At 64.4% G+C, this 55584-nt stretch carries 55 protein-coding genes, 1 tRNA gene and 2 pseudogenes (2 of these 58 only partly in view); 20 read left to right on the top strand and 38 right to left on the bottom strand.

Annotation, left to right across the window (positions count from 1 at the left end):
• The 8 genes in view from HMPREF3151_RS04430 to dop are tightly spaced (at most 35 nt apart) and all read right to left on the bottom strand, a layout consistent with a single transcriptional unit that may run on beyond the window.
• Positions 1–701: the 5' portion of a DEAD/DEAH box helicase gene (locus tag HMPREF3151_RS04430; RefSeq protein ID WP_070473865.1), read on the bottom strand. 2062 nt of this gene lie to the left of the window's left edge; the window shows 701 of its 2763 coding nt (coding positions 1–701); the start codon lies at positions 699–701; its stop codon lies beyond the left edge, outside the window.
• 5 nt (positions 702–706) lie between these two features.
• The gene (gene tatC, locus HMPREF3151_RS04435; RefSeq protein WP_246815200.1) at positions 707–1717 is read right to left on the bottom strand and encodes a twin-arginine translocase subunit TatC; all 1011 of its coding nucleotides are present in this window, start codon (positions 1715–1717) and stop codon (positions 707–709) included.
• A 9-nt stretch (positions 1718–1726) separates the two neighbouring features.
• A complete protein-coding gene (gene tatA / locus HMPREF3151_RS04440) occupies positions 1727–1990 on the bottom strand; it encodes a Sec-independent protein translocase subunit TatA (protein WP_070473867.1) in 264 nt (87 codons plus the stop codon).
• Between the two features lie 35 nt (positions 1991–2025).
• The gene (locus HMPREF3151_RS04445; RefSeq protein WP_070473869.1) at positions 2026–2952 is read right to left on the bottom strand and encodes a helix-turn-helix transcriptional regulator; all 927 of its coding nucleotides are present in this window, start codon (positions 2950–2952) and stop codon (positions 2026–2028) included.
• Positions 2952–3905: a helix-turn-helix transcriptional regulator gene (locus HMPREF3151_RS04450; protein ID WP_070473871.1), complete on the bottom strand. Its 954-nt coding sequence runs from the start codon at positions 3903–3905 to the stop codon at positions 2952–2954. Before HMPREF3151_RS04450 ends, HMPREF3151_RS04445 begins: the two co-directional genes overlap by 1 nt.
• A gap of 6 nt (positions 3906–3911) precedes the next feature.
• Positions 3912–5279 (bottom strand): Pup--protein ligase, encoded by a 1368-nt coding sequence (pafA, locus tag HMPREF3151_RS04455; RefSeq protein ID WP_141741319.1) that lies wholly within the window; start codon positions 5277–5279, stop codon positions 3912–3914.
• A gap of 28 nt (positions 5280–5307) precedes the next feature.
• Entirely contained in the window at positions 5308–5496 is a 189-nt protein-coding gene (locus HMPREF3151_RS04460) for a ubiquitin-like protein Pup (RefSeq protein ID WP_070473873.1), read from the bottom strand.
• Between the two features lie 10 nt (positions 5497–5506).
• The gene (gene dop / locus HMPREF3151_RS04465) at positions 5507–7006 is read right to left on the bottom strand and encodes a depupylase/deamidase Dop (protein WP_070473875.1); all 1500 of its coding nucleotides are present in this window, start codon (positions 7004–7006) and stop codon (positions 5507–5509) included.
• 66 nt (positions 7007–7072) lie between these two features.
• On the opposite strand from dop, the gene HMPREF3151_RS04470 reads away from it, so the two are divergent.
• Positions 7073–8557: a peptide MFS transporter gene (locus HMPREF3151_RS04470; protein ID WP_070473877.1), complete on the top strand. Its 1485-nt coding sequence runs from the start codon at positions 7073–7075 to the stop codon at positions 8555–8557.
• 103 nt (positions 8558–8660) lie between these two features.
• On the opposite strand, the gene pdxS is transcribed toward HMPREF3151_RS04470, so the two are convergent.
• Positions 8661–9536: a pyridoxal 5'-phosphate synthase lyase subunit PdxS gene (gene pdxS, locus HMPREF3151_RS04475; protein WP_070473879.1), complete on the bottom strand. Its 876-nt coding sequence runs from the start codon at positions 9534–9536 to the stop codon at positions 8661–8663.
• Between the two features lie 70 nt (positions 9537–9606).
• On the opposite strand from pdxS, the gene HMPREF3151_RS04480 reads away from it, so the two are divergent.
• Positions 9607–10977, top strand: coding sequence for a MocR-like pyridoxine biosynthesis transcription factor PdxR (locus tag HMPREF3151_RS04480; RefSeq protein ID WP_070473881.1), 1371 nt, complete (start codon positions 9607–9609; stop codon positions 10975–10977).
• A 2-nt stretch (positions 10978–10979) separates the two neighbouring features.
• On the opposite strand, the gene arc is transcribed toward HMPREF3151_RS04480, so the two are convergent.
• From arc to HMPREF3151_RS04495, 3 genes are read right to left on the bottom strand one after another with little or no spacing between them, the layout of a single operon-like run.
• Positions 10980–12500 carry a proteasome ATPase gene (gene arc / locus HMPREF3151_RS04485; protein ID WP_070473883.1) on the bottom strand — a complete coding sequence of 507 codons (1521 nt, stop codon included), beginning with the start codon at positions 12498–12500 and terminating at the stop codon, positions 10980–10982.
• 29 nt (positions 12501–12529) lie between these two features.
• A complete protein-coding gene (locus HMPREF3151_RS04490) occupies positions 12530–13363 on the bottom strand; it encodes a tRNA (adenine-N1)-methyltransferase (RefSeq protein ID WP_070473884.1) in 834 nt (277 codons plus the stop codon).
• Between the two features lie 15 nt (positions 13364–13378).
• Positions 13379–14590: a M18 family aminopeptidase gene (locus HMPREF3151_RS04495; RefSeq protein ID WP_070473886.1), complete on the bottom strand. Its 1212-nt coding sequence runs from the start codon at positions 14588–14590 to the stop codon at positions 13379–13381.
• A gap of 26 nt (positions 14591–14616) precedes the next feature.
• Between HMPREF3151_RS04495 and HMPREF3151_RS04500 the strand changes: the two genes are divergently transcribed.
• Positions 14617–15477 (top strand): RecB family exonuclease, encoded by an 861-nt coding sequence (locus HMPREF3151_RS04500; RefSeq protein ID WP_070474052.1) that lies wholly within the window; start codon positions 14617–14619, stop codon positions 15475–15477.
• Here the strand turns inward: HMPREF3151_RS04500 and HMPREF3151_RS04505 are convergent.
• The 7 genes from HMPREF3151_RS04505 to HMPREF3151_RS04535 all read right to left on the bottom strand — a co-directional run bounded on the left by HMPREF3151_RS04505 (position 15474) and on the right by HMPREF3151_RS04535 (position 23197).
• Positions 15474–17141 (bottom strand): formate--tetrahydrofolate ligase, encoded by a 1668-nt coding sequence (locus tag HMPREF3151_RS04505; RefSeq protein WP_070473888.1) that lies wholly within the window; start codon positions 17139–17141, stop codon positions 15474–15476. The genes HMPREF3151_RS04500 and HMPREF3151_RS04505 overlap by 4 nt on opposite strands.
• Positions 17142–17146: 5 nt before the next feature.
• Entirely contained in the window at positions 17147–18457 is a 1311-nt protein-coding gene (locus HMPREF3151_RS04510; protein ID WP_070473890.1) for an anaerobic C4-dicarboxylate transporter, read from the bottom strand.
• Positions 18458–18542: 85 nt separating this feature from the next.
• A complete protein-coding gene (gene aspA, locus HMPREF3151_RS04515) occupies positions 18543–19982 on the bottom strand; it encodes an aspartate ammonia-lyase (protein WP_070473892.1) in 1440 nt (479 codons plus the stop codon).
• A gap of 54 nt (positions 19983–20036) precedes the next feature.
• A complete protein-coding gene (locus tag HMPREF3151_RS04520; protein ID WP_256365524.1) occupies positions 20037–20705 on the bottom strand; it encodes an HAD family hydrolase in 669 nt (222 codons plus the stop codon).
• Positions 20698–21096 carry a hypothetical protein gene (locus tag HMPREF3151_RS04525; RefSeq protein ID WP_070473896.1) on the bottom strand — a complete coding sequence of 133 codons (399 nt, stop codon included), beginning with the start codon at positions 21094–21096 and terminating at the stop codon, positions 20698–20700. Before HMPREF3151_RS04525 ends, HMPREF3151_RS04520 begins: the two co-directional genes overlap by 8 nt.
• A 24-nt stretch (positions 21097–21120) precedes the next feature.
• The gene (gene mshC / locus HMPREF3151_RS04530) at positions 21121–22335 is read right to left on the bottom strand and encodes a cysteine--1-D-myo-inosityl 2-amino-2-deoxy-alpha-D-glucopyranoside ligase (RefSeq protein ID WP_070473897.1); all 1215 of its coding nucleotides are present in this window, start codon (positions 22333–22335) and stop codon (positions 21121–21123) included.
• Between the two features lie 16 nt (positions 22336–22351).
• Positions 22352–23197, bottom strand: coding sequence for an undecaprenyl-diphosphate phosphatase (locus tag HMPREF3151_RS04535; protein ID WP_070474054.1), 846 nt, complete (start codon positions 23195–23197; stop codon positions 22352–22354).
• 70 nt (positions 23198–23267) lie between these two features.
• On the opposite strand from HMPREF3151_RS04535, the gene HMPREF3151_RS04540 reads away from it, so the two are divergent.
• Positions 23268–24320, top strand: coding sequence for a YncE family protein (locus HMPREF3151_RS04540; protein ID WP_070473899.1), 1053 nt, complete (start codon positions 23268–23270; stop codon positions 24318–24320).
• Positions 24321–24331: 11 nt separating this feature from the next.
• Entirely contained in the window at positions 24332–25411 is a 1080-nt protein-coding gene (locus HMPREF3151_RS04545) for a quinone-dependent dihydroorotate dehydrogenase (RefSeq protein ID WP_070473901.1), read from the top strand.
• On the opposite strand, the gene HMPREF3151_RS04550 is transcribed toward HMPREF3151_RS04545, so the two are convergent.
• Genes HMPREF3151_RS04550 through tetA form a run of 4 tightly spaced genes read right to left on the bottom strand, consistent with a single transcriptional unit; the run spans position 25408 to position 29698 of the window.
• Entirely contained in the window at positions 25408–25764 is a 357-nt protein-coding gene (locus tag HMPREF3151_RS04550) for a hypothetical protein (protein WP_070473903.1), read from the bottom strand. The genes HMPREF3151_RS04545 and HMPREF3151_RS04550 overlap by 4 nt on opposite strands.
• Positions 25765–25774: 10 nt before the next feature.
• Positions 25775–26308 carry a YbhB/YbcL family Raf kinase inhibitor-like protein gene (locus HMPREF3151_RS04555; protein ID WP_070473905.1) on the bottom strand — a complete coding sequence of 178 codons (534 nt, stop codon included), beginning with the start codon at positions 26306–26308 and terminating at the stop codon, positions 25775–25777.
• Positions 26309–26329: 21 nt separating this feature from the next.
• The gene (locus tag HMPREF3151_RS04560; protein WP_070473907.1) at positions 26330–28135 is read right to left on the bottom strand and encodes an ABC transporter ATP-binding protein; all 1806 of its coding nucleotides are present in this window, start codon (positions 28133–28135) and stop codon (positions 26330–26332) included.
• Positions 28136–29698: a tetracycline efflux ABC transporter TetAB subunit A gene (gene tetA, locus HMPREF3151_RS04565; RefSeq protein WP_371336030.1), complete on the bottom strand. Its 1563-nt coding sequence runs from the start codon at positions 29696–29698 to the stop codon at positions 28136–28138. It abuts the gene before it with no gap.
• Positions 29699–29807: 109 nt separating this feature from the next.
• Here tetA and HMPREF3151_RS04570 point away from each other — a divergent pair.
• A tRNA-Leu gene (locus HMPREF3151_RS04570) sits at positions 29808–29896 on the top strand.
• A gap of 213 nt (positions 29897–30109) precedes the next feature.
• On the opposite strand, the gene HMPREF3151_RS04575 is transcribed toward HMPREF3151_RS04570, so the two are convergent.
• Together HMPREF3151_RS04575 and HMPREF3151_RS04580 are read right to left on the bottom strand one after the other, a co-directional pair.
• Positions 30110–30382 (bottom strand): hypothetical protein, encoded by a 273-nt coding sequence (locus HMPREF3151_RS04575; RefSeq protein WP_070473911.1) that lies wholly within the window; start codon positions 30380–30382, stop codon positions 30110–30112.
• The gene (locus HMPREF3151_RS04580; RefSeq protein WP_070473913.1) at positions 30369–30929 is read right to left on the bottom strand and encodes a hypothetical protein; all 561 of its coding nucleotides are present in this window, start codon (positions 30927–30929) and stop codon (positions 30369–30371) included. The genes HMPREF3151_RS04575 and HMPREF3151_RS04580 overlap by 14 nt, the downstream gene beginning before the upstream one ends.
• Positions 30930–30967: 38 nt before the next feature.
• On the opposite strand from HMPREF3151_RS04580, the gene HMPREF3151_RS04585 reads away from it, so the two are divergent.
• Together HMPREF3151_RS04585 and HMPREF3151_RS04590 are read left to right on the top strand one after the other, a co-directional pair.
• A complete protein-coding gene (locus HMPREF3151_RS04585; RefSeq protein ID WP_070473915.1) occupies positions 30968–31663 on the top strand; it encodes a TVP38/TMEM64 family protein in 696 nt (231 codons plus the stop codon).
• Between the two features lie 176 nt (positions 31664–31839).
• Entirely contained in the window at positions 31840–32409 is a 570-nt protein-coding gene (locus HMPREF3151_RS04590) for a MarR family transcriptional regulator (protein ID WP_070473917.1), read from the top strand.
• Here HMPREF3151_RS04590 and HMPREF3151_RS04595 read toward each other — a convergent pair.
• From HMPREF3151_RS04595 to HMPREF3151_RS04605, 3 genes are read right to left on the bottom strand one after another with little or no spacing between them, the layout of a single operon-like run.
• Entirely contained in the window at positions 32381–33652 is a 1272-nt protein-coding gene (locus HMPREF3151_RS04595) for an SPFH domain-containing protein (RefSeq protein WP_070473919.1), read from the bottom strand. The genes HMPREF3151_RS04590 and HMPREF3151_RS04595 overlap by 29 nt on opposite strands.
• A complete protein-coding gene (locus HMPREF3151_RS04600; protein WP_070473921.1) occupies positions 33653–34081 on the bottom strand; it encodes an NfeD family protein in 429 nt (142 codons plus the stop codon).
• A 20-nt stretch (positions 34082–34101) separates the two neighbouring features.
• Entirely contained in the window at positions 34102–34944 is an 843-nt protein-coding gene (locus tag HMPREF3151_RS04605; protein ID WP_070473923.1) for a DUF3097 domain-containing protein, read from the bottom strand.
• Between the two features lie 40 nt (positions 34945–34984).
• Here HMPREF3151_RS04605 and HMPREF3151_RS04610 point away from each other — a divergent pair, with 40 nt between their 5' ends.
• Complete coding sequence (locus HMPREF3151_RS04610) at positions 34985–35737, top strand: hypothetical protein (RefSeq protein WP_070473925.1); 753 nt, start codon at positions 34985–34987, stop codon at positions 35735–35737.
• On the opposite strand, the gene HMPREF3151_RS04615 is transcribed toward HMPREF3151_RS04610, so the two are convergent.
• From HMPREF3151_RS04615 to HMPREF3151_RS04625, 3 genes are all read right to left on the bottom strand, one after another.
• Positions 35734–36771: a ferrochelatase gene (locus HMPREF3151_RS04615; protein WP_070473927.1), complete on the bottom strand. Its 1038-nt coding sequence runs from the start codon at positions 36769–36771 to the stop codon at positions 35734–35736. The two genes, HMPREF3151_RS04610 and HMPREF3151_RS04615, sit on opposite strands and share 4 nt — an antisense overlap.
• An 18-nt stretch (positions 36772–36789) precedes the next feature.
• Complete coding sequence (locus tag HMPREF3151_RS04620) at positions 36790–38508, bottom strand: DIP1281 family NlpC/P60 protein (protein ID WP_070473929.1); 1719 nt, start codon at positions 38506–38508, stop codon at positions 36790–36792.
• A gap of 547 nt (positions 38509–39055) precedes the next feature.
• A complete protein-coding gene (locus tag HMPREF3151_RS04625; RefSeq protein ID WP_070473931.1) occupies positions 39056–39529 on the bottom strand; it encodes an Rv1476 family membrane protein in 474 nt (157 codons plus the stop codon).
• 209 nt (positions 39530–39738) lie between these two features.
• Here HMPREF3151_RS04625 and acnA point away from each other — a divergent pair, with 209 nt between their 5' ends.
• From acnA to HMPREF3151_RS04640, 3 genes are all read left to right on the top strand, one after another.
• Positions 39739–42516: an aconitate hydratase AcnA gene (gene acnA, locus HMPREF3151_RS04630; RefSeq protein ID WP_210383714.1), complete on the top strand. Its 2778-nt coding sequence runs from the start codon at positions 39739–39741 to the stop codon at positions 42514–42516.
• A 92-nt stretch (positions 42517–42608) separates the two neighbouring features.
• The gene (locus HMPREF3151_RS04635) at positions 42609–43160 is read left to right on the top strand and encodes a TetR/AcrR family transcriptional regulator (protein ID WP_070473935.1); all 552 of its coding nucleotides are present in this window, start codon (positions 42609–42611) and stop codon (positions 43158–43160) included.
• Between the two features lie 37 nt (positions 43161–43197).
• Positions 43198–43920 (top strand): glutamine amidotransferase-related protein, encoded by a 723-nt coding sequence (locus HMPREF3151_RS04640; protein WP_070473937.1) that lies wholly within the window; start codon positions 43198–43200, stop codon positions 43918–43920.
• On the opposite strand, the gene HMPREF3151_RS04645 is transcribed toward HMPREF3151_RS04640, so the two are convergent.
• Positions 43917–44585 carry an NAD(P)H-binding protein gene (locus HMPREF3151_RS04645; protein WP_070473939.1) on the bottom strand — a complete coding sequence of 223 codons (669 nt, stop codon included), beginning with the start codon at positions 44583–44585 and terminating at the stop codon, positions 43917–43919. The genes HMPREF3151_RS04640 and HMPREF3151_RS04645 overlap by 4 nt on opposite strands.
• 41 nt (positions 44586–44626) lie before the next feature.
• On the opposite strand from HMPREF3151_RS04645, the gene HMPREF3151_RS04650 reads away from it, so the two are divergent.
• Both HMPREF3151_RS04650 and HMPREF3151_RS04655 read left to right on the top strand, forming a co-directional pair.
• A complete protein-coding gene (locus HMPREF3151_RS04650) occupies positions 44627–44896 on the top strand; it encodes an ACT domain-containing protein (RefSeq protein WP_070473941.1) in 270 nt (89 codons plus the stop codon).
• A gap of 9 nt (positions 44897–44905) precedes the next feature.
• Positions 44906–46270, top strand: a complete 1365-nt coding sequence (locus HMPREF3151_RS04655) for a PFL family protein (protein WP_083290184.1) — start codon at positions 44906–44908, stop codon at positions 46268–46270.
• 598 nt (positions 46271–46868) lie between these two features.
• Here HMPREF3151_RS04655 and HMPREF3151_RS04665 read toward each other — a convergent pair.
• Both HMPREF3151_RS04665 and HMPREF3151_RS11805 read right to left on the bottom strand, forming a co-directional pair.
• Positions 46869–47411 (bottom strand): phospholipase A2 family protein, encoded by a 543-nt coding sequence (locus tag HMPREF3151_RS04665; protein ID WP_141741320.1) that lies wholly within the window; start codon positions 47409–47411, stop codon positions 46869–46871.
• A 533-nt stretch (positions 47412–47944) separates the two neighbouring features.
• Positions 47945–48118: a PLDc N-terminal domain-containing protein gene (locus HMPREF3151_RS11805; protein WP_141741321.1), complete on the bottom strand. Its 174-nt coding sequence runs from the start codon at positions 48116–48118 to the stop codon at positions 47945–47947.
• On the opposite strand from HMPREF3151_RS11805, the pseudogene HMPREF3151_RS04670 reads away from it, so the two are divergent.
• The 3 genes and pseudogenes from HMPREF3151_RS04670 to HMPREF3151_RS04680 form a co-directional block, all read left to right on the top strand.
• Positions 48093–48599: pseudogene (locus tag HMPREF3151_RS04670) on the top strand (DUF711 family protein); the annotation flags it as partial. The gene HMPREF3151_RS11805 and the pseudogene HMPREF3151_RS04670 sit on opposite strands and share 26 nt — an antisense overlap.
• A 41-nt stretch (positions 48600–48640) precedes the next feature.
• Positions 48641–49324, top strand: a complete 684-nt coding sequence (locus HMPREF3151_RS04675) for a MerR family transcriptional regulator (protein WP_070473947.1) — start codon at positions 48641–48643, stop codon at positions 49322–49324.
• The gene (locus tag HMPREF3151_RS04680) at positions 49314–49904 is read left to right on the top strand and encodes a hypothetical protein (protein WP_070473949.1); all 591 of its coding nucleotides are present in this window, start codon (positions 49314–49316) and stop codon (positions 49902–49904) included. Before HMPREF3151_RS04675 ends, HMPREF3151_RS04680 begins: the two co-directional genes overlap by 11 nt.
• Here the strand turns inward: HMPREF3151_RS04680 and HMPREF3151_RS04685 are convergent, their stop codons facing one another.
• Entirely contained in the window at positions 49905–50150 is a 246-nt protein-coding gene (locus HMPREF3151_RS04685) for a PLDc N-terminal domain-containing protein (RefSeq protein ID WP_070473951.1), read from the bottom strand.
• A gap of 644 nt (positions 50151–50794) precedes the next feature.
• On the opposite strand from HMPREF3151_RS04685, the pseudogene HMPREF3151_RS12270 reads away from it, so the two are divergent.
• Positions 50795–50923: pseudogene (locus tag HMPREF3151_RS12270) on the top strand (IS256 family transposase); the annotation flags it as partial.
• Positions 50924–51689: 766 nt separating this feature from the next.
• Here HMPREF3151_RS12270 and HMPREF3151_RS11815 read toward each other — a convergent pair.
• Positions 51690–51986, bottom strand: coding sequence for a hypothetical protein (locus tag HMPREF3151_RS11815; RefSeq protein WP_141741322.1), 297 nt, complete (start codon positions 51984–51986; stop codon positions 51690–51692).
• A gap of 73 nt (positions 51987–52059) precedes the next feature.
• Positions 52060–52473, bottom strand: coding sequence for a hypothetical protein (locus HMPREF3151_RS11820; protein WP_141741323.1), 414 nt, complete (start codon positions 52471–52473; stop codon positions 52060–52062).
• Positions 52474–52803: 330 nt separating this feature from the next.
• Here HMPREF3151_RS11820 and HMPREF3151_RS04690 point away from each other — a divergent pair, with 330 nt between their 5' ends.
• Both HMPREF3151_RS04690 and HMPREF3151_RS04695 read left to right on the top strand, forming a co-directional pair.
• Positions 52804–53394: a hypothetical protein gene (locus HMPREF3151_RS04690; protein ID WP_070473953.1), complete on the top strand. Its 591-nt coding sequence runs from the start codon at positions 52804–52806 to the stop codon at positions 53392–53394.
• 128 nt (positions 53395–53522) lie between these two features.
• Positions 53523–55124, top strand: a complete 1602-nt coding sequence (locus tag HMPREF3151_RS04695) for an HNH endonuclease signature motif containing protein (protein WP_070473955.1) — start codon at positions 53523–53525, stop codon at positions 55122–55124.
• A gap of 25 nt (positions 55125–55149) precedes the next feature.
• Here HMPREF3151_RS04695 and HMPREF3151_RS04700 read toward each other — a convergent pair whose 3' ends face one another.
• Positions 55150–55584, bottom strand: partial view of an ABC-F family ATP-binding cassette domain-containing protein gene (locus tag HMPREF3151_RS04700; RefSeq protein WP_070473958.1) — the 3' portion only. It continues 1194 nt past the right edge of the window; only the last 435 of its 1629 coding nucleotides appear in the window; its start codon lies off the right edge, out of view; its stop codon occupies positions 55150–55152.

Here is a 55584-nt window from a genome sequence, read left to right on the forward strand (position 1 = left end):
GCCTCGATGCGCTCGATTGCGTGCTCGAGGCTGCGGTTGACGCGCCCGCCGGTGCCCGGCTCAAACAGCGGGAACATCTTGCGGCCCACCATCATGTACTGGCTCAGCGGCACCGGGCGGTGCTCAGAAACGATGACCTCGGTGTCGCCGCGCACCGCGTCGAGCCACTCGCCGAATTCCTCGGAGTTGGACACGGTGGCGGACAGGCCGATCAGGCTGACAGAATCGTCGAGGTTGAGGATGATCTCCTCCCACACAGCACCTCGGTCCCGGTCCGCGAGGTAGTGGATCTCGTCCATCACCACGTGCGTGAGCCGGTCCAGCTGCGGCGACTCCGCGTACAGCATGTTGCGCAGCACCTCGGTGGTCATCACCACGATCTCGGCGGAGCCGTTGATGCTGGTATCGCCGGTGAGCAGGCCCACCGCGTCCTCGCCGTGCTCTGCGACTAAGTCGTGGTACTTCTGGTTGCTCAGCGCCTTAATCGGCGTGGTGTAAAAGCACTTCGTGCCGCGGTGCAGGGCGAGTGCGACGGCGAACTCGCCGACGATGGTCTTGCCCGAACCAGTGGGCGCGCACACCAGCACGCCGCGGTCCTGCTCCACCGCCTGGCAGGCCTGGAGCTGAAAGTCGTCGAGTGCAAACGGCTTCGCGTCGGCGAATTCCCGCAGAAACGATGTACCAGGATCGGGGGAAAGCATGCCCCCTACAGTACGTCCCTGAAATCTGCTCCGCCCGCGTAGCCCCGCGGCGAGGAGTTGTGCTGGCGCTCCGGCGCGCGCTGCACCGATGCCGGGCGCTCAATCGCCTCCGTCCCGATGCTGCTTGCGGGGCCGACGGACGTCGGCGCCTCAATCGGGCCGGAGGCCTCCTCGTCGTCCAAATCCATCCAGTCGGGGCGTTCGCGCTTGTGCTTGCGGTCGTTCCAGCGGCAGAACTGGAAAGCCATCTCCACCAGCAAACAGATGGAGATAGCCAGCGCCACCATGGAAAACGGATCCTGGCCCGGAGTCATCACCGCAGCGAAGATGAAGATGCCCACGATGATTAGGCGCCGCTTGTCCTTGACGTGCTCATAGCGCAGCACACCCAGCAAGTTGAGCATGATGATGATCAGCGGCACCTCGAAGCTGACACCGAAGATGACAATGAGAGCGAGGAGGAAGTTGTAGTACTCCCCACCTGTCAGTGCGGCGACCTGGAACTCGCTGCCCATAGTCATCAGCACGTACAGGCCCTGGTCCAGCACGAAGTACGCGAGCAGCGCGCCGGAGACGAACAGCAGCACCGCAATGGTGACGAAGCTAAACGTGTAGCGGCGCTCGTTTTTGTGCAGGCCCGGGGTGATGAAGTTCCAGATCTGCATGAGCCACACCGGCGATGAAAGGACCAGACCAGCAAGCGCGCCGACTTTCAGGCGCAGCATAAACATCTCAAACGGGTTGGTAGCCAGCAGGCGGCATTCGCCGTCGCCGGTGAAATCCGCCCGGAGATCCGACGGCAGGTTGCAGTAGGGGCCGCGGATGATCTCGCCCAACGGCATCATTCGCGGCGGGGCGGACTGGTACCAGATGAAACCGATGATGGTGCCGACGACGATCGCGGCCAGCGAGATAATCACTCGCCGGCGGAGCTCCTGAAGGTGCTCCACCAGCGACATCTCACCGGCCGGGTTCTTCGCTCGCTTCGGCTTCTTGGGGGTTTTCGTGCGTGCCATCAGGCGGAACTAGCGTGGATTGTTCTCCGGACGCTCCCAGAAGTCCGCCTCCTGGGCAGCGCTGCGGGTCTCTTGCGCCGGAGCAGCGTCGATCTGGCGCTGCTGCGCAGGGGTGTCCGCCTCGTCTTCGTTGCGCATCTCCTTGACCTCGGACTTGAAGATGCGTGCGGAGCGACCCATGGAACGCGCCAGGTCCGGCAGCTTGTTTGCGCCGAACAACAGCAGCACGACGAAGATGACGATGATGAGCTCGGTCCATCCAACATTTGGCATGGGCTGTCCTTTCCGAAGACGGTGTAACGCGCAGATTAGTCTAACGCGTCGAGTATTCGTTGCGCGCGCGACATAGCTTCCGCGGCAAGACCTGCAGGCTCGACGATGCGAACCCGGTCAGCTTGGCTGAGGCTGAAGCGAACCAGCCAGCTGTCGCTGCCGTAGCGCATGGTTGCCGGGAGCCATTCGTCCTGCGCTTGCGCATCCTCCAGCTCGATGTCCCAGTAGTCCGCAAGCCAGGTGGCGTCTTTGTGGATTAGCAGTTTGGCTTGCGGCTGGTCGGCCATGCCGAAAGGGTCCGCCGGGTCGAAATCTGTGCCGGGGGTCTCCGAAGGAACGTCGAGAAGCTCCGCATGTTGGATCCTGTCCAGGCGGAACGTCTTCGTCTCGCCGCTGTCCGTGGCGCGCAGGTAGGTAGCGCCGGACTGGTGGAACAGGCTCGCGGGGTCCACCTCGCGCTCGGAGACGGTGTCCGAGGATGCGGAATAGTAGGTAATGCGCAGCTTGCGCTTGGCGGCGAGCGCCTCCGCCACGGTGCCGGCGACGCCGGCGTCAGCGGTGTGCTCGGCGTCGCCGACCGCCTGGGAGGTCGTCACCGCGCGGATTTTTTCCGCGGCGGAGCGCACCGCGCGGCCGTCCACAAGCCCCGGCATCGTTTCCAGGGAATCCAGCAGAATGAGCAGGGCGCTTGCCTCCGCCGGGGAAAGACGCAGCGGGGTGGTCAACCCCTGGTCGTCGATAATGTCGACGCCTTTCCAGGAGTACTCCAGGTCGATCATCTCGCCGGGCCCGGTGCCCACGCCGGAAAGAAACAGCAGCTCGAAATCGTCGCGCACCTGCATCGGGTCCGCGCCCAGGTCGCGCGCGATCTCCATCGGCGTCAGCCCCGGGTGGTTCGACGAGTACGCCAGCAGGTTCAACAGGCGCACCACGCGCTCCTGGCGCTTGAAGTCCACGGCCATTAGTCGCTCCCCTCTACAGCGGTGCGCAGCAGCTTAACGACGTCCTGACGGACCTGCACCGGCTCCACCGCGACCACGTTTCCGGCGAGGCTGGCGATGGTGCGCACCGCCCAATCGCGGTCCACGTCGCGCAGCGTGATGGTGTCATGGTCTTGCCCGCCCGTGTCGACTCCGGAGGCACGGGTGCCGCGCTGGGCGAGTTCCTCGCCGGTGCCGCGGGTGACGGTGACGGTGGCGCTGATCAGCTCGCCGCGCAGCGTCTCCTCCACCAGCGCCTGCAGGTCACCTGCGCGCTCGTGGAACGCGTCGCTGTGGCGCACCTTCTTCAGCCCCGAAACCTTTTTCAGGCGGAACACGCGCACGTCTTCGCGCTCGATGTCGTAACCGACAAAGTAGGCGCGGTTGTTCAAAGACACCACGCCCCACGGGTCCACCACGCGGCGCTCCGGGTCCTTGCCAGGGGCGCGGACGAAGTCGAAGGAAATGCGCTGCTTCGCCTGCACACACTTCACAATCGCGCGCAGGGTGTCTGGGCGCAGCTGGAAGATGTCGTTGGACACACTCATCAGCGCGGGCGCGTCCATGGAGCGCGTCGCCCCTGAGGCCGCGAGCTTGGTCCAGCCGGAGCGGGCGAACTCGCCGAGCGATCCCGGCTTGCTCAAATCTGCGGCAAGGCCAACCACGGAGGCTTCCTCGGCGGTGAGGTCGACAGCCGGCAGCTCGTAGAGATCCTTGACTACCCAGACTTCGCCGTCCTGGTAGCGCGCGGGCACGCCGAGGTCGCGCAGCTCGCGCACGTCGCGCTCGATTAAGTGCGTGGCGGCGTCGCGGGTGCGGCCGCCGTAGCCGTCAACATGCGCCTGCACCCAGGCCACGTCGCGTTTTGCGGGTGAGGCCAGCAACGCAAACGTGAGCCCAACTTGGCGCACGACCATGTCATTGTCGTTGGCCACCGCGACCTACCCTTCTGCAGTTTCTTGCGCCCGCACCCAGCTAATCAGCTCGGCTGCGGCATCGTCCGCGTTGGCGAACGGGTCCTGCAGCTCCACGGTGCGGGGTTCCGGGCGGTTGACCTTCAAGTGCACCCAGTCGACATTATGCGCAAGGCCCCGCTCGCGCACGGCGGTGAGAAACTCACCGCGAACAGCGGCTCGCGTGCTCGCTGGCGGGTTGTCCACCGCGTGCTCGATGGCGGCATCCTCGATCCACCTCTCCGCGAGCCCCTTGCGCTCCAGCACGTAGAACAGCCCGCGCTCGGGGTTGATGTCGTGATACGTCAGATCGATCTGGGCGAGCTTCGGGTGGTCCCAGCCGCAGCCGAGCCGGTCTTTGAACTGGGTGAGCAGTTTGCGCTTGATCACCCAATCGATCTCGGTGTCCACGCCAGAGAAGTCCTGCGTGGCAATGGCGTCGAGCACGCGGGCCCACAGGTCCACCACCCGCGCCATCTCCTCATTCGGCGTGCCCTCGTCCGGGCGTTGCTCAAGCCAGCGCTTCGCAGCGTCGAGGGTGCGCTGCTGTACCTCGAGCGCGGTGACGGTGCCGCCCGCTGCAAGGGTGAGTTCGGTGGCGCCTGTGGGGTCGGCGGCGATGTCGCGGATGTGCGCAATCGGATCCGCCAGCTCCATGTCCGGCGGGTCGAAACCGGCCTCCAGCATCTCGATAACCAGCAGCATCGAGCCAACCTTCAGCGCGAAGGTGGGCTCGGACATGTTGGAATCTCCCACGATCACGTGCATGCGGCGGAAGCGGTGGGAATCACCGTGGGGTTCGTCGCGGGTATTGATGATCGGTCTGGTACGCGTGGTGGCGGACGAAACGCCCTCCCACACCTGGTCCGCGCGCTGGGAGATGACGAATTTATCCCCCGCGATCTTGCCCGCGCCACAGATCAGCTGGCGCGTAATCAGAAACGGCAGCAACTGCTGGCCGAAGGACTTCAGCGCGAGCTCGCGGCTGATCAGGTAGTTCTCGTGCGCGCCGTAGGAGTTGCCGCGCGAATCCACGTTGTTTTTGAACAGATAGGTCGAGCCCGCGAAGCCGTCGTTACGCAGCGCCTCGTCGCACTGCTGCGACAACTGGTGGAAGATCCGCTCCCCCGCCTTGTCGTAGGCGAGCAGTTGGCTCAGCGAGTCGCACTCCGCGGTCGCGTACTCAGGGTGCGAGCCCACATCCAAGTACAGGCGCGAAGCGTTGGCGGTGAAAACGTTGGAGCTGCGGTGCTGCGCGACCACCGGGCGAAACAGGTAGCGCGCGACCTCCTCGGGCGTGAGCACCTGGCGTGAGCCGTCGTAGGCGGCCACGCCGAACTCCGTTTCTACGCCCATGACTCGGCGCGGGTAGCTGGTTGTCAGCTTACTGCCCGCCCTTCTGCACAAACGACTTCACAAACTCCTCCGCGTTGTTGTCCAACAGCGCGTCAATCACGTCGAGCAGGTCGTCGGTGCCGGAGGTGTTGATCTGGGCCTGGCCGGCCGATTCTGCGGCGACGTCCTCGCCGTGGTTGTCCCCGCCACCGGAAGCGTGTGTCTGTTGCGTAGCCATAGATGCAACCTTAGCGTTCTGGGGCCAGCCCCAGGCCGGAAAGCAGCTCGCGTGTTGTCACCGAGTTTTCGATTAACTCCCCCACGTCCGCTTTCGTGTGGCTGCCCAGCAGGTCCAGAGGTACGCGGTAGAGCTGCCCGTCCACGGTAAACAGCATGGACTGCCAGTTCGACGCCGTTAGGTCCTCGGCGAACTTCTCGCCGGCGCGTCCCCGGAAGTAGGCGCGGGTGTCCTCCGGCGGGTGCACCGCGGCGCGCGCGATCTCTTCGGCGCTGACCAGCGTGCGCATCGCGCCCTTGCGCACCAGCGCGTGGTACAGGGACGTCTTTGGGTCGATGTCCGCGTACTGCAGGTCAATCGCCTGCAGCTTCGCCTGGGTTGCGCCGCGCTGCTCAAACCTGCGCACCAGCGCCCACTTCGCCGTCCAATCCAGCCGATCGGCGGTGGAGAGCGGGTCGCGCTCGAGATCGTCGAGGACCTCGCCCCACATCTTGAGCACTTGCTTATCGACGTCGCTCCGCCCCTCACACCTTCTCCTATATTCCCGGAGGATGGAGATCGCGGTCAACCTTTGGCCGTCGAGAAGCTCAAGCTCGTATTGCAGCGTGGGGTCGTGGCTGACCGCCTTGATGTCTTCGACCGGGCTTTTCAGGCGCAGGTCCGAGAAATCCACCCCGGACTCAATCGCGTCGAGCACAAGCGAGGTCATGCCGAGTTTGAGGAAATTGGAGAACTGGCTCATGTTCGCGTCCCCCACGATGACGTGCAGGCGGCGGAACTCTTCCTCGGGTGCGTGCGGCTCGTCGCGCGTGTTGACGATGCCGCGGTTGAGCGTGGTCTCAAGCGAAACCTCCTGCTCGAAGTAGTCCGCCCGCTGTGAGATTTGGAAGCCCGGCTCCTGCGACTCCTGGCCGATGCCCACCCGGCCCGCGCCGATGATGACCTGGCGGGTGACGAAGAACGGGATCAGCGCCTGGGTGAGGTTTTCGAAGTTGGTGTGGCGCGAGTACAGGTAGTTCTCGTGGCTGCCGTAGGAGCGGCCCTTGCCGTCGACGTTGTTTTTGTAGAACTTCAGCGGCGGGCACGGCTCGTGCTTGGCTAGCACGGAGACCTGCTGCTCCCACAGCTCGCGTATGCAGGCGGCGGCGTCGTTGAGGACGATGTCGCCGGCCGCGTCGTAGACCATCGCGTCAAACGCGTTCGAGCACTCCGGGCTGGAGTACTCCGGGTGCCCGTGGTCGACGTAGTAGCGCGCGCCGTTGGTGGTGACCACGTTGGCAACCCCGATCGCGTTCGCGTCCACGACCGGCACGCTGCGGTAGCGCTGCAGGTCGAAGCCGCGGGTGTCCTTCAACGGCGCCTCCTCCGCATAGTCCCAGCGGGTGCGGGCCTGGGTGCGCAGCGCCGCGTACGCGACCACCGCGTGCGTGGAGGTGACCAGCGGGCTGATCTGCGGGTTGTCCGGGCAGGTGATGCCGTACTCCGTCTCGGTTCCCATGTAGCGCGTCATAGGTGACGAGCCTACAGGCGTGTCCGTGTTTGGAAGATAATACGATCGGACGTATTTTATTTAGTTATGACTTCACTACCACGGCCCGGTGTGTCCGCGCCTCAGACCGAGCGCAAATTTTTCGGTCAGCCCTGGGGGCTGGCCAACCTCTTCGGCATTGAGCTGTGGGAGCGCTTCAGCTTCTACGGCATGCAGGCGCTGCTGGCCTACTACATGTACCACTCGACCACCGAGGGCGGCCTCGGTATCGACGAGCCCACCGCGCTGAGCCTGGTCGGCGCCTACGGCGGCTTTGTGTACATGATGGCGCTCGTCGCATCCTTCGTGGGCGACAGAATCCTCGGTGCGGAGCGCACGCTGTTCTACTCGGCAATCCTGGTCATGGTGGGGCACTGTGTGCTTGCACTCGTTCCCGGCGCAACAGGCTTGGCCATCGGCCTGGTGTGCATCGGCATCGGCTCCGGCGGCGTGAAGACGGCCACCCAGGTGGTGCTCGGCGACCTGTACACCCGCGAGGACCCGCGCCGTGACGCAGGCTTTTCCATCTTCTACATGTCCGTCAATATCGGCGGCCTGCTCGGCCCCGCAATCACGGGCTGGGTGTGGGGCATGGCCGGTTTCCACTGGGGCTTCGGCCTGGCCGCCATCGGCATGGCCATTGGCCTGGCGCAGTACACGCTGATGCGCAAGTCCACCATCGGCGCTGCCGGTTCCGAGGTGCCCAACCCGTTGCCGCGATCGAAGTGGGCGCCCGTTGGTTTCGGTGCGCTTGCTGTCGCCGCCCTCGTTGTCGGTCTGCTGACCACGGGCATTCTGCCGTTGGACTGGCTGAGCTGGGTGGTCTTCGCCATCGCCCTTGCAGCAACAGTGATTCTGCTGTGGGAGATGTTCGCCTCTAACAAGGTCACCGCCCACGAAAAGTCGCGCCTGACCGGCTACATCCCGCTGCTCGCCGGCTCCGTGGCCTTCTTCGCCATCTTCCAGTCGCAATTCACCGTTGTGGCGCTGTACACTGACCAGCGCGCGAACCTGGACTTCTTCTGGACCGAACTCGAACCCGCGCAGGTGCAGTCCTTCAACCCACTGTTCATCATCATCTTCGCGCCGATCTTCGCCGCCATGTGGACGAAGCTCGGCGAACGCCAGTGGGCGTCTGCCACGAAGTTCGGCGTGGCCAACATCATCATCGGCCTGTCGCTGTTCATCTTCCTGCCGTACGTAGGAAAGGGCGAGAATTCCACGCCGCTCGCGGTGCTTGTGCTGATTCTGTTCCTGTTCACCATGGGCGAGCTCCTGCTGTCCCCGGTCGGCAACTCGCTGGCCACCAAGGTCGCCCCGGTGGCGTTCAAGTCGCGTCTGTTCGCGGTGTGGCTGATGTCGGTGTCCATGGGCACCGCGCTGTCCGGCGTGCTCGGCTCGCTGTACAACCCGAACGACGCCACCGCTGAGCGCACTTTCTTCCTCACCCTGTCCGCGGTGACCATCGTGCTCGGGTTGGTGCTCATCGCGATCAGCCGTTGGGTCGTGCGCAAGTTTGGGGACGTGCGCTAGGCGGAGCTTGCGTCGCAAAGCAAAAGCTCGTTACTCGCACATCGTGTATCGCCTCAGAGGGCAATAACGAGGTGCAGGTAACGAGCTTTACGCGTTTCGAGGCCTACCAGCCGCGCTCGGCCAGGCGGTGCGGCGCCGGAAGATCGGCGACGTTGATGCCCACCATCGCCTCGCCCAGGCCGCGGGAAGCCTCGGTGACCACCGCGATGTCGTTCCAGTTCTTCGTCGCCTTCACCACGGCCTTGGCGCGGGCCTCAGGGTTACCGGACTTGAAGATGCCGGAGCCGACGAAGACACCGTCCGCGCCGAGCTCCATCATGAACGCGGCGTCCGCCGGGGTGGACACGCCGCCGGCGACCAGCAGCGGCACCGGCAGCTTGCCGTCTTCCGCCACCTGCGCGACCAGCTCATACGGCGCCTGCAGCTCCTTGGCGGCGACGTAGAGCTCGTCGCGGTTGTTGGCCCAGATGGCCTGGAGAGCGGCGATCTCGCTGGTGATCTTGCGGATGTGCTTGGTGGCTTCGGAGACGTCGCCGGTGCCGGCCTCGCCCTTGGAGCGGATCATGGACGCGCCCTCGTTGATGCGGCGCAGCGCCTCGCCCAGGTTGGTCGCGCCGCAGACGAACGGCACGGAAAAGCCGCGCTTGTCAATGTGGTTGACGTAGTCGGCCGGGCTGAGCACCTCGGATTCATCGATGTAGTCCACGCCCAGGTGCTCGAGGATCTTCGCCTCCACTGCGTGGCCGATGCGAGCTTTGGCCATGACCGGGATGTCGACGGTTTCGATGATGCCCTCGATCAGGTCCGGATCCGACATGCGGGCCACGCCGCCCTGCGCGCGGATGTCGGCCGGCACGCGCTCGAGCGCCATGACGGCGGATGCGCCGGCGTCCTCGGCGATCTTGGCCTGCTCGGGCGTGACCACGTCCATGATTACGCCGCCGATGAATTTCTGGTTCAGCTGTTCTACATCAGACATACCGCTTAGTCTGCCTTGACAACTGGTAGATTCCAAGTGCCAGTTCCATTTAGTTTCTTTGGACCAGTTGATGCTGCTGCATATCTCCCGCGACCACCCCACGCCCATCCCCGCGCAGATCGCCGCGGGCATTCGCGACGCTGTGGCCTCAGGTGCACTTTCGCCTAACGACGCCATCCCGTCCACCCGCGCCCTGGCCGAGCAGCTCGGCGTTTCCCGCGGCAGCGTGGTGACCGCCTACGACCAGCTCGAAGGCGAGGGCTACCTGCTGACCAGCCAGGGCGCGCCGACGCGGATCCACCCGGACCTCACCGTCGCCGCGCCCCTGCCCGAACCCGCCGGCGGCTCGCCTGCCCGCACAACCCCGAAGGCACGCATCTCCTTGAAGCCCTCGCCCGGCAGCGCGGGCACCATCCGCCCCGCAACTTGGCGTAAGGCGTGGCGCGTGGCCGCAGCGGAACCCGGGAACGCGGTGGACAAGTCCGGTGAGCCGGAGCTGCGCCATGCAGTGGCTGAGCATCTCCGCCTCGCTCGCAGTATGCGCGTCTCACCGGACCAGATCGTGGTCACGGGCGGCTCCCGTGAGGGACTCATGTGCATTCTCTTTGCGCTTGGTCCAAACCTGTGCGTGGGCGTGGAAGACCCCGGGCACCCGGGACTGCGTCGCGTGATCCCGCTCGCCGGCCACGAGGTCGTGGAATGCGCAACCGACGCCGACGGCATCGTGGTCGACGAACTCCCAGACTCCCTCGACGCCTTACTGGTGACCCCGTCGCATCTCTACCCCTTCGGCGGCGCAATGCCCGCCGCCCGCCGCGTGGAGCTGCTCGAGTGGGCCGTGCGCACCAACACGGTTGTGATCGAGGACGACTTCAACACTGAGCTGCGCTACCGCATCTCCCCACAACCGGCGCTGTCCTCGCTGGCAACCCGCGCGGACGTGCTCACCCTCGGCACGTTTTCCACGCTGCTCTCCCGCGAGCTCGCCGCCGGCTACGTCGTGGCCTCGCCAGCGACCGCCGAGGCTTTGCGCGAGGTCCGCAGCGTCTTGGGCATGCCGGTTTCCTCCGTCACCCAGCGGGCGATCGCGCACTTGCTTAACGACGGCGTTGCCCGCCGCGCATCCCGCGCCGTCCACCGGGGATTAGCGCTGCGACGGGAAGTACTACACGAGCGGCTGGTTCCGCTATACGACGGTGCCCGACTCGCACCCGGCGACGGCGCGGACCTCACGGTTCGTTTCGGCACCCGAGAAGAGCGGGACGAGTTTGAAACGCGTCTGCTTGAGGCCGGTATCGCGTCCGGCCACGAATCCACCTTGTGGACCAACAGCGGCGACGGTTTGGTGCTGAGCTTTGCACACCTCAGCGCTGGTGATTTCGAGCAAGCCGTCAGCACTGTCGCCCAGACATTCGCTGCCCTTGGCCACGCCCAGAGGTGAAACTACCCGATGACCTCCGCGGCGACGACGCGCTTGCCGTGGCGGCCGGTGATGCGCGCCCACTCGTCGGGGTTCGCCGTGTTCGGCATGTCTTCGCTCTCGTCCTGCTCGGCGCGGACGGCCTCGCGGAGGTGATCCTCCGTCAGGCCGGCGGTGGACACGCCCGAAAGGTGGTCCTTGATGGCCAGCTTCTTGGCGCGGTCCACCACGTTGGCGATCATCGCGCCGGAGACGAAGTGGTGGTAGTGCAGGGTTTCGGCGGAGCCGTCGACAAGCTCGAGGCGTACGAAGGGACGCGGGGCGAACATGGCGTCCGCGGTGGCGTCGATAAGCACCTCGCGCGGGGCCGAAAGCGGGACCTCCTCGGTGATGTAGCGCGCGAGGATGTCCTTGGCTTCGTCTTTGTTGGGGCGCGAGACGCGGATTTTGATGTCCAGGCGGCCGGGGCGCAGGATGGCCGGGTCGATGAGTTCCTCGCGGTTGGTCGCGCCGATGACGATAACGTTGGCGATGTCCTCCACGCCGTCGATTTCCGTGAGCAGCTGCGGGACCACGGTGGTCTCCATATCGGAGGAGACACCGGAGCCGCGGGTGCGGAAGATGGACTCCATCTCGTCGAAGAAGACGATCACCGGGTTGCCACCGGCGGCCAGCTCGCGGGCGCGCTCGAAGATGAGGCGGATGCGGCGCTCGGTCTCGCCGACAAACTTGTTCAAAAGCTCCGGGCCCTTGACGTTGATGAAGTGCGCCTGTCCCCCGTCGCCGATGCGCTGCGACAGCGAATTCGCCACTGCCTTAGCGATGAGCGTCTTGCCGCAGCCGGGCGGGCCGTACAGCAGCAGGCCCTTTGGCGGGCGCAGGTCGTAGGCCTGGTAAAGCTCCGGGTGGGAAAACGGCAGCTCCACGGAATCCTGGATCGTCTCGATCTGGGAGCTCAAACCACCGATGTCGGCGTAGGTGACCTCCGGGATCTCGTCCAGGGACAGCTGGTTGACCTCGGTCTTCGCGATACGCTCAAACGCGTAACCGGCGGAGGCGTTGACCAGCACCGTGTCGCCGGCGCGGGCGGATTCGCGCAGCGGCTCGGCGAGCATGACAATCGATTCGGCGCCCTGCTGGTCCGCCACAATCGCGCGGTCCACGCCGACCCGCTCGACCATGGTTGCGAGCTGGCCGGTGGGGTCGAAACCGCAGGTCTCCACCACGATCGTGCCCTCGCCCAGCCGCACGAGCGTGCCGGGGACTAGCTTGGACGGATCCACCAGCGGCGAGACCTTCAGCCGCATGCGCCGTCCGGTGGTGTGCACCTCCGCCTCTCCGCTGCGCGGGGCGGGCGCGAGGTAGATCCCGTACGTCGATGCCGGCTCGTTGAGCTCCTCGACCTTCGCGTACAAGTCATTGAGCTTGTCGCGGCTGACTTTCAGCAGCTCAGCGAGCTTCTCGTTGCGCGACCCGAGATCGCGGTTTTTGCGCTTGAGCTCGCGCAGCTCCGGTCCGAAGGCATCGTCGTGGATTTCAGGCATGCGTTCGAGCCTACATAGGAGCGGGCTGCTTATCGACGAGCCTTGCGCTGCGGCCGCGGCGGCGTCACCCCGTCGGCAAGCCTGCGTGTCCACACGAGGAATGCCGTGTGCGCGTTCATGCGGTGCTCCGGGCGCGTGGCAAGGCCTTCAACCTTCCACTCACGCAGCAGAGTCTCCCACGCGCGCGGCTCGGTGAAGCACTTCGCCTCGCGGATGGCCTCCATGATGTTCATCAGCTGCGGCACGGTGGCCACGTACGTCATGAACACACCACCCGGGATGAGCACGTTCTTCACGGTGTCGATGAAGTGCCACGGCTCCACCATGTCCAAGATGACGCGGTCGACCTGGCCGTCCAGGTCCTCCGGGGTGACCTCGCCGAAGTCGCCGAGGCGCGGGGTCCACCACTCCGGCTCGACGCCGAAGTAATCGGCGACGTTGTCTTTGGCGAACGCCAGGTGGTCGTCGCGGATCTCGTAGGAGTAGACGTGACCTTGCGGCCCGACCGCGCGCAGCAGCGACATGGTCAGCGCGCCGGAGCCGGCGCCCGCCTCGAGCACGCGCGCGCCCATGAAGATGTCGCCCTCGACCAGAATCTGGGCGGCGTCTTTCGGGTAGATCACCGCGGCGCCTCGGGGCATGGACAGCACGTGGTCCACCAGCAGGTGGCGGAAGCACAGGTAGTCGGAGCCGAGCGTGGACTTCACCACGGTGCCCTCATCGGCGCCGATGATGTCGTCGTGGCTGACTATGCCCTTGTGCGAGTGGAACTGCCCGCCCTCTTTGAGTTCGATGGTGAAGTGGCGGCGCTTCGCGTCTGTGAGCTGCACCTTGTCGCCTGGCTGGAACGGTCCCGAATACATGGCGGTAAGTATGCCTTACTGCGCCGCCGCATAAAAAGCCGTGAGCGCGCGCACGAAGTAGTCCATGTCGTCCACGCCGCACAGCTCGCGCGCGGAGTGCATGGAAAGCAGTGGCACGCCGACATCCACCGTGGGAAGGCCCAGGCGCGTCGACGAAATAGGCCCGATGGTGGACCCGCACGGCACCGCGTTGTTGCCCACGAACGTCTGGTGCGGCACGCTCGCCGCGCGGCAGGCCAGGATCCACTCCGTCTCCGTGGCGGCGTTGGAGGCGTAGCGCTGATTCGCGTTGATCTTGAGCACTGGCCCCTTGTTCACCAGCGGGTGGTGGGTGGGATCGTGTTTGCCCGGGTAGTTCGGGTGCACGGCGTGGGCTGCGTCGGCGGAAACCTGGATGGAGTCCGCGATGATCTCGGCCGGGTCGCCGAAGCTGGCCGCCACCTTGGTTAACACGCGCTCCAGCAGCGGCCCGCCGGCGCCGGCGGTGGACGCGGAGCCGACCTCCTCGTGGTTGAAGGCAGCCAGCACCAGAATGTCCTCGGCGTCGTCCTTCGCCGCGAGCATCGCCTCCAGGGAGGCCCACACGCTGGTGAGGTTGTCCAGGCGACCCGCTGCCAGCAGGTCGCCGATGACCTCACCGCGCTGCGCGTCAGCGGTGATCAGCTCGTGCGCCACCACGTCTTCGGCGCTGATGCCCGCGGACTCCGCCGCGAGCTCCAGCAGCGGACGGTCCACGCCCAGGATGGGCTGGGTGTGCACCTGACGGTCAATCTCCGGCATGTCGCCGCGGTAGAGGTGGATGGCCAAATTCGGCACGCGCGCGACCGGACCGGTATTCACCAGGTGCTCAGTGCGGTCCGCGGTGACCACACGGCCGGCAAACGTCAGGTCGCGGTCGAACCAGCTGGCCAGAATCGGCCCGCCGTACACCTCCACCGCAACCTGGCGGAAGCCTTCGCGCACCACGTCAGGGTCCGGCTTGGCCATCAGGCCCGGTGAATCGGTGTGGGAGCCGACCACCCGAAAGCGCGGGCGGGCGTTTTCGGGCACCCACCAGGCGACCACGGCGCCGTCGCGCTCGATGAGGTGGCCGCCGGGGGCGTGTGCGCCGTCGTCAAGCGACTTGCTCCGTGTGAACCCCGCGGACTCGAGCCTTTCGGCGACGGTTGCGCTCGCATGGAACGCGGAGGGGCTGTGGGCGATGAAATCGATGAACGGCTGTGTCATGGCTCCACTCTATGATGTTGGGCACCATGTCTGATGCCAGCACTCCCCCACGCCCACTCGCCATCTCGCCGTCGCGCGCCTCCGACTACAAGCGCTGCCCGTTGCAATATAGGCTGCGCGCCATCGACAAAATCCCGGAGCCGTCCACGGAAGCGCAGGTCAAAGGCACGCTCGTGCACGCCGTGCTGGAAGAGATGTTCGCCTGGCCGCGCGAGCAGCGCACGTACCCGGCGGCGGTAAAAAGGCTGAAGCCGAACTGGGAGAAGATGCGCGAAGATGATCCCTCTTGCGCCGAGCCGGTCGAGGACGAATACCAGTTGCTTGTGGACGCCCGCACGTTGCTGCGCGGCTACTTCACCATGGAAAACCCGCTGGGCTTCGACGCGCACGCACAAGAGATGCCGGTGGACTTCACGCTGCCGAACGGGGTGCCGGTGCGCGGATTCATCGACCGCGTAGATATCGCACCCACCGGGGAGGTGCGCGTGGTCGACTACAAAACCGGCAAGAAGCCGCTGCCGCGGTACTCGCAGGACGCGCAGTTCCAGATGCGCTTCTACGCGCTGGTGTACTGGCGCATGTTCGGCGTCGTGCCCACCCAGCTGAAGCTGATGTACCTGAAGGTGATGGACTCGATGATCCTCGCCCCCTCGCGCGAGGAGCTGGAGTACTTCGAGCGCGACCTGGCGGAGCTGTGGTGGAAGATCGAGGCCGACGGTAAGTCAGGCAATTTCCGCCCGCAGCAGTCCAAGCTGTGCGGGTGGTGCGCCTTCCAGCACCTGTGCCCGGTTTTCGGCGGCACTCCCCCGGCCTACCCCGGCTGGCCGGGGTCGCGGGCGGAGGAGTCTAACGACGGCGGCGCCCCCGAGGCCGGGCCCGAGGCCTAGAACAGGCCGGAGACCACGCCGTCCGCGTCGACGTCGATGTTGTTGGCGGCCGGCTGCTTGGGTAGGCCCGGCATCGTCATCACGTCGCCGGTGAGCACGAGCACGAAACCGGCGCCGGTGCGCGGGACGATGTTGCGCACGTGCAGCGTGTGGCCCTCCGGCGCGCCGAGCTGGGTCGGGTCGTCCGAGAAGGAGTACTGCGTCTTGGAGATGCACACCGGCAGGTTGTCAAAGCCGTTGTCTTTGAGCGTCTGCAGGTCTTTCAGTGCGGCGGCGGAGTACTGCACGTCGGCGGCGCGGTAGATCTCCTTGGCGATGGTCTCGATGGACGCCTCCACACCTTCGGCCGGGTCGTACAGCGGGTGCGAGGTGCCCTCGGTGAGGTTGTCCAGCAGCGTCTCGGCGAGCTCGAGCGCGCCGTCGCCGCCCTTGGCCCAGACGTCCGCTTCCGCCAGCGCGATGCCCTTGGCCTGTGCCCAGTTCTTCAAGAACTCAAGCTCGGCCTCGGAGTCGGTGGCGAAGCGGTTGAGCGCGACCACCGGGGTCACGCCGAATTTGCGCACGTTTTCCACGTGGCGCTCGAGGTTGACGATGCCCTCCTCCAGCGCGGCAATGTTTTCGTCAGAAAGCTCCGCCTTGGCTACACCCGCGTTGTGCTTGATGGAGCGCACGGTGGCCACAATGACGGCGCCGGCGACGTCCAGCTCGCCGTAACGGGCCTTGATGTCGAAGAACTTCTCCGCGCCCAGGTCGGAGCCGAAGCCGGCTTCCGTGAGCACGATGTCCGCGTACTGCTGGGCGGTGCGGGTGGCAATCAGGGTGTTGCAGCCGTGGGCGATGTTGGCGAACGGCCCGCCGTGAATGAACGCCGGGGTGCCGCCGAGGGTCTGCACCAGGTTCGGGTTGACCGCGTCTTTCAGCAGCGCGGCCATCGCGCCCTGGGCGCCGAGGTCGCCGGCGGTGACCGGCTTCTTGTCGTAGGTCAGGCCGATGGTGATGTTGGCCAGGCGCTGCTTTAAGTCCTCCAGGTCCGTGGCCAGGCCCAGAATCGCCATGATCTCGGAGGCGGCGGTGATGGTGAATCCGGTCTCCGCGGGCACGCCGTGGGCCGGGCCACCCAGGCCCGTGACCACGTTGCGCAGCGCGCGGTCGTTGACATCCACGCAGCGCTGCCAGGTCACCCGCCGCGGGTCGATGCCGAGCGCGTTGCCCTGGTGAATGTGGTTGTCAATGAGTGCGGCCAACGTGTTGCTGGCGCTAGTGATCGCGTGGAAATCGCCGGTGAAGTGAAGGTTGATCTGCTCCATCGGCACCACCTGGGAGTAGCCGCCGCCGGCAGCGCCGCCCTTGATGCCCATCACCGGGCCGAGCGACGGCTCGCGCAGTGCAACCATGGCGTTCTTGCCCAGCTTCGCCAGCGCGTCGGTCAGGCCGATCAGCGTGGTCGATTTGCCCTCGCCCGCAGGAGTCGGCGAGACACCGGTGACCAACACGAGCTTGCCCGGCGTGGTGCCCGGGTTCTGGGTGATGTCCACCTTGGCCATGTGCTTGCCGTACGGGATCAGCGCATCGTCGGACACACCTGCCTTTGCGGCGATCTCCGTGATGGGGGCGAGCTCGTGGGCCTGGGCAATTTCGACGTCAGTCAACGGTTGTGCAGTCATGCACCTCACACTACAACGGCACCGATGGCATAACCCAGAATTACGCTGACAAAGATGCACGCCACACCTGGAACGAGGAACGGGTGGTTAAACACGTACTTGCCGATGCGGGTGGAGCCGGTGTCGTCCATCTCCACCGCTGCGAGCAGCGTCGGGTACGTCGGCAGCACGAACAGTGCGGAGACAGCCGGGAAGGCGGCGAGCGCGGTCAGCGGGCTCACGCCGATCGCCAGCGCCGCAGGGATGAGCGCCTTCGCCGTTGCCGCCTGGGAGTACAACAGCGACGCCGCGACGAACAGCACCACCGCGAGCAGCCACGGCTTCGCGGTGAGCACATCGCCGGCAATGTTCTGGATGTCCTCGATGTAGTAGTTGATAAACGTCGTGCCCAGCCAGGCCACACCGAGCACGCACACACAGGCGGACATGCCGGAGCGGAACACCTGGGTGTTCAGGATCTCCGCCGCGGTCGTGCGGGTGAGAAGCACGATGGCTGCCGCTGCACCAAGCATGATGGCCATGATCGCCTCGTTGCGCGGGATGGTCGGGTCCGCAATCAGCCCCACCTGTTCCGAGATCAGCGTGGCGTAGACCATCACGATCACAATCGCTGCGAGGAAGATTCCCACCGAGGCTTTCGCCCCTTGGGGTGGGAGGTAGTTCTCGCGGGCAGCTGGCTTTGCGACGAGCCCTTCGGCCACCCGCTGGCGGTAGACCGGGTCATCCTCCAGCTCCGCGCCGGACTTGTTGGCGATCCACGCCATTGGGAAGATCGCGAAGAACGTCGCCGGGATCATCACCGCTAGCAGCTGGAGGTATCCCACGCCGAGCGGTTCCAGCGCCGAGGCCATGAACACCACCGCGGCAGAAATCGGCGAGGCGACAATAGCCATTTGGGACGCAATCACGGCCGCCGACAGAGGACGCGAGGGCCGGACCTTGCCCTCCTTCGCCACCTCCACAATCACGGGCATGGTGGAAAAGGCGGTGTGACCGGTGCCGGCGAGCACCGTCATCAGCCAGGTCACAATCGGGGCGTAGACCGTGATGCGCTTCGGGTTGCGGCGCAAGAAGCGCTCGGCCAGGTCTACCAGGTAGTCCATGCCGCCGGCGAGCTGCATCGCGGAAATCGCCGCGATGACGCACATGATGATGCCGATGACATCGAACGGAATAGCTTCAGCGCTGACCGGCATCCCGGTCGCGCCGAGCAGCAGCACGCCGAGCCCACCCGCAAAGCCGATGGCGATGGAGCCCATCCGCGCGCCCACCACGATCGCCCCGAGGAGGATGATGATGTGGACGGCGAGTAACACGGCGGGCTCCTTCAGACAGTTATTAGGTCATCCCATTATCTGTCCGAAGGAGCCCGAAACGGAAATGCAGCCGCTGTGATGTTGCCTACGCCTCCAGGCTCGGCTCGTCGTCGACGTAGAGCTTGCCCCGGTACTCCGGGTGCATGAGGTTTTCCTTGCTCAGCAGCTTCTGCAGGTCCTCTTCCTCGATGAGGCCCTTCTCCAGCACGAGGTCGTAGACGCTCTTGCCGGTCTCCGCGGCCTCGCGGCCGATCAGGTCGCCGTTGTGGTGGCCGATCACCGGGTTGAGGTAGGTGATGATGCCGATGGAGTTGGTCACGTAGGCTTCGCACACCTCCTTGTTTGCGGTAATCCCGGTGACGCACTTCTCGCGCAAGGTCTTCGCCGCGTTGGCCAAAAGGCGGATGGACTCGAACAGGGACTGCCCGATCACCGGCTCCATCACGTTGAGCTGGAGCTGGCCCGCCTCGGAGGCCATGGAAATGGTCACGTCGTTGCCGAAGACCTTGAAGCACACCTGGTTGACCACCTCGGGGATCACCGGGTTAACCTTCGCCGGCATGATCGAGGAGCCCGCCTGGCGCTCCGGCAGGTTGATCTCGTTGAGGCCGGCGCGCGGGCCGGAGGACAGCAAGCGCAGGTCGTTGCAGATCTTGGACAGCTTCATCGCAGCGCGCTTGATGGCGCTGTGCATCATCACGTAGCCGCCGGTGTCGGAAGTCGCCTCGATCAGGTCCGGGGACGCCTGGATGTCCAGACCGGTGACCTCGCGCAGGGCGGATACCACCTGGTCGCGGTAGCCGCTCGGGGTGTTGATGCCGGTGCCGATGGCGGTGGCACCCAGGTTGACCTCCAGCAGCGAGTCGGCCGCGCTGCTGATGGTGCGCTGTTCCTCGGCGAGGTTGGCGCCGAAGGCGGTGAACTCCTGGCCCAGGGTCATCGGGACGGCATCCTGAAGCTGGGTGCGGCCCATCTTGATGATGTCGGCGAACTCGTCGCCCTTCGCGCGCAGCGCCTTCTGCAGCTCGTCGAGCTCCTCCAGCAGTCCCTGCACGGCGTAGTACACGCCGAGGCGGAAACCGGTCGGGTACGCGTCGTTAGTGGACTGCGACATGTTCACGTCGTCGTTCGGGTTGATCACCGAGTAGTCGCCCTTTTCGCGGCCGATCAGCTCGAGCGCGAGGTTGGCCACCACTTCGTTGGTATTCATGTTGAGCGATGTGCCCGCGCCGCCCTGGAACACGTCGATCGGGAACTGGTCCATGCACACACCCTCGTTCAGGATCTTGTCGCAGGCCGCGATGATGGCCTCGGACTTGTCCTTGGGCAGGGCGTGCAGGCGGCGGTTCGCCATCGCGGTGGCTTTCTTCACCTGCACCATGCCGCGGATGAACTCCGGCACGTCGTTGATGGTGCTTGCGGAGATCTGAAAGTTGTCCACGGCGCGCTGGGCGTGGATGCCGTAGTAGACGTCGGCGGGAACCTCGGCGGTGCCGAGAAGGTCTTCTTCAGTACGAGTGCTCATGCGCGCCACTATACGTAGCAACACGCTTCTCGACGGGCGCTGCGTACCCCCGTTTTATGCCTGTCGAGCTGCAGAAAACCAACCGTCCACGTCATCGGCGCCCGCGCCGACGAAGTTGTCCGGGTCGAACCTCATCACACCCGCGGGAACCTCATCCGCAAGGCCCAATACCGCGCACCCGGCGGCGGCCCCGGCGGACATGCCGTGCCAGGAGTCCTCCACCACGAGGCACTCCCCCGGTGCCGCGCCCGCGCGCCGGGCGGCCTCCAGGTACATGTCCGGCGCCGGCTTGGAGTGTTCCACCTCGTCGCCGGTGATGGTGCCGGCGAAAAACTCGCGGCCGATTGCGTCGATGCACGGCTCCGCCACCACCCGCTCCGTGTTGGTGCAGATGAACATGGGCGTGCCCCGCCGCGCGAGCGACTCGAGCACGCCGCCGATGCCGGGGTTGAGCTCGATGCCCTGCGCGAACAACTCCGCCATACGGTCAAACATCCAGGTGCGGTAGCGCTCCAGGTCGCCGTCCTGAAGTTCATAGCCCGCCCATTCGGCCACCACGTTCAAAGTGTTGGGGAAGCTGCCGCCGATGGTCTTGGCGCGCACCTCCGGCGTGAGCGGGCGGCCCAGCAGCTCGCCGAGCTCGTAGGTGGCCTTGCCCCACAGCGGTTCCGTGTCGATGAGTGTGCCGTCCATGTCCCAGAGGACGGCCTGTGGCCTACTCAAGTTCCGGAAGCTCGTTGAGAGCCTCGTCCGTGGCACCGGTGGCGGCCGCCGCCCGAAACACCAGCGTCTCGATGTCGGCCTTTTCCTCCGGCTCGAGCACCGCGTTGGCGTGCTTCTCGTTGAACTCCTCGAGGTTCTCGTAGAACGGAGCCACAACTTTCACCAGCGCGTCGCCCTCAGGGTCGTCGCCGATGAGGTCAAGTGCGTCCAGGAACATCTCCAGAAGCTTTTTCAAATCCGGCAGCACCGCCGGGTCGAAAGGCTCTTCCCACAGGTCCTTGTCCTCGTCCTGGAGGTAGGAACCGGTGGCGAAGGTGGTCAGGTCGTCGATGAATTCGTCTACTTCGGGCTGAAACTGGGCCCGAATCGAGTTGTCCGCAGCTGCGCTCATGCGCCCCATTGTGCGTGAGGCGCGCTAAATGCGCACCCCGAGCAGCCCGTCGAGGGCGGTGGCGATGATCTGGTTGCAGTCGCCGGCCGCGCCGTCGAGAAGCGAAAGTGCCTCCGGGGTGTTCAGATCGTCCGCAAGAATCGCGCGAAGCTTATCGACGACATCCGTCGCCTCCGCTTCGCTGACATCGCCGGAGAGCTGCTCGCGCCAACGCGCGAGGCGCTCCTCGGCCTCGGCGAGGATCGCGTCGGAGAAGTCCCGGTCCTCGCGGTAGTGGCCTGAAAAGACCGCCAGGCGGATCGCCGACGGATCGTGGCCCGCTTCCGAGAGTTTGTGCACGAACACGAGGTTGCCCAGGGACTTGGACATCTTCACCCCGTCGAGCGCGATCATGCCGGCGTGGACGTAGTGGCCGGCCATGCGCTCGACCTTCAGCGCGGCCTCGGCGTGCGCCGCGGAGAACTCGTGGTGCGGAAACGCCAGGTCGGAACCGCCGCCCTGGATGGCGAAGTGCCCGCCCAGGCGGTTAGTGGCAATCGCGGAGCACTCCACGTGCCAGCCCGGGCGGCCCGGGCCGAACGGCGAGTCCCAGGCCGGCTCGCCCTCGCGGTGGCCGCGCCACACCAAAGCGTCTAGGGGGTCCCGCTTGCCCTTGCGGTCTGGGTCGCCGCCGCGCTCCGCGAAGTACTCCTCCATGGTGGCGCGGTCAAGGTTGGACTCGTACCCGAACTGCGCGGTGGCGTCGATGGAGGCGTAAATGTCGCCCTGGTCGAGCTCGTAGGCCGCGCCGGCGTCGAGCAGCTGCTGCACCATCGCGATCACCTCGTCCACGGACTCCATCGCACCGATGTAGTCGCGCGGCGGGATCACGGACAGGATCTCCATGTCGCTGCGGAACAGGTCGATCTGGCTTTGCCCCAGTTCGCGCCAGTCCACGCCATCGCGCTCGGCGCGCTCGAACAGCGGGTCGTCCACATCGGTGATGTTCTGCACGTAGTGGACTGTGTGGCCGTTGGCGATGAGCTGGCGCTGCGCCAGGTCGAAGGTGAGATACGTCGCGGCGTGGCCGAGGTGGGTGGAATCGTACGGCGTGATACCGCAGACGTACATCCCCACCTCCCCGTTCGCATCCGGGGTGGTGTCTACTTCTTTGACGCGCTGATCGGCGGTATCAAAAAGCTTCAGCGGCACCGGGGTGCCAGCAACTGCGGGTACGGACGGGTCAGGCCATGCATGCATGCGGACAACCCTACAACTACGCGGCCATCACGCCAGTGCCGAGCAGCGCCATGACGACTAGGCCCAGCGGAATGCGGTAGGCGGCGAACCAGGCGAAGGAGTGGTTGGACACGAACTTCAGCAGCCACGCAATCGAGATGTAGCCCACGACGAAGCCGATGCCGGAGCCGACCAACAGCTGCAGACCGCTCGCCGCCTGGCCCGCCTGGGGGTTGAAGGCGTCAGGCAGGGAGAATAGCCCAGAGGCCAGCACGGCCGGGATGGCCAGCAGGAAGGAGAAACGGGTGGCGACCTCGCGGTCGAGGTTGAGGAACAGGCCGCCGGAGATGGTGCCGCCGGAGCGAGACACACCCGGGATGAGCGCCAGGCACTGCCACAGGCCCATGACAACCGCGTCCTTCATGGTCAGTTCCTCGAACCCGCGGGTCTTCTTGCCGCGGCGCTCGGCCAAGATGAACACCAGGGAAAACAGGATCAGCACGGTGGCGGTGATCCAGAGGTTGCGGAAGTTCTCGCGGATTAAGTCCTTGAGCAGCACGCCTGCGAGACCGACTGGGATGGTGCCGGCGATGACCATCCAGCCCATGCGGTAGTCGAAGTTCCGCTTGGACTTGTCCGCGAGGCCGGCGAACCACGCGGTGAGAATGCGCCAGATATCTTTGGCAAAGAACACCAGCACGGCCAGCTCGGTGCCCAGCTGGATCACAGCGGTGAAACTGGCGCCCGCATCTTCGCCCCAAAACAGTTGGGAAACGATGCGCAGGTGGCCTGAGGAGGACACTGGCAGAAACTCAGTGAGGCCCTGGACGACGGACAGGACGATCACCTGGACCCAGGACATTGTGGTGGCGGGATCAGTCATGGCGAAAGACACTACCCCGCCCGCTTAGCCATCGCGGTGCGCGACGGGCGCGTTGCTAGGCTTTGACCTTGTGAATGCTCGTCTGTTTACCCCCAATTCCCGCTTCCGCATCGCTGTGGCCTCCGGCGCCGTTGCAGCTGCCCTGGCCTTGAGCGCCTGCGGCGCGTCTCCTTCCGCCAAGATCGAGGAAGCCGGCGGTGAGGCCGCTGCGAACATGGGCAGCGCTGAGCCTGCGCAGTCCCCGCAGTCGTCGGACCCGGCGGGCGTGGTGGTGGACTTCGAGTCAGTGCACGACTTAGACGAGACCAACGGACGCATCGGCGTGCGCTCCGGCGACGCTCTGACGATCGGCACGCTCGACGAGATCCAGCAGGATAAAGCCGCGCGACACGAGCTCGATTCCTCTTGCGGCGAAGCCTCCGCCAACGCCGGCACTTTCGCGGTGGCCTGCGCAGGCGAGATCAAGCTCTTCGGCGACCGGGAGGAGACTATCTCGACGGATAAGCCGGTCACGGTGGCCACGGTGGCGTCGACAGGCGAGGTGCTTGCCGGCAGCGACACTGAGCGCGAGGTCTGGGTCTTCGAAGACGGCGAGCTGAAAGACACCATCGACGTCGCACGCGAAACCGACCAGTTGCAGGCTGTGCAGGTGGACGGACAGCGCGACTCGGTGGTGCGCACCAACCGCTTCGACACCACCATCCAGGACATCGACTGGAACGGCTCACGCCAGGGCGGCACCCTGCGCGTCGGCCTGGGCGTGGGCAAGGTGCGCGGCGGCGAACACGGGCTGGTGCTGGCCGCTGATTCCACCGGCAACCAAATCCATGTCTACACCACCGACGACATCATCCGCCTCCAGCAGTCCGCGCCCGTGCCGGACGCGCCCTGGGACGCCGCGTGGGATACCGCACAGCGCCTCGCCTGGGTCAGCTCGCTGGCCAGCAACACCGCCACCGGCTACGACATCTCCCAGGGCATTCCGGTGAAGCGAAAGCACTTCGCCACCGTTGCCGATGCCCAGAGCATCATTACGCTTGACGACGGCACCGTGGTCGCCGCCTCCGCATCCGGCGACGGCATCCAGATCGTCTCCCCCGCCGACCAGACCGAGAGCAACTAGGAGATAGACCCATGACGCTCTACGACCGCGCACTCAAGCTCATGTTCCTGCTCCCACCGGAGCGCATCCACGGCATCATCAGCGGCGCCCTGCAGACGCTGCACCTAGCAACCCCGGTCAACCGCGTCATGGAAAAGGCTGTGCGCGTGCACGACCCGGTGCTGCGCCAGACCGTTTTCGGCGTGGACTTCCCCGCCCCGCTGGGGTTGGCGGCCGGCTTTGACAAGAACGCAGAGGCGATCGACGCCTGGGGCGCAGTCGGTTTCGGCTACGCCGAAATGGGCACCGTGACCCCGAAGTCCCAGCCGGGCAACCCCACTCCGCGCCTATTCCGCCTGCCGGAGGACAAGGCGATTTTGAACCGGATGGGCTTCAACAACAAGGGCGCGTTGACCGTCGCCGACAACCTGCGAGCACGGCGCTCACGCGACGTGGTGGGAATCAATATCGGCAAGAACAAGACCTCCGAGGACGCCGTGGCGGACTACCGCGCCACCGCGACACTTCTGGGGCAGCTGGCGGACTACCTGGTGGTCAACGTCTCCTCCCCCAACACGCCGGGTCTGCGAGACCTGCAGGCGGTGGAAGAGCTGCGCCCGATCCTCGAAGTGGTGAAGAAGTCCACCACCACCCCGGTGCTGGTGAAGATCGCGCCGGACCTTTCCGACGAGGACATCGACGCCGTGGCCGACCTCGCCGTGGAGCTGGACCTGGCCGGCATCGTGGCCACGAACACGACCATTTCCCGCGACGGGCTGAAGACTCCCGCTGCCAAGGTGGAGAAGATGGGCGCGGGCGGGATCAGCGGAGCCCCGTTGGAGAAACGCTCGCTTGAGGTGCTCAAACGCCTCAACGAGCGCGTGGGCGACAAGCTGGTGCTGGTCAGCGTCGGCGGCATCTCCACGCCCGAGCAGGCGTGGGAGCGCATCGCCGCGGGCGCAAGCCTGTTGCAGGGCTACACCCCGTTCATCTACGGCGGGCTGGGCTGGATCCGCGGCATCCACCGCGGGATCGCCGCGCAGATCAAAGCCCACGGCCTGGACTCGATTGAGCAGGCTGTGGGCAGCGGTCTGGAGTGGAAAGCGCTCTAGGCGTGTCCGGCTGCGCTGCGGCGCAGCACCACCGCGCAGAGTCCGGCGGCGAGCGCCCAGCCGATCAGCCAGAACGGTGTGGTGGACATCAGCGCAGTGTCGGGGGCGATGAATCCGAGCCCGATGAGCACCACAGCCGCGAGCAGCGCCCCCACCTGGGTGCGCGAGCCTTCCTGCTTGGTGTTGTAGGTGGCGAAGGCGCCGACGATTGCCACCGCAGCGATGACGGAGAGCACCTGCGGGGTGACGGGAAACGCGGCGTCGCCTCGAAGCAGCGCCAGCACGGCGTAGAGCACGAGCACGAGTGCGATGCCCATGAACGCGCCGCCGACGCGGAGTTGCACTGGAACCATTCAGAAAATCTTACTGGTTTTCGTACCAGCCCCAGATGATTGCCCGGCCCAGCGAGTGGAAGTTGAGGTTGAACCCCAGCTGGGTGGGGTTGGCAATCTGGTCCGCGGGCAGCTCCGTGTCCACCGCGTGGACGGCGAACAGGTAGCGGTGCGGGCCGTGGCCGGCCGGCGGGTTCGCGCCGTAGTAGCCCTGCACGCCGCTGTCTCCGGTAAGCACCACCGCGCCGACACCGAGGTCGTCCTTCGCACCCGCACCGGCGGGCAGCTCGGTGACGTCAGCCGGGATGTTGAACGCGGACCAGTGCCAGAAACCGGAGGCGGTCGGCGCGTCCGGGTCGAAGCAGGTCACAGCGTACGTCTTGGTGCCCTCCGGGGCACCGGACCAGGACAGCTGCGGGCTGGCGGCGTTATCGCCGGCCAGCGTATCGGCGAGGCGCTCGCCGTCGACGATGTCCTCGGAGGCGATGTCGAAAGACGGCACGTCCGTAAGCGGGGCGTACGGGTCGGGGCCGGGGAAACGGTCGGAAACGTAGTTAGCAGTCATGTCCCCATTCCTACCGGAGAGCTAGTGACCGCCGCCACTCCATGCTGCGAACAGTTGCGCGTATCTCCCGCCAGCGGCGACGAGTTCGGCGTGGGTGCCGTCCTCGATGATGCGCCCGGCGTCCATGACCAGGATCCGGTCCGCGGCCGCCGCCTGGTCCAGGCGGTGCGCCACCACCAGCGCCGTGGTGTCCGCGGTAATCCTCGCGGCGGCGTCTTCCAGCGCGTTGGTGGCGTCGCTGCCGGCTTCCGCCGTGGCCTCGTCCAGGATGAGCACCTTCGGGCCCGAAAGCGCCACGCGTGCGAGCGCGAGCTGTTGCTCCACCTCCGGGGGCAGGTCCTCCGCGCCCGCGCCGACGGCGGTGTCCAGCCCTTTCGGGAACAGGCGTGCGAACTGGGTGCCTTCGGGGTCGATCCCGACGCTTGCCAGCGCACGCAGCAGGTCCGCGTCGGTCGCACCCTGCGTAGCCATCGAGAGGTCCTCGCGCAGGGTGCCGGCGAACAAGTGGACGTCCTGGGTGAGCAGGGTGACGTTCTTGGTGGTCCACGTGTCGCTGACCTGCGAGGTATCTACTGCGCCTACCCGGATGCTACCGGCGGTGGGCTCCACCAGCCCGGCGATGAGCGCGGCGAGCGTGGACTTGCCTGCACCCGAGGTGCCAACCAGCGCCGTGGTCGTTCCCGATTCGAGCGTGACGGAAAGGTTGTCCAGCACGTTGGCGCCTCCCGGGTACGCAAACGAGACGTGGTCGACTTCCACGTCCACCGGCTCCGCCAAGTCCTCTGGAACGGCCGTGGCTTCGCGCCCGTCCGCGAGCTTGGCCAGGCTCACCGCGCGGCCCACTGCGGTGGCCGCGCCCTGCAGCTCGCCGACGAAAAACAGGGCGTTGAACACCATGACCTCTGCGCGGATGACCATGAACACCGCAGCACTCGCCTGGCCCGGGGTGACGGCGCCGGCCGACGCGAGCCACGCGCCGACGCCGAGCGTGAGCAGCACCCACGCGGCGAAGGCGACCTGGCCGATGCCCATCAAACGGATGAACCAGGGCACGCGGTCCATCTCCGCCTCCACCGCGCCCCAAGAGGTCCGCCGCATCCGGGCCAGCGCCCAGCGCTCCAGGTCGAAGGCGCGCAGCGTGGGCAAGCCCCGGACGGTGTCCAGCAGCACTGCGTTGCGACGCGCCTCCGCCACGCTCACCGCATTGGAGGCATCCGGGATAGCGCGGACCACCGCGCGGGCAAACGGGTAGGTGCAGATGCAGATCAGAAGCAGGATCAGGGCGAAGCGGACGTCGATAAGCAAGAGCCCAATGAACGTGATCGGGAAAACAAACACGGTGGTGAGCACGCGCGAACCGATGGCAGTGACGGTTTGGACGACGTCGTCGATGTCCTTGGTCATGCGTGTGATGACGTTGCCGGTGCCGAGCTCCATCACCCGCGGCACCGGTGCGCGCAGGATCGCGTCGAGACAGCGTCGGCGCAGGTCGATGGACGCACGTGCGACTTTGAGGCCCACTACGTAATTGCCGAGGGCACGCAAGAACATCTCGACGAGCATGCAGACCAGCGCCAGGCCGACGGTCAAAACGAAGGCGCGGGTGCCGGTTCCCAGCAGTGGCACTGATCCGCCGGTGAGCGGGTCGACGCTGCGGCCGAACAGGTTCGACTGCGTGGTGTAGACGGCGACGATCAGCGCCTGGATGATCAGCAAACCTGCCCACCAGGGCTTGTCCAGAGCGTTGGGTAGCGCTGACAGGTACGCGAAGGTCTCCTTCACGCTCGCGGGGGCGACCGCGTCAGTGCGTTCGTACTCGCGCCGCATCTACGCCACCTCCAATGCGGTGCCGGCGTGCTGCCACGCGGCGTTTCCGGTGATGACCACGGTGCTCTTGTCTGCCCTGAGCGCGGCGACGGCTGCCACGACGTCCGCCTGTGTCACGGAATCGAGGCCAGTGGTCGGATCGTCCAGGATGAGCACCTCCGGGTCGGCGGCGAGCGCCCTGGCAAGCGCGACGCGCTGGCGCTGCCCGCCGGAAAGGTTCAGGCCGGCCTCCCCCAGCGGCGCGTCCGGCAACTCGCCTGCTTCGTTGATACCGCCGAGCCTGCGGAGGATGTCCTGGCAGTGGGCGGCGGCGAGCGCTTGCTTGACCGCGTCCTCCGGCACATCCCCGCGCGGATTCACGTTGTCTGCGATGGTGCCCTCAAACACGTTGACGGTGTGCGGCGGGAACAGTACGTCGTCGCGCTGCGCCCACGCGGCGGCTGTGGCGTAGGAGCGCTCCGCCGGCGCGAGGATCCACAGCCCCGCGCCTGGGACCGGTGTGTCTGTTAGCTCGGGCCCCGCGGTGTCGTCGCCCGCGTGGTGCAGCTGCTCGATGCGCTGGCCACTCGCGACGGCCCTGCCCCACCCGCTGGCCAGATCGCCGAACGCGAAGCCCGCCATGTTCAATGCCGGAGGAACCAAAAGCGCCACCGACGTCAACTGCCCCGGAGTGATCTCGCCGTTCAGCGTCATCCACGCGCTCAAGCCCACAATCGCCAGGTTGCACAGCCACGCCACGCAGAACCTGGCAAAACCCAACCACACCTCCACACGCAGGTGGGTGAGCATCAACCGCTTCGCCTCGGCTGTCTCCGTATGAAAACGCCCGGCCACGGTTGCGCCCGCCCCGAGGCCTTTGACAGTGCGTATGCCTTGCGACGCATCCGTGGCCAAGCCAGCAACATCTGCCTCCGCGGCGCGGCGCTTCAGCGACACCCGCGTCACCGGCCCCGCGGTCCACGCAGCAAACAGGGCGATGATGAGCGCACTGGCCGGGATCGCCAGGGAGATCCACGGGGAAACCGACCACATCGCCACCATCGCTCCGACCGCATAGCCGATGGCCATGAGCGGAAACGACAGCAGCTCGCGGTAGCGGCCGACAGTGTTCGCATCCGCGTCGATGGTGTTGAGCACCGTGCCGGGGCTCATCGCACCCGCCCCACGGCGCAGGACACCCGAGGACAGGTGCTGCTGCGCGTTGTGGGTCACCCGGCGCACCGAGGCTGTGGCCAGGCCGTCGCCGGTGGCCTCGCCGACGAACTGGACAATAAAGATGCCGACCAGCACTGCGAAGAGCCACCACGCGTTGAATGTGTCTGCTTCCACTAGACCGTCCACGATCATGCCCACCACCACCGGCACAAAGGCTGCGATACCGGAGCCGATGAGGTAGCTCAGAATGTGCAGCGCCAACACACCCGGATATGCGCCAACCATGTCCCTGACCACGCGGTTCCCGCTGCTCCAGCGCACCGGGTGGAGCCGTGCCGGATCATCCGCTGGCGGCGCGGGCGGGACGAACCAGCTATACGTCTTCATTCTGCGCGGCGGTGGCATCATTCTGGAAAATCTAGCAAATTTTCAGGGTTGTACTGGCGATTTGGCGGTTCAATCACCCCGCCCTATAGTTATGCGAGTGCCCAGCCGAGAGGCTGAACAAACACCCAAAGCCCGGGTGGCGGAATGGCAGACGCGCTAGCTTGAGGTGCTAGTGTCCTATTAACGGACGTGGGGGTTCAAGTCCCCCTCCGGGCACCATGTGTTGTCTCGAGACATCGTTCCTACGGTGTCTCGAGATTTTTGTTTTCAATGTGTGGAGTAGAACCCAGACCTCAAGCCAAGGGCACCTGCAAACCCCAGGTCGCGCCCACGCTTGAGGTCCGGTTCGTCCAGCACTCTCCTTGAGTACTCCGCGCTCGCCAGCCTGGAATGTGCGTTCAGGGGCAAGATCCTAGGACCAGCCTGGCCCGTTCAAGACACTATCCCCGGTGTCTCCGATTCAGGTGCGGACACCAGCCCTGGCACCACCACTGCGACTACGACGATCACGCAGGCAATCACGATGCGCGCTGACCGCTTCTCACCGGCGCGCACGGCCGCCGCGCAGCCGATCACCACCGCCAGTGCCCTCGCCGCGAGGGCCAGCTCTGCGGACTCATCGTCGACCCACAACGCCACGATGGCGATGAGCAGCGAAAGCAGAAACACAACGACTGAGATGTTGTCGTACTCAGTTCGGTCCATGGGCCGCCTCCGAACGATGATCAGTTCCTGCACGACGTTTCTGGTTTCTGCGGTTGAGCCACACGACAAGCAGGAAAGACGCTATCGCGATGGCGAAGACCATTCCGGCCCAGAGATACCCAATCAGCGGATTTTCCCAGAGTAGGTGAGCGATACGAATCATCACTCTGTGCGGCGCCACGGCAAGCACAATTGCAAGCCCCAGCGCTGCAAGGAAGTGCCATAGTTTGCTGCGTCGCGCAAGCAAGTAGGCCCAGGCAAGGGCCAAGAATGAGACAGCGGGACCGAAAAGGCCGAGCACGATACCGGCGCCGGCGGGCAACCCCTCCGCAATTGGGAGTACCCACGGGGTCGCGGCTGCTGCGATTACGAGACCGCAGGCTCCCACCTTGCGTGCGACGCTTCCGTCGGGCACCTGCGTGGCCGCCACGCAGCCGATGACAAGCGCGGTGCCGCAGAACAGATATGCCAGGCCTAAAAATCCAGGCGCCACCCAGATTCCTAGGAGTGTCAATGTCAGTGAAAGTAGAAACACTCCGACTCTCATGAGCCCCCCTCCTCAAGTTGGTTCCAGACTACCGGCCGATGGAAGATAGCGGGGTGAATCGTTTGCGGAAGGCACCCCGGAACCGGATCGCACTCATCGTTGCGGCCGGTGCGTTGTTCGTCGCAGCATGGATGCTTCTCGACGTCCCCCCGCTTTCGACCCTCCGCACCTGGTCTGATCAGACCGGTGCCTGGTTCCCCGTCCTGTTCTGGCTGCTGTACGTGCTGATCACCCAGTTCCCCATCCCGCGGACCCTGATGACGGTTTCCGCCGGCATCCTGTTCGGCACCGCCCGCGGGATCCTCATCGCGCTGACGGCGACGACGGTCAGCGCAGTCATCTCGCTGCTCATCGTCCGTACGCTGCTGCGGGATTGGGTGGAGCCGCGCCTGACGCACCCGGCCGTGGAGAGGATTAACCGGCGCCTCGAAGAGCGCGGATGGTTGGCCATCTTGAGCCTGCGCATGATCGCGGCCGTGCCATTCTCCGTAATGAACTATGCCGCCGCGCTCACCCGCGTGCCGGTGCTGCCGTTCGCGCTCGCGACCCTCGTGGGGTCCGCGCCGGGCACGATCCTGGTCACCCTGTTCGGCGACACCCTCACCGGCGAGGCGGACCCGGTGTTCGTCGCCGTCATGGCGGTGCTCGCCGTCGTCGGCGTCGCGGGGCTGGTGCTGGACGCGCGCATGCCGACCCGCTCACCTGATCGTCTAGCAACCACTGATCCCCGCTAGACGAACAGCCCGCTATCGACACTCGCATTCAATATCACCTGGGAAAATGTCGAGCTCAATTCCGAATCGTCTAGCAGACCGAAGCAAACCGCTAGACGATCCGGCTGTAGGGCCCGGCCCCACTGGCTACGTGTCGGAGTCAAGCCTCAAGGGTAGACCGGAGTACGCTACGGCCCATGATTGCCGTGCATGCGAGGTACCGGGGCCGTGAGAAGGCCCGCGCCATCGTTGTGGAGCGCTCTGCCGAGGCGCTGAGCGGTCTGCCCGGTGTCGCAGGCTTCGAGGTGCTCGGAGTGGAAGACATCCGCTCGAAGGTCGAGGACGCCGAGGCTGCGCTGAATTTGATCATGGCGCTGCTTTCGGACGGCAACTGGGCCATCGGGCTCGGCATCAGCGACGCTGACAGCTCCACAGGCGACGCCTCCGCCACCGCGACGAAAGCCGTCGGGACGAGGGCGGGCCAGGTACGGGTGATCGTCGATAGGCAACATGCGACGACTGATGCCACGGACATCGCGGCGACCTTCGCGCTGCTGGCGCACGTGCTGCACAAACGCACCTACGAGGGGCGCGAGGCGACGTCGCTGGTGCGGCGCGGCATGAACCAAAATGAGGCCGCCGCAACCCTGGGCATCTCCAAACAGGCGATGAGCCAGCGGTTGCAGGCGGCCGGGTGGCCCGCGGAGCAGGCAGGGTGGCAGCTCGCGCTGAATCTGATTACTCGGGCTGCTGGTCAGGGCGAGTAACCGGGCGCGAGACCGGCTCGGACACGCCAGTTTCGCTGCTGAAGTCCTGCTCGAAGCCGGTGCGCTCCGGCTCGCCCGCGGTGATCTCGCGGCGGGTCGAGGCAGTGCTCTCGGAGGGAGCACCGGCCGCATCCTGGGTCGGGTCCGGGTCGTCCACGTGCTTGTTGGCCACCGCACGCGCCTCGGCGAGAGCCTTCGCCAGCTCGGGGTCGGTGGAGGTGTCGAACCAGCGGTCGGTGTTGTCCGCCTGGGCCATCTCCCGGTCGCGGTCGTTCGGGGTATCCGGCTCGTAGCGGAATACGCCATCGTCGTCTTTGTCGGCGAATGCGCGGGCGAACTGCTGCAGCGAGTCGCCGAACTGGGACGGGATCATCCACATCGTCGCCGCCTCGTTGTTGGCGATCTTCGGAAGCTGATCCAGGTACTGGTACGCGAGCAGCTCCGGGGTAATACCGGAGGACTTTATCGCGGCGTTGACCTTCTGGATCGCGCGGGCCTCGCCCTGCGCAGCCAGGTACTTGGCGGCACGCTCACCCTCGGCGCGCAGCATCATCGCCTGACGCTCCGCCTCAGCCGCGAGGATGGCCGCGTGCTTTTCGCCCTCGGCGGAGAGGATGCGCGCCTGCTTCTCGCCTTCTGCGGTCTTGATGTCGGACTCACGCTTACCCTCGGCGGTGAGGATCATCGCGCGCTTCTCGCGGTCCGCCTTCATCTGCATCTCCATGGACTGCTGGATGGACGGCGGCGGATCAATCGCCTTCAGCTCCACTCGGCTGATGCGCAGGCCCCACTTAGCAGTGGCCGCGTCCAGCTCGCCGCGCAGGCGGCGGTTGATGGTCTCGCGCGAGGTCAGCGTCTCCTCGAGCGTCATGCCGCCGACGACGTCGCGGAGGGTGGCAACAGAAATCTGCTCCACACCCACGAGGTAGTTGTCCACGCCGTAGATCGCCTTGGCCGGGTCGTTGATCTGGAACGTGACCACGGTGTCGATCGCCACGGTCAGGTTGTCCTGGGTAATCACAGCCTGCGGCGGGAAGGACACCACGCGCTCACGGGTGTCCACGCGCTCGCGCACACGGTCGATGTAGGGCACGAGAAACGTCAGCCCGCCGGACGCGGTGCGGGTGTAACGGCCGAGCCGTTCGATAACCGCCGCTTCTCCCTGCGGGATCAGCTTGATTGACGCGGTGAGAACTGCCACCACCAGCGCGATGATGACAAAGAATGTGATAAACCCTCCCATTTAGGGCTCCTTCCACACGACAGCGACGGGGCCGTCAATATCGTAAACGGTCACGCGGGATCCCGCCGGGATGGTCTCCGCCGGGTCGAGGCCGCGGGCGGACCACAGGGAGCCGTCGAAACGCACCTGGCCCTTGCCACCCACAATGTCCTCGACGACCTCGGCCGTGCTGCCCACGAGCGCCCGCGGGGAGTCGTCCAACACCAGCGGCTTTTCCATCCGGCGGCGCAGCGGCGGGCGCAGGAAGAACCAGAACAGCGCGGACGAGACGGCGAACACGGCGACTTCCGCCCACATGGGCACGCCGCCGAGCGCCACCAGCGCGGTGGTCAGTGCGCCCGCGCCGAGCATGAGCAGCGTCAGCTCGCCCACGGTCAATTCCAGCAGCGCCAACAACGCCGCGGCCAAAAACCAAAGCAAAGGTCCCACGTGATTTACCCTACATCTGTCTAGAGGTCGTGTTTGGACAATTCGGGGTTGGTGACGAAGTCCACCAGCCGCTCAACCGCCCCGATGAGCGTGGAATCCAGGTCGCGGAAGGTGCTCACCGAGGAGGACACGCGGCGCCACCCCTCCTTCGGGTCCGACCAGCCGAGGCGGCGGCACACGCCCGTCTTCCAGTCCTCGCCGTAGGGCACCTCCGGCCACGCGGGGATGCCCACGCTGGACGGTTTCACTGCCGCCCAGATGTCGATGTAGGGGTGGCCGGTGACCAGCACGTGCGGGCCGACGTTCTCCACCAGCCGGGATTCCTTCGTGCCTTCAATCAGGTGATCCGCCAGCACGCCGATGCGACGTCCGGGACCGGGCTGGAACTCGTCGAGACGCTCCTGCAAATTGTCCAGGCCTTCGAGGTACTCCACCACCACGCCCTCGACGCGCAGGTCGTGGCCCCAGACCTGCTCCACAATCGCGGCGTCGTGGATACCTTCGACCCAGATACGCGACGGCATCGCAACCTTGGCTTTCACGTTGGCCACCTTGCGCGATCCGGAATTTGACCTCTTCGGCCCTTCGTCGCGCGGTGCCACGTAACGGGTCAGCGTCACGCGCTGGCCCTCCACCATGAACGCGCCGGGGAGCATCTTGAACAGCCGCTGCGTGCCGTAGCGGTCCTCTAAACGCACGAAGTCGCCGTCATACGTGCGCTCGAACTCGACGACTGCGCCGACGAAGTCGTTGCCCACAATCTCCACGATGATGCCGGGCTCTGCCGGCATCTCCGGGTACGTCGGGCGCTTCGTGCGCGCGTGTCCGCTGAAAATGTCTCCACTGTACCGGCTATCTCCCATAATGCGTCCGCATTGTATCGGCCCCGTTACACTGTCCCGGATGCACACGCGCGCCGAAGTCTATTCACCCCTCCAGAACACCGCCGTTTGGCTTGCTGCCTGGCTCTACAACGTCGAGTCTTCCGACGACACTGTCGACGCGCTGACGGACCTCGGAGGTGCGCATTCGTACGGCAGCCTGCCTATGGCGCATTTGCTTCACGACGTCCGCTCCGCCGCCGACCTGACCACCCCCGGACCCGCAGTCAGACTCGTCCTCTGGGGCTCAGGCCAGGCGCCGCGCCTTCGGGCCGGCTCGCCCGCGATGGAGGCGCTGACGCAGGCCGGCGCCCTGGTCGTGCGTGGCACCAGCATGCACCACATCCTGGTGCCGGAGTACTCGGGCAGCGGGGTGAACTGGCGCTGGTTCGAGGACCCGGAGCCGCTGCCGGAGCCGGAGTGGCTTTCACCCGGCGAGGCCGACCAGTTGCTCTCGCGCGCGACCGAGCAAGCGGCGGTGCTGATCGAGGCCGCAGGCGGCACCCGCAAGGAGCTGCCGAACCCGCGGCTGGCGGTGGGCACGCTGGCGGACTTTTACGACACCCCGGGGCTTCCCGCCGGCGTCACGCCGCGCGCGGCGAAGCTGTTCGCCCGCGCCGACCGCGTTGCGGCAACGATTGAGACGGTGACCGACCGTCTGGGCGACCACTCCTTCGACCCCCAACTTTTCGCGCTGTGGCGCCACGTCCGTTCCGCCCGCATGGCCGGTGTGGCCGATGCGGTGGTGGATTACCAGCGCGAGTGGTCGAGTTAGCGCTGCGGGCGCTTCACCGGTGCGCAGCAGCCTTCCTTGCACGGCGCGCCGTTGACAGTGCAGCCCTGCACAGTAACCCCAGACAAGGTTTTAGGCTTGACTTCTGCTCCGGCAGCCTCGGCGATGTCGACCACCATGCTCGCGAACGCTGGCTCGAGTCCGACGGTCGGGGTGCGCTCTAAGGTCACGCCCATCTCCTCGCACGCCTGCTTCAGCTCGGTGTCGAGGTCCCAGACCACCTCCATGTGGTCGGTGATGAACCCGAGAGGCACGCAGATGAGGTGCTCCATCCCCTCGCGCTGAAGCTCCTGCGCCCGGTCCACCACGTCCGGCTCCAGCCAGGGCGTCGCCGGGTTCCCGGAGCGCGACTGCCACACCACCTCGTAACTGTCTACGCCTGCGTGCTTTGCGACGAGCTCCGCCGCCTCCGCAACCTGCCTCGAGTACAGGTGCTGGTCTGCCGGGCCGCCGGAGTTCTCGTCCGCGACCGTGGGCACGCTGTGCGCGGTAAACAGCACGCGGGTCTCGCCGGTCGCTTTCTCCACGGCCGCTCGTAGTCCGTCTGCCACAAGCGCGACGAACGTCGGGTGGCCGTAGAACTGCCAGAGCTTGGTGTAGGTGATCTCCGGCGTCACCTCGCGGATGCGCTGGATGTCCTCGTCGTACTGCCGGCAGGCTGAGTACCCGCCCCAGGCGCTGGTGGCGAAGACGAGGACGTTCCTGTGGCCGTCGTTAAGCAACTGCTTCGCTGTCTCCTCCGCGAACGGGTGCCAGTTGCGGTTGCCGAAGTAGACAGGCAGGTCAATGCCACGCGCCGAAAGCTCGGCCTCGATGTTGGCGATGAGCTCGCGGTTCTGCGCGTTGATGGGGCTCACACCGCCGAAGTGGAAGTAGTGCTCGCCGACCGCTGCAAGGCGCTCGCGGGGGATGCCGCGGCCGCGCGTGACGTTCTCGAGAAAAGGAATAACCTCGTCCTCTCCCTCGGGGCCGCCGAAGGAAAGGACGAGGAGTGCGTCGTAGTCGTTGAGAGCCATGCCCTCGAGCTTATCCCGCTAAAGCAGGCGCACCGCGTTCGGAGCCATGCCGGACCAACGCACCGGAGCAATGGTGACGTTCTGGCCGGACTGCGGCGCCTCGATCATGGTGCCGTCGCCGAGGTAGATGGCCACGTGCTGGTTACCGCCCGGGCCCCAGAACAGCAGGTCGCCGCGCTGCGCCTCGCTGGCGGGGATCTGGGTGCCGCGCTGGTACTGGTAGCCGGTGTAGTGCGGGAGTGCCACGCCGGCAGCCGCGAACGCGTAGAGCACCAGGCCGGAGCAGTCGAAGCCGGAGACCGAACCACCGTTGACGCCGTTAGTCGGGCCGTTGGCGTCGCCGCCGCCCCACACGTACGGGGTGCCAATCTGGGACTGTGCACGCGCGATCACAGCCTCCACCTGGGAGGAATCCGACACCGCGGCGACAGACTTCTGCGACTTCGCAGAGACGTCAGCGGCGGTCTCGACCTCTGGCAGCACCGCGGAGAGGGAATCCGCAGAATCTCCGGACTCCGCGGTGTCTGAAGTTTGCTCGACTGTGCCCAAAGCGCCGTTCAGGCCGTCCGCGAAAGCGGTAATCAACTGCGCCGTGTCCGTATTGGAATTGTCGAAGGAGCCGTGGTTCGCCGCTACGCCGCCCACCATCGCGATGCCGGCGGCGACGGCGCCAACCTTGGCAATCGTGTCGCTGTCCAGCGCCGGCAGGCCGCCCTGGGAGGACAGCGCGGCGATGTCGCTGTCGGAGGAGGTCTGCGCAACCGTGCGCACGGCATCCACCACGACTTCGCGGCTGGGTTCGGGAGCCTCTGGGGCGTCGTTGGAGACGCGCTGACGCACCAGGTCCACGACCTCTTCCGGCACCTCGTAGGTGGTGTCGCCCTTGGACACGGTCAGGGTGGCCGCGTAAGGGTCGGCAGTGATGGCGTTGTCGGGGGCAGCCTCGGCGTGCTCTCTGCCTGCAGTTTCAGACTGCGCCTCTGGCACGTCTGGCTGCGAGTCGGTTGGAGTGTCGGCCTGTGCCGGGCGCTGCTGCTCCAGCTCCTTTTGCGCACTGTCCAGTTGAGACTGCGCGGCGTCGCGCTCAGCGACGGAGGATTCGAGCGCGGCGCGGTTGGCGTCGAGAAGCTCACGCGCGCTTGCCTCGGCCTGCTTAGCTTCCGCCTCGGACGCGTCGGCGAGTTCGCTGGCCTCACGCAACGTGGCTTCCTCATTGGCGGCCTCAGCACGTGCCTGCTCGGCCTCGGCGAGCTTCGCCCGCTTTTCCTCAGAGCGCTGCCTCAGGAAAAGCGAACGGTCCAGCACGTCGCGCTGGGTGTCCTTGCCGCTGACGGCGACGAGGGCGTCGCTCGGGCTTGCGCCGCGATATTGCGAACGGCTCAGTTCGTCGAGCTCGGCCCGGAGGACGTCGACACGTTCCTGCGCCTCGTTGAGACGCCGCTTCGCCTCGTCCTTGCCGCGGCGGGCCTGTTCGGCCTTCACCTGCGCATCGTGGAGGTCCACCAGGGACTGGTTGACGGACTCCTGCAGGCCGCCGAGGTCCAGGTTAAGCGCGTCGACGTCGGCTTGAGCGCGGGACACAGCGGTCACGAGCTCGCCCATTGCAGAGGTGGAACTCTGACCGGTGGCGGCGGGGCTGACTAGACCCGCCGCCAAAGAAACAGTTGCGGCACACGCGGTAGCGCCGAGCACATTTCGCGCACGAGCAAACCGGGTGCCCCTTTGTGGATTAGCCACGAAGGTGCTCCTCACACCGCTCGCCGCGCACACTTCAGCAGCACTCGGGCGATCAAGAAAACCCGAGGTGTCAAAGCGCATGCGAAAACCGTGACTAGCGGTTCCACGAGCGGTCTAGATGTTGACTACTGACGCGGCAGCGCGAATCGCGGCTGGCACAGCAGTGCCCTGGAACCTGGTACTCGGCGTGCTTCCCCACATGCCCGAACCTTCGCGGGCGCTTGACTAGAGCGCCCTGACGGTGCCATTGCGTTGCGTGTGACAACCATCGACCCGCGAGCCGATACGGGAACCATACGTCAAGGCAACAAACTTGTATCCCTTTTGTTACAAACAATCTCGGCAGTCAAGGCTATTCACATGATTCACACACGCCTCACCAGCGCAAACCATGGCTCGTGCGCGTTACGTGATGTTTGTCACACCGGCGGATGCGGGTTCGCAAAAGTTGACCGAACCGATAACAATGCAGAATCTGACCTGCGGGTTTTTAGCTGGCGAGTCAACTTTTGCGAGCGGTGCGTCAAGGCAGCAAGCTTGTCGACGATTACCCGCGGCGGGCGGAGAACACAGCCGCCGCGGCTACCGCGGCAAGGACCACGAGCACGACCGCGACAATCAGCGGCCAGTTCACCGAAAACCCGTTGGCTGCGTCGGCGAAGGCGTGGACGCCCGCAACGTAGTCCGGCTCGGCGGCCATGGCCCGCTCCCCGCGCTCCACCTGCGCGCGAGTCAAAGAGTCGCTCACACCGACAGCCACCTGCGGGGTGCGAACCAGTACCGTGTCGAGCCCGGTTTCGGCGGCCGTGTCCTGCGCCAGGTCGCGGAGATCGGCGATCACCGGCGGGGTCTGCTCGAGCACGATCATTCCCGCCGGGTCGAAAGAGTCATTGCCGGCGTCTGCGAGAGCGACCTCCAGTGCTGGACCCAGCTCCGCATTGACTGGATTCTCGGTGCCGAACGCCACTGGAGACGACGCGAGCTGAGTGACGAGCTCTTCAAGCGTTGCTTCGTTCTGCATTGGCCTCGCTCCTTGCACGGTCCAGCGATCTGAGTGGTCGAATGTGGAGTGTAACGATGGAGTCCGAAGGTGTGTCGATAAGCGCAATGCGAAAACATAACGGGCGTACTGTTAATATGGGCGCGGAACTATGGAAGGTCGCATAAACTGGTGGCTTGACCATAGGGTCGCTAACCCCTGATTTGATACGACGAGAATTGGAGCTCACCGTGGCAGAAAGCAAGAACTCGTTCGGTGCCAAGAAGACGCTCGAGGTCGGCGGTAAGTCTTACGACTACTTCGCGCTCGACGCAGTCGAAGGCATGGAGAAACTCCCCTACTCCTTGAAGGTGCTGGGCGAGAACCTCCTGCGCACCGAGGACGGCAAGAACGTCACCGAGGACCACATCAAGGCAATCGCGAACTGGGACCCCTCGGCAGAGCCGAGCGTGGAGATTCAGTTCACCCCGGCACGCGTTCTCATGCAGGACTTCACCGGCGTGCCGTGCGTGGTCGACCTTGCAACCATGCGTGAGGCCGTGAGCACCCTCGGCGGCAATCCGGACCAGGTCAACCCGCTGAACCCGGCCGAGATGGTCATCGACCACTCCGTGATCATCGAGGCATTCGGCTCCACCGACGCGATCGACAAGAACGTCGAGATCGAGTACCAGCGCAACGAGGAGCGCTACCAGTTCCTGCGCTGGGGTGCAGAGAACTTCTCCAACTTCCGCGTCGTCCCGCCGGGCACCGGCATTGTCCACCAGGTCAACATCGAGTACCTCTCCCGCGTCATCTTCGACAACGAGGGCCTGGCCTACCCGGACACCTGCATCGGCACCGACTCCCACACCACCATGGAAAACGGCCTGGGCATCCTGGGCTGGGGCGTCGGCGGCATCGAGGCTGAGGCTGCGATGCTGGGCCAGCCGGTCTCCATGCTCATCCCGCGCGTCGTCGGCTTCAAGCTCACCGGCGAGATCCCGACCGGCGTGACCGCAACCGACGTCGTGCTCACCATCACCGAGATGCTCCGCGAGCACGGCGTGGTGCAGAAGTTCGTCGAGTTCTACGGCAACGGCGTCAAGGAAATCCCGCTGGCGAACCGCGCCACCATCGGCAACATGTCCCCTGAGTTCGGCTCCACCTGCGCGATCTTCCCGATCGACGAGGAGACCATCAACTACCTCCACCTGACCGGCCGTTCCCAGGAGGACATCGATCGCGTCGAGGCATACGCCAAGGCACAGGGCATGTGGCTGGAGCAGGACGCCACCGAGGCGGAGTACTCCGAGTACCTCGAGCTGGACCTGTCCACCGTTGTGCCGTCCATCGCTGGCCCGAAGCGCCCTCAGGACCGCATCCTGCTGTCCGAGTCCAAGGACACCTTCCGCAAGCAGCTGCCGGACTACAACACCGCAGGCGAGGGCACCGAAGAGCCGGTTCGCGCAGAGAAGGTCGACGCTGTCTCCTACAACGAGTCCTGGGCCGCCAACGGCGAGTCCGCCGCCGAGGGCGCAGAGGGCCGCGCGTCCAAACCGGTCATCGTCGAGTCCCCGAAGGGCGGCGAGTACACCCTGGACCACGGCTTCGTGGCCATCGCCGCAGTGACCTCCTGCACCAACACCTCCAACCCGTCCGTCATGGTCGGCGCCGCCCTGCTGGCACGCAAGGCCGCCGAGAAGGGCCTGAAGGCCAAGCCGTGGGTCAAGACCATCATGGCTCCGGGCTCCCAGGTCGTGGACGGCTACTACGAGCGCGCGGACCTGTGGAAGGACCTGGAGGCCGTCGGCTTCTACCTCTCCGGCTTCGGCTGCGCATCCTGCATCGGCAACTCCGGCCCGCTGCCGGCCGAGGTTTCCGACGCCGTCAACGAGTTCGACCTCACCGCAACCGCCGTCCTGTCCGGCAACCGCAACTTCGAGGGCCGCATCTCCCCGGACGTGAAGATGAACTACCTCGCGTCCCCGCTGCTGGTCATCGCCTACGCCATTGCCGGCACCATGGACTTCGACTTCGAGACCCAGCCGCTGGGCCAGGACGCCGACGGCAACGACGTCTTCCTTAAGGACGTCTGGCCGTCCACCGAGGAGATCGAAGAGACCATCGCAGGCACCATCTCCCGCGAAATGTACGAGGCTGACTACGCCGACGTGTTCAAGGGCGACGAGCAGTGGCAGGGCCTGGATATCCCGACCGGCAAGACCTTCGACTGGAATGAGGACTCCACCTACATCCGCAAGGCGCCGTACTTCGACGGCATGCCGGAGGAGCCAGAGGCAGTCCAGGACATTGAGGGCGCACGCGTGCTGGCGAAGCTGGGCGACTCGGTGACCACCGACCACATCTCCCCCGCTTCCTCCATCAAGCCGGGCACCCCGGCCGCGAACTACCTGGACGCCAACGGCGTTGAGCGCAAGGACTACAACTCCTTCGGCTCCCGCCGCGGCAACCACGAGGTCATGGTCCGTGGCACCTTCGCCAACATCCGCCTGCGCAACCAGCTGGTGGACGAGCAGGGCGGCTACACCCGCGACTTCACTCAGGAGGGCGCACCGCAGGCCTACATCTACGACGCCGCGATGAACTACGCCGAGAAGAACATCCCGCTGGTGGTCATCGCCGGCAAGGAGTACGGCACCGGTTCCTCCCGCGACTGGGCCGCAAAGGGCACTAACCTGCTGGGCGTCAAGGCCGTCATCGCCGAGTCCTTCGAGCGCATCCACCGCTCGAACCTGATCGGCATGGGCGTGCTGCCGCTGCAGTTCCCGGAGGGCCAGTCCCACGAGTCCCTCGGCCTGGACGGCACCGAGACCTTCTCCATCACCGGCATCACCGAGTTCAACAACGGTGAGATCCCGGCCACGGTCCACGTCAAGGCTGAGAAGGACGGCGCCGACGCTGTCGAGTTCGACGCAGTGGTGCGCGTGGATACACCGGGTGAGGCGGAGTACTTCCGCCACGGCGGCATCCTGCAGTTCGTGCTGCGTCAGATGGTCAAGAGCTAACACGCTTCCGGCCATCGCGTAAGGGGCCCCGCGGCGTGCGGGGCCCCTTCCCCATTTTCTCCCCACTATCTGGAGCCCGAAGGAGCCCCCTTATGCCGATTGTCAGCGACGAAGAGCTGCAGCGCCGCCGCGGCGAGATCATCGACGCCGCCCGTGTGTGCTTCGCGCACTACGGCTACGAGGGGGCAACCGTGGCCCGCCTGGAAGAGGCCACGGGCAAAACCCGTGGTGCGATCTTCCACCACTTCGGCGACAAGGAAACGCTGTTTCTGGCCATCGCCGAGGCAGACGCAGAACGCCAGGCCCAGGTGGTCAGCGAGCGTGGTTTGGTGGAGGTCATGCGCGGCATGCTCGTGGACCGCAGCTCCAACGACTGGTTCACCACCCGCGCCGAGATCCTCCGCAAGCTGCGCACCGACCCCGAATTCGAGGCGCGCTGGCGCGAGCACCAGGAGGTGCTGGACCTTGCGGTCCGCGCGCGCTTGGAGTCCAACAAGCACATGCGTGACGACGTCCCCGTCGCCGTCGTGCAGACCTACCTGGAGACAGTGCTCGAGGGATTCATCACCAAGCTCGCTTCAGGCGAGCCCGTGGACCGGCTCGAGGCGATGCTCGACGTGGTAGAGCAGTCGGTTCGCGGGTAATTCCGAAGAATAGACTAAGCGGTATAGAATTGCCGCTATGTCAAAGCTGCTTTTCCTCTCCCTTCGCAACGGCGAGATCGGGCCGGACGTCGCCCACGCCGAATACCACGACGCCCTGCGCGCCACGGGCGTAAGCGAAGTGGACATGGAGCTGCGCGTCATCGACTCCCCCGACTCCGAGCTCGGCCCCCTCGACCCCGTCAGCGGCATCATCGTCGGCGGCTGCTCTCTGAATGTGACCAACCCCGAGCGCGACGCGTGGCACAAGCGTATCGACGACATCCTGTCCGCCACCGTCAACTCCGGCAAACCCGTCTTCTTTGTCTGCTTCGGCATCTCCTGGCTGGTGGATCACCTCGGCGGCGAGGTCGGGCGCACCCACCCCGAGCCGTCCGGCCCGACCACCGTGAACGTGGTTGCGGAAGACGAGCTCGCCGGTCCCAGCGGCACGTTCACCGCCCTGACCGGCCACACCGAGAACCCGATGCGCGTGCCCGATTCCCTCACCGTTGTGGCCACCGGACCCGACGGCCTGGTGCAGATGGTCCGCTACGGCGCCCGGGTGTGGGCCACCCAGTTCCACGCCGAGATGGATGCCGACGCGATGCGCACACGCATGGACTTCTTCCACGACTACGGCTACTTCCCCGCCGAGGAGTACGCCCGCATCGTCGCCGACCTGCCCAACCACGACGTGAGCCGGGCGAATGGGCTGTTGCGCACATTCGCCCGGCTCTGCACCGAGGGCCGGTTCGACTAAATCTCCGAGACCTTCGCGTCGCCGCCTTCGAAATCGAGCGGGTTGCGGTCGAACTGCGTGCCGCGGCCGACCGACTCGACGATCACATCTGCCACAAGCTCGCGCGGGGTTTCTGACGAGGGGTCCCTTTGGTCGTCGAGAAGCGCAATGCCCTCCGACGGATCATCGGTGAGACGGGTGGGGCCGAGGATCTGGTACGTCAGGTCGGAGGCGAGCAGACGCTTATCGACGGCCTTCTTCGCCTCGACGTAGGCGTACCACGGGCCGCCGTCGTCCTCCGTGGTGGCCTCAGCGGCGCCGGCGTAGGAAACCATGACGGTAAACGGAGCGAACTCGCCGAGCTCCTCGAGCGCGTCGATCATGGCCATCGCCGCGTCGCGGTCCACGGCGTAAGTGCGCTCTGCCGAGCCGCCACCGGCGCCCGCGGACCACACGACCACGTCGAACGGGGTGAGCAGGCGGGCCCAGTCCTCCTCGTCGAGGGTGGTGAGGTCGCGGACGATGGCGGTCGCGCCGTCGTCGACAAGCTGTTGCACATGGTCCGGGTTGCGCACGAGCGCGCTGACGCTGTGACCAGCTTTTACGAGCTTGGGGACGGAGTGGCGCGAGACGTTGCCACCCGCACCGAGAACGAGCACGTGTTGGCTTTGCTTAGGTGTTTCCATAACGCCCACCGTAACGCTATTTCAGCGCCTATACTTTGCGCATGCACGCAATTATTACGACCACTGGCAAGGACCGTCCCGGCGTCATCGCCGCAGTTGCGAAAACCGCAGCCGACGAGGGGCTGAACATCCTCGACGTCTCCCAGACCATCATGGACGACTTTTTCACCATGATCATGCGCGTTGCACTGCCCGAGGGCGAGGTGGACATGGGGGCGCTGCAGGAGGCGTTCGACGCCGCCGGCAAGCCGCTCGGCATGGTCGTGCGCATCCAGTCCGAGGCCCTGTTCAGCGCCATCAACGACATCTAAGGGGCGCAAGTGAATTTCGAGTTTTCAGACGCGCGGTTCCTCGACGTCATCCGCATGATCGAGGATTACCGCCTAGACATCCGCACCGTGACCATGGGCATCTCGCTTATCGGCTGCACCCGCCCGACGATGGAGGCCACCGCGCAGGCGGTGTACGACCGCGTAGTTGAGCGCGCCCGCAACCTGGTGCCGGTGTGCGAGGGTATAGAGCGCGAGCTGGGCATCCCGATCGTGAACAAGCGCATCTCCGTCACCCCCGTCGCGCTGGTGGCGGCGGGCGCCGAGGGCAACCCGGTGGAGATTGCCCGCGCGCTGGATCGCGCGGCCGGCGAGCTCGGCGTGAACTTCGTCGGCGGCTACTCCGCGCTGGTGGAAAAGGGCGGCACGACCGCCGATAAGCGCCTGATCAATTCCATTCCGGAGGCGCTCAGCGTCACCGATAACGTGTGCGGGTCGGTCAACGTGGCGTCGTCACGCGCCGGCATCAACATGAACGCCGTGGCCAAGATGGGCGAAATTGTGAAGGAGGCCGCAGAGGCGACCGCGGACCGCTCCTCCATCGCCTGCGCAAAGCTGGTCGTCTTCGCCAACGCCGTGGGCGACAACCCGTTCATGGCCGGCGCGTTCCACGGCATTGAGGAGCCCGACACGGTGATCTCGGTGGGTGTGTCTGGTCCGGGTGTGGTGGACAACGCGATCGCCCCGCTGAAGGGTGCGAGCCTGAACGAGGTCGCCGAGGAGATTAAGAAGGCCGCGTTCAAGATCACCCGCGCGGGGCAGCTCGTGGGGACCATGGCTGCCGAGCGCCTCGGCGTGCCGTTTGGCATCGTGGACCTCTCGCTCGCGCCGACGGCGGAGATGGGCGATTCTGTGGCGCACGTGCTCGAGCGAATGGGCCTGGACCAGGTGGGCACGCACGGGACGACTGCCGCGTTGGCGCTGCTCAACGATGCCGTGAAGAAGGGCGGCATGATGGCCTGCTCCCGCGTGGGCGGCCTGTCCGGCTCGTTCATCCCGGTCTCCGAGGACAAGGGCATGATCGACGCGGTTCACAGCGGTGCCATCTCCATGGACAAGCTCGAGGCGATGACCTCGATCTGCTCCGTGGGCTTCGACATGATCGCCATCCCAGGCGACACTTCTGCGGAGCTCATCGCGGGCATGATCGCCGACGAGGCTGCTATCGGTGTGATGAACCACAAGACCACCGCTTCGCGATTGATTCCGGTGCCAGGGACCAAGCCCGGCGACGAAGTGAACTTCGGCGGCCTGCTCGGCTACGCACCGGTCATTCCAGTAAACACGGTGGGTAACGACGAGTTCATCCACCGCGGCGGGTTCATCCCCGCGCCGGTGCACGGTTTCAGGAACTAGCGGCCGAGACAATCTCCGATCATCCATGATTCAACATTTGACCGATCACGCCCGTGCTCGCACCGTCGCGATGACAATTGCCGTAATAAACAGTGGGATTCCACATGCTATCCAAACAAACAACATCCCGATACCCCATAGGGCGGTGTGATCGCCTGGCCCCTGAACCGCCGTCATGATCGGGTAATAGAGCGCAGCCCCCGCAGTAGCACCCAGCGCGCCCATGAGCGGTCCACGGACGGGGTCCGCTGGAACCTTTGCGCTTGCCAACAAGCAGACCACAAGCAAGATGGGAATTGTTACAACAGCCATGTCTTCATCTGCTTGAGACGCAGCCCAACTGTCAATGCCTGCGGATACAAGAGCCACAATGGCGCAGCTAATGACAGCTAAAGTGACCGCGTAGCTGGTGCTGGATAGACCTGATTGAACGCGACCATCCCTCTTGATGCCACTACTGCAAACGTAGATCAGAACGGCGACGACCGCGGTAGGAGCCAGGACCAGTAACAATCCAAGTGCGAGTGCGGACACGATACCGTCCATCAGTTCTCCCCTCCGGAAGACGAAACTATCGCCACTATCTCAAAAATAGATGTCAGCACACCGGCCGGCAGGTCATGGCAGCACGGATTACCTGAATCGCTGCCTCAATGTAAGTTCGATCTGCTCCACCGTACTCCCCCTTGATGTTGTTCATGGTGGCCACAAACGCAACATCGCAGGCAATCATCGCGGAGCGGTCTCCATTTGCGTCTCCTATGCAGGTGTCGTGTCGTTGGCAAACGGAGTCCGCGCTGTTTTGTGGGGCTCCGGGGCCGGAATTGCCGGCTCCGCAGTAGTTCCAACGATCCACCAGAGGAGCCCGAGCAACGGTTGAAGGCCCCTCCTCGTTAACCCACTTCTCTTGCGATATGTCGTTGAATGTTTCACCGATTTCCAAGATGTCGTCTTCCACACCGGCTTCACGGGCTTCTACGGTGTTGAACATCATCAGGCCGTTATCTTCGTACTCTACGAACTCGTCGAAGATTGCATTGATTTCGGATGTCGAAGGGTGGGCCTGCGCATTAACTGTCATGGCAACGAGAAGCACCACTAGACTGGTCACAGCTGTAATATCCAGCACTCGACGAAACACGATATTACCTCCTCATGGACATCGCACTACTGACACTAACACGATCCTAACCAGGTGTCTACGAAGTTGCCTTGATAGCAATCAGGTGAAAGATTTACCACCAAGGGCTCTCAGGAATCGGTATGGAAGGAGTTCTACCGTGGTACCCAAGGTTTTAACGTCGCTAACGGGGGCGGACGCTCAAACACGAGCTGGGACTACAACGCGACCCAGGAAGGTGGCTCCTCGACCGTTTATGAGTGACCCAGAGGTATTCTTACCCACGGAACGTTTACGGATCCTTGCATTAATGAGCCTGTTTTCGGCCGTCTAGTCAGTTTTTTGCACCTGCTTTCCTGCAGGATTGTCGTGGCGGGTCGCACGCTACTTTCGCTTTGGGCGGCTGCATGGGTGTAGTCAAACACCGCCTGAGAGTGCTTCCGGCCCAGCTACGAGCCCCCTGACTTTTTGGCGCTGCGTCGCCCCTGACAGGGGAAGAAACCTGCGCCGGCCAGATGTGTTCGCTTCTATGCGGAGGGCAGCACTGTGAATGATTAGCGTTTCTTACCCATCGCGAACCAGGCGACCCAGCCCAGGGTGTTGACTGCGCCGATCACCGGGGTCCACAGCCACTTCGGCCCCCGGACACGCTTGGAGTTGGTGCGTGCGAGGTCGCGCAACGCGAAGGCCTTGCCGGCGGTGTCGATGGCGCACGTGCTCGAGCGCATGGGCCTGGACCAGGTGGGCACGCACGGGACGACCGCTGCGTTGGCGCTGCTCAACGACGCCGTGACGAAGGGCGGCATGATGGCCTGCTCCCGCGTGGGCGGCCTGTCCGGCTCGTTCATCCCGGTCTCCGAGGACAAGGGCATGATCGACGCGGTTCATAGCGGCGCCATTTCCATGGACAAGCTCGAGGCGATGACTTCGATCTGTTCCGTCGGTTTCGATATGATCGCCATCCCCGGCGACACCTCCGCCGAGCTCATCGCGGGCATGATCGCCGACGAAGCCGCGATCGGCATGATGAACCACAAGACCACCGCCTCTCGCCTCATTCCGGTGCCCGGCACCAAGCCCGGCGACGAAGTGAACTTCGGCGGCCTGCTCGGCTACGCACCGGTGATTCCGGTGAACACGGTGGGCAACGACGAGTTCATCCACCGCGGCGGGTTCATCCCCGCGCCGGTGCACGGGTTCAGGAACTAGTGCTTGACCCTCACACGATGTGAGGGTTTAAGTTTTGGTGCGTGAAGATTTCAGACGTGGCTGCGGCAGCCGGCTGCTCCGTCCGCTCGGTGCGCCACCTGCACGAACGCGGAGTTGTGCCAGAACCTGCGCGCACCAGCGGCAACTACCGCGACTACTCCGTCAGCGATCTAGTGGCGGTGATTCGGGCGCGTGCGCTTATCGACGCCGGTGTTCCAGTCGCCGACATCGAACGTGAAGACGCAGTACAACGTTCAATTGCCATGTTGGACGGCCACATCGCCCATCTGGAGAGGCAGCGGTCCCGGCTGCTGGCTATCGCGGAGGCGCCCGCCGGGTGCCCGCGCGATATTAGCGACAAACTTGCGGATGTGATCGACGATGCTGCGCTGCTGCAGATAGAGCTCGATTCCTGGGACCTCATGGCGCTCACTGGCGTCGCGACCGAGGCGACGTGGGCGCAGCTCAGGGCAAACCTCAAGGATGCTTCCTGTGTGGAGGCGGCGCGTAAGTCCGTCAATGTGTGGGGTGAGCTTGGGGCAATGCATTCACGGGATGTCGATGTTCCGCAGATTTCGGCGACGCTCTCGGCACTCTTTGCACGCGGAATTATGCGAGACGTCCTCCCTACCCTGCGGCAGGGTTCCGTCCCGCTCCAGGTGAAGGATCTTCCCACCCGGGGCGCCCAGCGGGTGGTGTTGGAGGAGCTCACCCGTGGCATCTAGAGCGATAACGTTGCTGAAGAAGCACCCTGCATACCGGGTAGCGAAGTTCGAACTGGGGCTGTACCGCGACTTGGGACGGTGGATCCGTGGACGCTGTCTCGTGCCCGATGGCGCGTCGCCGCTCCCCCATCCACCTGGGCGGTTGCAGATGCTTGGCTTTGTCACCGCAGTTTTGGCCATTGAGATGGTTGTTGTGCACCTGCTTTTGCCCGCAGGATGGGTGCGGCTGGTAGCGCTACTGCTTTCGCTCTGGGCTGTTGTGTGGGTGTGGTCGCTCATCGCCGGAGAACTTATCCGGCCAAGCTACGAGGGGCCTGACGCCCTGGTTCTGCGCCGCGGGAGAACGGTGTTCGCCGAGGTGCCTGCGTTGCTTGTGGCGCAGCGACGTACGGAGAGGACCTTTGCCTCTGACATCGAAATTGAGGGCAATACCCTGACCGTCGGTGGCTCCTGCGGGACCGACACACTCCTCGAGCTCAGCGAGCCCATCGAGGCCGCGGGTGACCGCTATCCCTGGCAGAAGGCGAAAACCGCGCCGGTAACACGCGTTCGCTTCTACGCGGGGCAGCGTGGTCTGTAGCTAGCGCTTCTTGCCCACCGCGAACCAGGCGACCCAGCCCAGGGTGTTGACTGCGCCGATCACCGGGGTCCACAGCCACTTCGGCCCCCGGACACGCTTGGAGTTGGTGCGTGCGAGGTCGCGCAACGCGAAGGCCTTGCCGGCGGTGTCGATGGTGGCGAGCACGCCGGCGAGGGTCTTCTGGTCGGAGGACAGTCCGTTCCAGGCGTCCCGGATGGTCTCGATGATCTCGTTGTTTCTTGCCATATTGCGAGTGTAGCGGGCTGGTTTCGGGGTCCACGTTTCGTCCGTCGATAAGCAAGATGCTCACTATGATGGACAAACTCTTGTGCGGTTTATGTTTCGGTTTGTACGTTCGCGGAAACAAATCTTCCGAACCGAAGGAGATTGAAAATGCAACGTCGTAAACTTCTGCACATCATTACCGAACGCGTTAACTGCGAACCCTGCGGGATCACAGTCGATCCAAACATTATGCAGTTCGAGTTGATTCTCGGTGACATTTTTGCGCACAGGTTTATGGCACCTGTATTACTGTATTTCTGTATTACTGTTGCTCTGGATAATTCGCCACCGTATGGGTAAATCAGAGCAGAGTGTGTGGTAAATTAGCGCAGCCTGACCTGGGGTTTCATTCCATGAGGGTAAATCTGCGCAGACAGCCCTGTGCAGCTGAAATGCGGTTACGTATGGCTTGCCATATGTCTAGCCATACGTAACCGCAGGTAAAAGGCATATTTTTCGCGTGTCATGGCTAGTGAATAACACCGGTGTCATTTAGCCCCCATATGGCTTAAACCCATTTTATTTGGCAAAAACGTCGACAAATTTAGGGATTATAAAAGCGGGATATGCGACAGAAAGTGTGTCTGTGCGGGTGGGGTACACGTGCGATCCGCCAACTGTGGCCACAGACAACCATCCAGCGCTGCCTTGTCCATGCCCAACGAGTTGTTTGCAGGCATGTCACCTCCCGGCCACGCACCGAGGCAGGCAAAACAATCTATATGTGTCAACTTATGCGCAGCTTTGACCTGGGGAAATGCTCGTATGCGTAAATCTGCGCAGGCTAATTTGGGTATAAAGAAAGCGCCCGCGTGGGGCGCTTAGTGGTTACTGGGGTTAGTCGAGCTGTGGGCGTGGTGCTCGTGGTCGGATTGACGTTGTTGTCTTGGTGACAGTGACCCCCTCGGTGGAAGCTTCAATGCCGGCGATGGGCCAAATATTTGCAATATCGGCGATTGCTTCACTCGTACGTCTTCTAAAATCTCTCATTTGAGCCGAGGACGTAACAGCTGATGTTGAGAAGTTTGCTGCCATCATGTCCCAGGTGAAGGTGTAGGCGACAATCAGACTGACTATACCTATCCTAGATACTCTTGAGCATTAGCAGGAAACAACGCCATCAAACCTTGCTTTGTGGTTCCACCAACTGCCAAAGTGATGATCGTGCGTTGCGTGAGGTGCGAGATATACGCATTCAGAATCTTGGCCGAAAGCGATTAAGACTTTGATTCCCTGTTTCCCTGGGCAATTATTTGTTACTTTTACGTTGTCAGCGCTTGGCTGGACGTTAACGCAGGTAGCAACCGGGGATGAGGCGGAAAAGAAGCTAATTTCGCCCTCAGCCGTATTTGGGAGAAAACCGTCTGGGTCGACAGAGAGTGGCACGGTGTCCCCAGGTTGATACTGATTATTTTCAGATGCCTGGGCGGTGACGGGGGACACTGCAGTTAGTAAAGCGCAACCTATTAAAGTGAGCCCTTTTTTCCATACCATTGGTGATCATCCTTTCTGGATATATTCCATAGAATTGAATCTATTCTTTTCAGGGGTTGAGGTAAGGAACATCTCTACAAAACCAGAGCCCTGGAGCATTTCGTCCCACTCGATAGATTCTTCATTTTTACTTAAATCAGGGAATCTTCCCCAAAGACGAACAACTTTTCCTTCGTGAAGTCCAGGGTTAAAGAGATCGAAGTGGTACCAGAGCTGATTTTCGGGGGAGCCGCTGTTTCTTCCCGCTTGGATGCCGACTCCTGCTAAAATTGTTTCCTCTGGGAGTATGGTGCCTTGAAACATTTGGGTGGATATATTTTTCAAAAACTTGATTTCATCAGTCGTGATAGAAATAAATTGATTGATGACTATTCTCCTAGCGGTAGAAAGCAGTGATTATTCCGACAGGTCGGCCGTCTCCGCTTGCGGGATCTACTCGCTCTGTGGCAACAACCGTCATAACTCTTCCATTGATTGGGTAAGAGCATTCTTTCTTGCCATTTCCTGCATTTAAGCCGCCTTTGCATTCGGGGGCGTTATGTAAAACTGTGTCAATCTCTGTAGTGGCTGGAACGAAACCGCCGTGACTGTCCTTGATGTGAGAAAGCCCAAAACCAACACTGCCGGGCTCATCTCCCTGCCCTACGCGGAGTGGAAGATCCTCGCCTTTCGGGCCAATGATTGTTTGGCTAATAGTCCAGTCAATTGGCTGAGCGGCCACTGCAGTGGGGGAAACAAGTAACCCGATAAATGCCACCAAAGTGGCGGATAGAAATTTCTTTACTTTCACGAGCAACACCCTTCAAATATATTTGGAAGATATGCGACGGGAGAGAATAAACCTTTGGCGCTGATGTTGGGGTCAAGTGAGACATGAATCAAAAAGGAAACCCTGTCTCATTACTTATGATGGTCTAGCTCTCCGTTTCCCGCAAGACCTTTTGTGAAAATATAAATTAATTTATTCAGAATCGACACCTCAGATCCTTTTCGGGGGCTGGCGCAGGCACTTACTTGGGTGTTCCACTGGAACTCAACGCCATTCGGCGCGAGCGTCACTGGCGAGCTTCTTAATGTCCACAGCGAAGAATATTTGACGTTGGATTACGCTCGAGGTGAGGTGACCCCGCAGGTCAGTGGGATGCCGAAGATGCGCAGCGCGCTAACCCCAGACGACGTGTATCCCTTATTCGAGCTGGTCTGGGCCAAAAATGAGCCAGACCCATACGGAGAGACGCCGAAGTTTCCGAAGCGCTCGGCGGTGCGGCTCATTTGCGAACGCAGTGGAGAACTCGCCTCCGGCATAGACGTCTTCTACCCAGTGGGCGGTGAAGACGCCATAGAGAAGTTCCTTCCCCGAGTTCACTGGGGCCAGACAGTTGATTCACTCTTCTCCGACCTCTGGCACTTCGGAGAGCTGAACGCTTTGGTGAAACCGTTTCAATTCCTGAAAATCGGCAACGAGTACGCGACTACGACACCGCCACCGCTCGAGGTTGACTGCCCGATGGCCACCGTTGATGTCCCCAACGAGTCGCTTCGGATGAGCACGGCTGACGGCGATTTGCTGATGATTGTGGACCTCACCAATGAGGCCGTTGAGCGTATGTTGGCCGAATTTAGGCGGCTAGTGGACCCCTGGGCGCAGCCTCGGATGCCCGTCGGTTCACATCCCGACTATGAGCCCTGGGCTGGCGCTGTGCCATTCTGAACAATGTGATCCTCGTAACAGTTGTTCTTCTTATGTGTTCGCTGGTGGACATAGATCCTGTTTATGTCGGGGCGGCTTGTAGGTTAATCGTCAACCCATTCGATTAGGCAACTTGAAAGGAGGGCGAAATGACCGTTGAACTGCGAAAGCACGTCGACACAATCACTCATGCCCTCCTGGCCATGAAGGACCTGTGTGCAGACCCCGATGCGGTCGAGTTCGAGGAGGTTCGGGAGGATTTCGAGCGCCTCGAAGCAATATTCAACGTGAAGGCTACGCTCGACGCGCTTTTCGCGTACGTGTGCGAGCGTGACGACGCCGGGCGCGTCGTCGGCTCAAAGCACGCCAATCAGTACCTGCAGAAGAAGCTTGGGTTGGAGCCCAAGGTTGCCTACGACCGTCTCGCCCGAGGCCGGGACTACTACGGTGAGCCCGAGGTTGAAGAGGAGCAGGTCACCGACCTGTTCGATACCGATTGTGAGGAAACCCCCGCGGATCCGGCGGCGGAGGCAGAGCGGGAGGAAGCGGCCCGCGAGGCTGCTCGAGCGGCTGCCCGCGAAGAGGCGCGGCGCAAGCAAGAAGAAGCCCGCCGTGCCGCCGAGCGCGTGAACGCCGAGAAACAGCGCGTGATCCGCCAAGAGCTAGACAAGCTTGTCGGGGATGCGAAGGGAGCGCGTGCCCGTCTCCAGGCGGACGCGCTCGCGGAGGCGCCTCGGCGTTCTGTGAAGGATCTGCGTGCCACCGTGCGGCGCTGGGTCGAACGGGAGAACCGTAAGCACGTCGAGCCCACGAACCCGAACGCGGGCATGGAAAATCGAGGGCTGCACATCGGTGCCCAGCGCGCGGACGGGACGTGCCCGATAACCATCGATGCCGTGGCTTCCGATTCAGCCCTGTTTAAGGCGCTGACGGACAAGGGGTTGGTGCCCAACTCGAACCTCCCCGAGGGTGTGGAGGATTACCGCACGCCGTCGCAACGCAGGTACGACCAGTTCTCCGAGATACTCAAGCATTATGACGCCTGCGAGAAACCAACCGGCGGCGGGTGCGCGTCCGTGGTTGTGTCGGTGACGCTGGACGAGCTGACGGAGGCCGGGCCGACCACGAAGTTCGCCACCAACACCGGAATCGAGCTCGACGCCTTCGACCTCGTGCGTTTGGGCATGGATGGAACGTCGGACTTCGTGCTTACTGTCGACGACGCAACGTCGTTGCCGTTGAACCTATACCGGACGCGGCGATTGGCGTCGCTTGCGCAGCGGATCACCTTACTTGCGGTCCAGGGCGTGTGTGCCTGGACCGGCTGCACCGCCCCGCTGACCGAGACCGAGATCCACCACATCACGTCGTGGCTGCAAGGCGGCGACACCAATATCGACAACCTGACAGCGCTGTGCCGGACCCACCACCGCTGCAACAACGACTTCAAAGACCACAGAAACAACACCAGTCACATGGATGTGGACCCGACAACGGGTCGAGCCGGGGTGAAAGAGCCCGGGTGTGCAACATTGCAGTTCAACCACGCGGATGCGGCCGAACACTCGGCGGTGAACAGGTTACGGAAGCGGCACCGGCAGCGAGACCGAGCGACCGTGCCCGATCCCGGTGGCGGTGCAACCCCACCGGAAACTCCAGTACCACCAGACCCACCGGATCCTCCGCCCCCGCGCGGGCCGGTGGAGCCCCCGCCATGGGCTAAGGGGCAAGACCCGTACCCGCCGTTCTAGGTGCGCCCACCTGGCCGGTGGCAGGTTAGGCGAGCTCGACGATCTCCATGTATTCGTCGCTCCACATGTCCTCGTCGCCCTCGGGCATGATGATGACCCGCTCCGGCTCAAGCGCGCGCACCGCGCCCGGGTCGTGGGTGACCAGGACCACCGCGCCCGTGTAGGTCTTCAGCGCGTCCAGAACCTGCTCGCGGGATTGGGGGTCGAGGTTGTTCGTGGGCTCGTCGAGGAGCAGCACGTTCGCGCGCGAGGAGACGAGGGTGGCCAGCGCGAGGCGGGTCTTCTCACCGCCCGAGAGGGTGCCGGCGGGCTGCTCCAGCTTGTCGCCCGAGAACATGAACGCGCCGAGCAGGCCACGCAGGTCTTGCTGCCCGGCGTCGGGGCAGGCCTCGATGGTGTTCTCCCAGACGGTCTTGTCGCCGTCGATGGTGTCGTGCTCCTGAGCGAAGTAGCCGATCTT

Source organism: Corynebacterium sp. HMSC05H05 (genome assembly GCF_001807265.1).
Lineage (GTDB): Bacteria > Actinomycetota > Actinomycetes > Mycobacteriales > Mycobacteriaceae > Corynebacterium.

Excerpts from the sequence above, each read along its gene's own strand:
- tatC (WP_246815200.1), bottom strand. The coding sequence starts at position 1,717 with ATGGCACGCACGAAAACCCCCAAGAAGCCGAAGCGAGCGAAGAACCCG.
- tatA (WP_070473867.1), bottom strand. The coding sequence starts at position 1,990 with ATGCCAAATGTTGGATGGACCGAGCTCATCATCGTCATCTTCGTCGTG.
- HMPREF3151_RS04445 (WP_070473869.1), bottom strand. The coding sequence starts at position 2,952 with ATGGCCGTGGACTTCAAGCGCCAGGAGCGCGTGGTGCGCCTGTTGAAC.
- pafA (WP_141741319.1), bottom strand. The coding sequence starts at position 5,279 with ATGGGCGTAGAAACGGAGTTCGGCGTGGCCGCCTACGACGGCTCACGC.
- HMPREF3151_RS04460 (WP_070473873.1), bottom strand. The coding sequence starts at position 5,496 with ATGGCTACGCAACAGACACACGCTTCCGGTGGCGGGGACAACCACGGC.
- dop (WP_070473875.1), bottom strand. The coding sequence starts at position 7,006 with ATGACGCGCTACATGGGAACCGAGACGGAGTACGGCATCACCTGCCCG.
- HMPREF3151_RS04470 (WP_070473877.1), top strand. The coding sequence starts at position 7,073 with ATGACTTCACTACCACGGCCCGGTGTGTCCGCGCCTCAGACCGAGCGC.
- pdxS (WP_070473879.1), bottom strand. The coding sequence starts at position 9,536 with ATGTCTGATGTAGAACAGCTGAACCAGAAATTCATCGGCGGCGTAATC.
- HMPREF3151_RS04480 (WP_070473881.1), top strand. The coding sequence starts at position 9,607 with ATGCTGCTGCATATCTCCCGCGACCACCCCACGCCCATCCCCGCGCAG.
- arc (WP_070473883.1), bottom strand. The coding sequence starts at position 12,500 with ATGCCTGAAATCCACGACGATGCCTTCGGACCGGAGCTGCGCGAGCTC.
- HMPREF3151_RS04490 (WP_070473884.1), bottom strand. The coding sequence starts at position 13,363 with ATGTATTCGGGACCGTTCCAGCCAGGCGACAAGGTGCAGCTCACAGAC.
- HMPREF3151_RS04495 (WP_070473886.1), bottom strand. The coding sequence starts at position 14,590 with ATGACACAGCCGTTCATCGATTTCATCGCCCACAGCCCCTCCGCGTTC.
- HMPREF3151_RS04500 (WP_070474052.1), top strand. The coding sequence starts at position 14,617 with ATGTCTGATGCCAGCACTCCCCCACGCCCACTCGCCATCTCGCCGTCG.
- HMPREF3151_RS04505 (WP_070473888.1), bottom strand. The coding sequence starts at position 17,141 with ATGACTGCACAACCGTTGACTGACGTCGAAATTGCCCAGGCCCACGAG.
- aspA (WP_070473892.1), bottom strand. The coding sequence starts at position 19,982 with ATGAGCACTCGTACTGAAGAAGACCTTCTCGGCACCGCCGAGGTTCCC.
- HMPREF3151_RS04525 (WP_070473896.1), bottom strand. The coding sequence starts at position 21,096 with ATGAGCGCAGCTGCGGACAACTCGATTCGGGCCCAGTTTCAGCCCGAA.
- mshC (WP_070473897.1), bottom strand. The coding sequence starts at position 22,335 with ATGCATGCATGGCCTGACCCGTCCGTACCCGCAGTTGCTGGCACCCCG.
- HMPREF3151_RS04535 (WP_070474054.1), bottom strand. The coding sequence starts at position 23,197 with ATGACTGATCCCGCCACCACAATGTCCTGGGTCCAGGTGATCGTCCTG.
- HMPREF3151_RS04545 (WP_070473901.1), top strand. The coding sequence starts at position 24,332 with ATGACGCTCTACGACCGCGCACTCAAGCTCATGTTCCTGCTCCCACCG.
- HMPREF3151_RS04550 (WP_070473903.1), bottom strand. The coding sequence starts at position 25,764 with ATGGTTCCAGTGCAACTCCGCGTCGGCGGCGCGTTCATGGGCATCGCA.
- HMPREF3151_RS04555 (WP_070473905.1), bottom strand. The coding sequence starts at position 26,308 with ATGACTGCTAACTACGTTTCCGACCGTTTCCCCGGCCCCGACCCGTAC.
- HMPREF3151_RS04560 (WP_070473907.1), bottom strand. The coding sequence starts at position 28,135 with ATGCGGCGCGAGTACGAACGCACTGACGCGGTCGCCCCCGCGAGCGTG.
- tetA (WP_371336030.1), bottom strand. The coding sequence starts at position 29,698 with ATGATGCCACCGCCGCGCAGAATGAAGACGTATAGCTGGTTCGTCCCG.
- HMPREF3151_RS04575 (WP_070473911.1), bottom strand. The coding sequence starts at position 30,382 with ATGGACCGAACTGAGTACGACAACATCTCAGTCGTTGTGTTTCTGCTT.
- HMPREF3151_RS04580 (WP_070473913.1), bottom strand. The coding sequence starts at position 30,929 with ATGAGAGTCGGAGTGTTTCTACTTTCACTGACATTGACACTCCTAGGA.
- HMPREF3151_RS04585 (WP_070473915.1), top strand. The coding sequence starts at position 30,968 with ATGGAAGATAGCGGGGTGAATCGTTTGCGGAAGGCACCCCGGAACCGG.
- HMPREF3151_RS04590 (WP_070473917.1), top strand. The coding sequence starts at position 31,840 with ATGATTGCCGTGCATGCGAGGTACCGGGGCCGTGAGAAGGCCCGCGCC.
- HMPREF3151_RS04595 (WP_070473919.1), bottom strand. The coding sequence starts at position 33,652 with ATGGGAGGGTTTATCACATTCTTTGTCATCATCGCGCTGGTGGTGGCA.
- HMPREF3151_RS04605 (WP_070473923.1), bottom strand. The coding sequence starts at position 34,944 with ATGGGAGATAGCCGGTACAGTGGAGACATTTTCAGCGGACACGCGCGC.
- HMPREF3151_RS04610 (WP_070473925.1), top strand. The coding sequence starts at position 34,985 with ATGCACACGCGCGCCGAAGTCTATTCACCCCTCCAGAACACCGCCGTT.
- HMPREF3151_RS04615 (WP_070473927.1), bottom strand. The coding sequence starts at position 36,771 with ATGGCTCTCAACGACTACGACGCACTCCTCGTCCTTTCCTTCGGCGGC.
- HMPREF3151_RS04625 (WP_070473931.1), bottom strand. The coding sequence starts at position 39,529 with ATGCAGAACGAAGCAACGCTTGAAGAGCTCGTCACTCAGCTCGCGTCG.
- HMPREF3151_RS04635 (WP_070473935.1), top strand. The coding sequence starts at position 42,609 with ATGCCGATTGTCAGCGACGAAGAGCTGCAGCGCCGCCGCGGCGAGATC.
- HMPREF3151_RS04640 (WP_070473937.1), top strand. The coding sequence starts at position 43,198 with ATGTCAAAGCTGCTTTTCCTCTCCCTTCGCAACGGCGAGATCGGGCCG.
- HMPREF3151_RS04645 (WP_070473939.1), bottom strand. The coding sequence starts at position 44,585 with ATGGAAACACCTAAGCAAAGCCAACACGTGCTCGTTCTCGGTGCGGGT.
- HMPREF3151_RS04650 (WP_070473941.1), top strand. The coding sequence starts at position 44,627 with ATGCACGCAATTATTACGACCACTGGCAAGGACCGTCCCGGCGTCATC.
- HMPREF3151_RS11805 (WP_141741321.1), bottom strand. The coding sequence starts at position 48,118 with ATGCGCTCGAGCACGTGCGCCATCGACACCGCCGGCAAGGCCTTCGCG.
- HMPREF3151_RS04685 (WP_070473951.1), bottom strand. The coding sequence starts at position 50,150 with ATGGCAAGAAACAACGAGATCATCGAGACCATCCGGGACGCCTGGAAC.
- HMPREF3151_RS11815 (WP_141741322.1), bottom strand. The coding sequence starts at position 51,986 with ATGTTTCAAGGCACCATACTCCCAGAGGAAACAATTTTAGCAGGAGTC.
- HMPREF3151_RS04695 (WP_070473955.1), top strand. The coding sequence starts at position 53,523 with ATGACCGTTGAACTGCGAAAGCACGTCGACACAATCACTCATGCCCTC.